This window comes from Pseudomonas sp. MWU16-30323 (assembly GCF_020515595.1).
GTDB lineage: Bacteria > Pseudomonadota > Gammaproteobacteria > Pseudomonadales > Pseudomonadaceae > Aquipseudomonas > Aquipseudomonas yamanorum.
Genome location: NZ_JAIWYM010000003.1, coordinates 57,672 through 113,536, shown reverse-complemented (window position 1 = coordinate 113,536; position 55,865 = coordinate 57,672). Strand labels below are relative to the sequence as shown.

General features: G+C 60.4%; 54 protein-coding genes (2 of these 54 cut by a window edge). 33 read left to right on the top strand and 21 right to left on the bottom strand.

The window, feature by feature from the left end:
• From edd to LIY45_RS05420, 4 genes are all read left to right on the top strand, one after another.
• On the top strand, positions 1-68 hold the 3' portion of the coding sequence (gene edd, locus LIY45_RS05435; RefSeq protein ID WP_093205618.1) for a phosphogluconate dehydratase. It extends 1,759 nt beyond the left edge of the window; only the last 68 of its 1,827 coding nucleotides appear in the window; its start codon lies beyond the left edge, outside the window; its stop codon occupies positions 66-68.
• Positions 65-1,021: a glucokinase gene (locus LIY45_RS05430; protein WP_226475597.1), complete on the top strand. Its 957-nt coding sequence runs from the start codon at positions 65-67 to the stop codon at positions 1,019-1,021. Before edd ends, LIY45_RS05430 begins: the two co-directional genes overlap by 4 nt.
• A gap of 140 nt (positions 1,022-1,161) precedes the next feature.
• Positions 1,162-1,893: a response regulator transcription factor gene (locus LIY45_RS05425; RefSeq protein ID WP_003214124.1), complete on the top strand. Its 732-nt coding sequence runs from the start codon at positions 1,162-1,164 to the stop codon at positions 1,891-1,893.
• Complete coding sequence (locus LIY45_RS05420) at positions 1,883-3,352, top strand: ATP-binding protein (RefSeq protein WP_003214126.1); 1,470 nt, start codon at positions 1,883-1,885, stop codon at positions 3,350-3,352. Before LIY45_RS05425 ends, LIY45_RS05420 begins: the two co-directional genes overlap by 11 nt.
• 152 nt (positions 3,353-3,504) lie before the next feature.
• Here the strand turns inward: LIY45_RS05420 and LIY45_RS05415 are convergent, their stop codons facing one another.
• The gene (locus tag LIY45_RS05415; protein WP_226475596.1) at positions 3,505-4,434 is read right to left on the bottom strand and encodes an AraC family transcriptional regulator; all 930 of its coding nucleotides are present in this window, start codon (positions 4,432-4,434) and stop codon (positions 3,505-3,507) included.
• Between the two features lie 326 nt (positions 4,435-4,760).
• Between LIY45_RS05415 and LIY45_RS05410 the strand changes: the two genes are divergently transcribed.
• Together LIY45_RS05410 and LIY45_RS05405 are read left to right on the top strand one after the other, a co-directional pair.
• Entirely contained in the window at positions 4,761-5,102 is a 342-nt protein-coding gene (locus tag LIY45_RS05410; RefSeq protein WP_226475595.1) for an antibiotic biosynthesis monooxygenase family protein, read from the top strand.
• A gap of 43 nt (positions 5,103-5,145) precedes the next feature.
• Positions 5,146-5,394, top strand: coding sequence for a hypothetical protein (locus LIY45_RS05405; RefSeq protein ID WP_226475594.1), 249 nt, complete (start codon positions 5,146-5,148; stop codon positions 5,392-5,394).
• Between the two features lie 141 nt (positions 5,395-5,535).
• Here LIY45_RS05405 and LIY45_RS05400 read toward each other — a convergent pair whose 3' ends face one another.
• The gene (locus tag LIY45_RS05400) at positions 5,536-6,168 is read right to left on the bottom strand and encodes a flavin reductase family protein (protein WP_226475593.1); all 633 of its coding nucleotides are present in this window, start codon (positions 6,166-6,168) and stop codon (positions 5,536-5,538) included.
• Positions 6,169-6,364: 196 nt separating this feature from the next.
• Between LIY45_RS05400 and LIY45_RS05395 the strand changes: the two genes are divergently transcribed.
• Entirely contained in the window at positions 6,365-7,120 is a 756-nt protein-coding gene (locus LIY45_RS05395; protein WP_010169988.1) for a membrane protein, read from the top strand.
• A 63-nt stretch (positions 7,121-7,183) separates the two neighbouring features.
• On the opposite strand, the gene LIY45_RS05390 is transcribed toward LIY45_RS05395, so the two are convergent.
• The 4 genes from LIY45_RS05390 to LIY45_RS05375 all read right to left on the bottom strand — a co-directional run bounded on the left by LIY45_RS05390 (position 7,184) and on the right by LIY45_RS05375 (position 13,623).
• A complete protein-coding gene (locus LIY45_RS05390) occupies positions 7,184-8,503 on the bottom strand; it encodes an MFS transporter (protein WP_226475592.1) in 1,320 nt (439 codons plus the stop codon).
• Between the two features lie 289 nt (positions 8,504-8,792).
• Positions 8,793-10,124 (bottom strand): sigma-54 dependent transcriptional regulator, encoded by a 1,332-nt coding sequence (locus tag LIY45_RS05385; RefSeq protein WP_226475591.1) that lies wholly within the window; start codon positions 10,122-10,124, stop codon positions 8,793-8,795.
• Complete coding sequence (locus LIY45_RS05380) at positions 10,118-11,884, bottom strand: ATP-binding protein (protein WP_226475590.1); 1,767 nt, start codon at positions 11,882-11,884, stop codon at positions 10,118-10,120. Before LIY45_RS05380 ends, LIY45_RS05385 begins: the two co-directional genes overlap by 7 nt.
• Before the next feature lie 215 nt (positions 11,885-12,099).
• Entirely contained in the window at positions 12,100-13,623 is a 1,524-nt protein-coding gene (locus tag LIY45_RS05375; RefSeq protein WP_003214142.1) for a fumarate hydratase, read from the bottom strand.
• 298 nt (positions 13,624-13,921) lie between these two features.
• On the opposite strand from LIY45_RS05375, the gene LIY45_RS05370 reads away from it, so the two are divergent.
• On the top strand, positions 13,922-14,854 hold the full coding sequence (locus tag LIY45_RS05370; protein WP_226475589.1) for an iron-sulfur-binding ferredoxin reductase: 933 nt from the start codon (positions 13,922-13,924) through the stop codon (positions 14,852-14,854).
• Positions 14,855-14,884: 30 nt separating this feature from the next.
• Positions 14,885-15,634: an enoyl-CoA hydratase-related protein gene (locus LIY45_RS05365; RefSeq protein WP_226475588.1), complete on the top strand. Its 750-nt coding sequence runs from the start codon at positions 14,885-14,887 to the stop codon at positions 15,632-15,634.
• 196 nt (positions 15,635-15,830) lie between these two features.
• Here LIY45_RS05365 and pyk read toward each other — a convergent pair whose 3' ends face one another.
• Entirely contained in the window at positions 15,831-17,282 is a 1,452-nt protein-coding gene (gene pyk / locus LIY45_RS05360) for a pyruvate kinase (RefSeq protein WP_226475587.1), read from the bottom strand.
• Positions 17,283-17,457: 175 nt separating this feature from the next.
• On the opposite strand from pyk, the gene LIY45_RS05355 reads away from it, so the two are divergent.
• A complete protein-coding gene (locus LIY45_RS05355; protein WP_177045979.1) occupies positions 17,458-17,832 on the top strand; it encodes a tetratricopeptide repeat protein in 375 nt (124 codons plus the stop codon).
• A gap of 226 nt (positions 17,833-18,058) precedes the next feature.
• The gene (locus tag LIY45_RS05350; protein WP_026077752.1) at positions 18,059-18,418 is read left to right on the top strand and encodes a PilZ domain-containing protein; all 360 of its coding nucleotides are present in this window, start codon (positions 18,059-18,061) and stop codon (positions 18,416-18,418) included.
• A 17-nt stretch (positions 18,419-18,435) separates the two neighbouring features.
• Here the strand turns inward: LIY45_RS05350 and LIY45_RS05345 are convergent, their stop codons facing one another.
• The 6 genes from LIY45_RS05345 to LIY45_RS05320 are packed head-to-tail and all read right to left on the bottom strand — an operon-like array spanning position 18,436 to position 25,091.
• A complete protein-coding gene (locus tag LIY45_RS05345) occupies positions 18,436-19,767 on the bottom strand; it encodes a DUF58 domain-containing protein (protein ID WP_226475586.1) in 1,332 nt (443 codons plus the stop codon).
• Positions 19,768-19,774: 7 nt separating this feature from the next.
• Positions 19,775-20,755, bottom strand: a complete 981-nt coding sequence (locus LIY45_RS05340) for a MoxR family ATPase (protein ID WP_017475652.1) — start codon at positions 20,753-20,755, stop codon at positions 19,775-19,777.
• Positions 20,752-21,909, bottom strand: a complete 1,158-nt coding sequence (locus LIY45_RS05335; RefSeq protein ID WP_226475585.1) for a DUF4350 domain-containing protein — start codon at positions 21,907-21,909, stop codon at positions 20,752-20,754. The genes LIY45_RS05340 and LIY45_RS05335 overlap by 4 nt, the downstream gene beginning before the upstream one ends.
• Positions 21,906-23,435 carry a DUF4129 domain-containing protein gene (locus LIY45_RS05330; protein ID WP_226475584.1) on the bottom strand — a complete coding sequence of 510 codons (1,530 nt, stop codon included), beginning with the start codon at positions 23,433-23,435 and terminating at the stop codon, positions 21,906-21,908. Before LIY45_RS05330 ends, LIY45_RS05335 begins: the two co-directional genes overlap by 4 nt.
• Entirely contained in the window at positions 23,422-24,402 is a 981-nt protein-coding gene (locus LIY45_RS05325; protein ID WP_226475583.1) for a stage II sporulation protein M, read from the bottom strand. Before LIY45_RS05325 ends, LIY45_RS05330 begins: the two co-directional genes overlap by 14 nt.
• Positions 24,399-25,091, bottom strand: coding sequence for an RDD family protein (locus LIY45_RS05320; protein ID WP_226475582.1), 693 nt, complete (start codon positions 25,089-25,091; stop codon positions 24,399-24,401). The genes LIY45_RS05325 and LIY45_RS05320 overlap by 4 nt, the downstream gene beginning before the upstream one ends.
• Positions 25,092-25,280: 189 nt before the next feature.
• Here LIY45_RS05320 and sbcB point away from each other — a divergent pair, with 189 nt between their 5' ends.
• Entirely contained in the window at positions 25,281-26,708 is a 1,428-nt protein-coding gene (gene sbcB, locus LIY45_RS05315) for an exodeoxyribonuclease I (RefSeq protein WP_226475581.1), read from the top strand.
• Between the two features lie 90 nt (positions 26,709-26,798).
• Here the strand turns inward: sbcB and mvaT are convergent, their stop codons facing one another.
• On the bottom strand, positions 26,799-27,173 hold the full coding sequence (gene mvaT, locus LIY45_RS05310; protein WP_005790963.1) for a histone-like nucleoid-structuring protein MvaT: 375 nt from the start codon (positions 27,171-27,173) through the stop codon (positions 26,799-26,801).
• Positions 27,174-27,523: 350 nt separating this feature from the next.
• Here mvaT and purU point away from each other — a divergent pair, with 350 nt between their 5' ends.
• A complete protein-coding gene (purU, locus tag LIY45_RS05305) occupies positions 27,524-28,372 on the top strand; it encodes a formyltetrahydrofolate deformylase (RefSeq protein WP_017475658.1) in 849 nt (282 codons plus the stop codon).
• 85 nt (positions 28,373-28,457) lie between these two features.
• Complete coding sequence (locus LIY45_RS05300; RefSeq protein ID WP_017475659.1) at positions 28,458-28,658, top strand: hypothetical protein; 201 nt, start codon at positions 28,458-28,460, stop codon at positions 28,656-28,658.
• A 10-nt stretch (positions 28,659-28,668) separates the two neighbouring features.
• On the opposite strand, the gene LIY45_RS05295 is transcribed toward LIY45_RS05300, so the two are convergent.
• Positions 28,669-30,558, bottom strand: coding sequence for a methyl-accepting chemotaxis protein (locus tag LIY45_RS05295; RefSeq protein ID WP_226475580.1), 1,890 nt, complete (start codon positions 30,556-30,558; stop codon positions 28,669-28,671).
• 197 nt (positions 30,559-30,755) lie between these two features.
• On the opposite strand from LIY45_RS05295, the gene LIY45_RS05290 reads away from it, so the two are divergent.
• Positions 30,756-32,234: a helicase HerA-like domain-containing protein gene (locus LIY45_RS05290; protein ID WP_226475725.1), complete on the top strand. Its 1,479-nt coding sequence runs from the start codon at positions 30,756-30,758 to the stop codon at positions 32,232-32,234.
• A gap of 39 nt (positions 32,235-32,273) precedes the next feature.
• On the opposite strand, the gene LIY45_RS05285 is transcribed toward LIY45_RS05290, so the two are convergent.
• On the bottom strand, positions 32,274-32,729 hold the full coding sequence (locus LIY45_RS05285) for a DciA family protein (RefSeq protein WP_226475579.1): 456 nt from the start codon (positions 32,727-32,729) through the stop codon (positions 32,274-32,276).
• Between the two features lie 305 nt (positions 32,730-33,034).
• Here LIY45_RS05285 and secA point away from each other — a divergent pair, with 305 nt between their 5' ends.
• The 3 genes from secA (at position 33,035) to LIY45_RS05270 (ending at position 38,095) form a co-directional block, all read left to right on the top strand.
• Positions 33,035-35,770 carry a preprotein translocase subunit SecA gene (gene secA, locus LIY45_RS05280; protein ID WP_226475578.1) on the top strand — a complete coding sequence of 912 codons (2,736 nt, stop codon included), beginning with the start codon at positions 33,035-33,037 and terminating at the stop codon, positions 35,768-35,770.
• Between the two features lie 121 nt (positions 35,771-35,891).
• On the top strand, positions 35,892-37,109 hold the full coding sequence (argJ, locus tag LIY45_RS05275; protein ID WP_226475577.1) for a bifunctional glutamate N-acetyltransferase/amino-acid acetyltransferase ArgJ: 1,218 nt from the start codon (positions 35,892-35,894) through the stop codon (positions 37,107-37,109).
• Positions 37,110-37,150: 41 nt separating this feature from the next.
• Positions 37,151-38,095, top strand: coding sequence for a Nudix family hydrolase (locus LIY45_RS05270; protein WP_226475576.1), 945 nt, complete (start codon positions 37,151-37,153; stop codon positions 38,093-38,095).
• Between the two features lie 148 nt (positions 38,096-38,243).
• Here the strand turns inward: LIY45_RS05270 and LIY45_RS05265 are convergent, their stop codons facing one another.
• Genes LIY45_RS05265 through LIY45_RS05255 form a run of 3 tightly spaced genes read right to left on the bottom strand, consistent with a single transcriptional unit; the run spans position 38,244 to position 41,825 of the window.
• Complete coding sequence (locus LIY45_RS05265; RefSeq protein WP_008432363.1) at positions 38,244-38,822, bottom strand: cob(I)yrinic acid a,c-diamide adenosyltransferase; 579 nt, start codon at positions 38,820-38,822, stop codon at positions 38,244-38,246.
• Between the two features lie 2 nt (positions 38,823-38,824).
• Complete coding sequence (locus LIY45_RS05260) at positions 38,825-40,861, bottom strand: ATP-binding protein (protein WP_226475575.1); 2,037 nt, start codon at positions 40,859-40,861, stop codon at positions 38,825-38,827.
• A gap of 46 nt (positions 40,862-40,907) precedes the next feature.
• Complete coding sequence (locus tag LIY45_RS05255; protein WP_226475574.1) at positions 40,908-41,825, bottom strand: putative 2-dehydropantoate 2-reductase; 918 nt, start codon at positions 41,823-41,825, stop codon at positions 40,908-40,910.
• A gap of 125 nt (positions 41,826-41,950) precedes the next feature.
• Here LIY45_RS05255 and LIY45_RS05250 point away from each other — a divergent pair, with 125 nt between their 5' ends.
• On the top strand, positions 41,951-42,436 hold the full coding sequence (locus tag LIY45_RS05250; protein WP_017475669.1) for a YajQ family cyclic di-GMP-binding protein: 486 nt from the start codon (positions 41,951-41,953) through the stop codon (positions 42,434-42,436).
• A gap of 135 nt (positions 42,437-42,571) precedes the next feature.
• Complete coding sequence (locus LIY45_RS05245) at positions 42,572-43,414, top strand: mechanosensitive ion channel domain-containing protein (protein WP_063027605.1); 843 nt, start codon at positions 42,572-42,574, stop codon at positions 43,412-43,414.
• Between the two features lie 190 nt (positions 43,415-43,604).
• On the opposite strand, the gene LIY45_RS05240 is transcribed toward LIY45_RS05245, so the two are convergent.
• Entirely contained in the window at positions 43,605-44,879 is a 1,275-nt protein-coding gene (locus LIY45_RS05240; RefSeq protein ID WP_017475671.1) for an OprD family porin, read from the bottom strand.
• Between the two features lie 884 nt (positions 44,880-45,763).
• Here LIY45_RS05240 and LIY45_RS05235 point away from each other — a divergent pair.
• Positions 45,764-46,189 (top strand): HIT domain-containing protein, encoded by a 426-nt coding sequence (locus LIY45_RS05235; protein WP_226475573.1) that lies wholly within the window; start codon positions 45,764-45,766, stop codon positions 46,187-46,189.
• A 3-nt stretch (positions 46,190-46,192) separates the two neighbouring features.
• Entirely contained in the window at positions 46,193-46,399 is a 207-nt protein-coding gene (locus tag LIY45_RS05230) for a SlyX family protein (protein ID WP_017847119.1), read from the top strand.
• Between the two features lie 84 nt (positions 46,400-46,483).
• Here LIY45_RS05230 and LIY45_RS30765 read toward each other — a convergent pair whose 3' ends face one another.
• Positions 46,484-47,086, bottom strand: a complete 603-nt coding sequence (locus tag LIY45_RS30765) for a cold-shock protein (RefSeq protein WP_017475675.1) — start codon at positions 47,084-47,086, stop codon at positions 46,484-46,486.
• A gap of 428 nt (positions 47,087-47,514) precedes the next feature.
• Between LIY45_RS30765 and LIY45_RS05220 the strand changes: the two genes are divergently transcribed.
• From LIY45_RS05220 to tolR, 11 genes are all read left to right on the top strand, one after another.
• Positions 47,515-47,988, top strand: a complete 474-nt coding sequence (locus tag LIY45_RS05220; protein WP_003209800.1) for a Dps family protein — start codon at positions 47,515-47,517, stop codon at positions 47,986-47,988.
• Positions 47,989-48,201: 213 nt separating this feature from the next.
• The gene (locus tag LIY45_RS05215; protein ID WP_226475572.1) at positions 48,202-48,555 is read left to right on the top strand and encodes a ribbon-helix-helix domain-containing protein; all 354 of its coding nucleotides are present in this window, start codon (positions 48,202-48,204) and stop codon (positions 48,553-48,555) included.
• Positions 48,556-48,773: 218 nt separating this feature from the next.
• Positions 48,774-48,995: a zinc ribbon domain-containing protein gene (locus LIY45_RS05210; RefSeq protein WP_003209804.1), complete on the top strand. Its 222-nt coding sequence runs from the start codon at positions 48,774-48,776 to the stop codon at positions 48,993-48,995.
• A gap of 108 nt (positions 48,996-49,103) precedes the next feature.
• Complete coding sequence (aspS, locus tag LIY45_RS05205; RefSeq protein WP_003209808.1) at positions 49,104-50,879, top strand: aspartate--tRNA ligase; 1,776 nt, start codon at positions 49,104-49,106, stop codon at positions 50,877-50,879.
• A 151-nt stretch (positions 50,880-51,030) separates the two neighbouring features.
• A complete protein-coding gene (locus LIY45_RS05200) occupies positions 51,031-51,777 on the top strand; it encodes a YebC/PmpR family DNA-binding transcriptional regulator (RefSeq protein ID WP_003209810.1) in 747 nt (248 codons plus the stop codon).
• Between the two features lie 155 nt (positions 51,778-51,932).
• Entirely contained in the window at positions 51,933-52,457 is a 525-nt protein-coding gene (ruvC, locus tag LIY45_RS05195; RefSeq protein ID WP_003209812.1) for a crossover junction endodeoxyribonuclease RuvC, read from the top strand.
• A gap of 115 nt (positions 52,458-52,572) precedes the next feature.
• Complete coding sequence (ruvA, locus tag LIY45_RS05190; protein ID WP_010169952.1) at positions 52,573-53,184, top strand: Holliday junction branch migration protein RuvA; 612 nt, start codon at positions 52,573-52,575, stop codon at positions 53,182-53,184.
• Entirely contained in the window at positions 53,185-54,243 is a 1,059-nt protein-coding gene (gene ruvB / locus LIY45_RS05185; RefSeq protein ID WP_226475571.1) for a Holliday junction branch migration DNA helicase RuvB, read from the top strand.
• 138 nt (positions 54,244-54,381) lie between these two features.
• On the top strand, positions 54,382-54,837 hold the full coding sequence (gene ybgC, locus LIY45_RS05180) for a tol-pal system-associated acyl-CoA thioesterase (protein ID WP_017475680.1): 456 nt from the start codon (positions 54,382-54,384) through the stop codon (positions 54,835-54,837).
• A 1-nt stretch (position 54,838) separates the two neighbouring features.
• Positions 54,839-55,534 (top strand): protein TolQ, encoded by a 696-nt coding sequence (tolQ, locus tag LIY45_RS05175; RefSeq protein ID WP_003209819.1) that lies wholly within the window; start codon positions 54,839-54,841, stop codon positions 55,532-55,534.
• Positions 55,535-55,557: 23 nt separating this feature from the next.
• On the top strand, positions 55,558-55,865 hold the 5' portion of the coding sequence (gene tolR, locus LIY45_RS05170) for a protein TolR (RefSeq protein WP_161635741.1). It continues 145 nt past the right edge of the window; only the first 308 of its 453 coding nucleotides appear in the window; its start codon is at positions 55,558-55,560; its stop codon lies off the right edge, out of view.

The following is a 55,865-nucleotide window of genomic DNA, read 5'->3' as shown; positions in this document are numbered from 1 at the left end:
GCTTGGCCGCAAGCTCCGCAGAGCAGGGCGCCAGCGCCTTTACCTCTGCCTTGGAGACACTTAAGTGAAGCTTGCGCTGGTCGGTGATATTGGGGGTACCAACGCCCGTTTTGCGTTGTGGCGGGATCAGGAGCTGCATTCGATCCGCGTCCACGCGACGGCGGATCATGCCAGCCCCGAAGAGGCGATCCGGGTCTATCTGAAGGAAGAAGGCCTGGCCATCGGCTCCATTGGCGCGGTGTGCCTGTCGGTCGCCGGGCCGGTGAGCGGAGATGAATTTAAATTCACCAACAACCATTGGCGCCTGAGCAAGACTGCTTTCTGCAAGACTTTGCAGGTGGACGAGCTGTTGCTGGTGAATGATTTCTCGGCCATGGCCCTGGGCATGACCCGCCTGAAGCCGGACGAATTCCGCGTGGTGTGCCAAGGCACGCCGGAACCGTTGCGGCCTGCGGTGGTGATCGGCCCGGGCACTGGCCTGGGTGTCGGCACCTTGCTCGACCTCGGCAACGGTCGTTGGGCGGCATTGCCGGGGGAGGGCGGCCATGTCGACCTGCCGGTGAGCAGCCCGCGGGAAGCCCAGCTGTGGCAGCACATCCACAATGAGATCGGGCACGTCAGCGCTGAAACCGCCTTGAGCGGTGGCGGTCTGCCGAGGTTGTACCGGGCGATCTGCGCGGTGGACGGCCATGAAGCCGTGCTGGAAACCCCCGAGGCCATCACTGCCGCTGGCCTGGCGGGCGACCCGATTGCCCTGGAAGTGCTGGACCAGTTCAGTATCTGGCTGGGCCGTGTCGCCGGTAACAACGTGCTGACCACCGGCGGTCGTGGGGGGGTGTACATCGTGGGTGGCGTGATCCCGCGCTTTGCCGATTTCTTTATCAAGAGTGGTTTTGCCAAGAGTTTTTGCGACAAAGGCTGCATGAGCGACTACTTCAAAGGCATTCCGGTGTGGCTGGTGACGGCACCGTATTCCGGTTTGACCGGGGCTGGTGTAGCGCTGGAGCAGGCATTTGCGTAGGCAGTGATGGCGCCATCGCAGGCAAGCCAGCTCCCACAGGGAAATGCATTCCAAATGTGGGAGCTGGCTTGCCTGCGATGAGGCCCTCCAGAACAACGAATTATTAAGCCCGTCCCATCCCTAACAACAAGGACGACCCCGTGAGCGTAATCAGTAAATCCATTCTCCTGGTGGACGACGACCAGGAAATCCGCGAGTTGCTGCAAACCTACCTCAGCCGCGCCGGTTTCCAGGTGCGCGGCGTGCCGGATGGCGCGGGGTTCCGCCAGGCAATGAACGAAGCGCCGTGCGACCTGGTGATCCTTGATGTGATGCTGCCGGACGAAGACGGCTTCAGCCTCTGCCGCTGGATTCGCCAGCACCCGCGCCAGGCGCAGGTGCCGATCATCATGCTCACCGCCAGTTCCGACGAAGCCGACCGCGTGATCGGCCTGGAACTGGGCGCCGACGACTACATCGGCAAACCCTTCAGCCCCCGTGAGCTGCAGGCCCGTATCAAGGCCTTGTTGCGGCGTTGCCAGTTTGGCCAGGAGCGCAGCGGTGGCGAAGTGCTGGTGTTTGGCGAGTGGCGCCTGGACATGGTCAGCCACCGGCTGTTCCACGTTGACGGCGAGGAAGTGATTCTCTCCGGTGCCGATTTCGCGTTATTGAAACTGTTCCTCGACCATCCCCAGCAAATCCTCGACCGCGACACCATCGGCAACGCCACCCGTGGCCGTGACCTGATGCCCCTGGACCGGATTGTCGACATGGCCGTCAGCCGCTTGCGACAGCGCCTGCGGGACACCGAAAAACCACCCCGGCTGATCCGCACCGTGCGCGGCAGTGGCTATCAATTGGCAGCCAGCGTGGTTGCCGGCAATGCCCACTGAGCGTCTGCGTGAACTGCGCCGGCGGATTCCGGTGCCGCGTTCGCTGCTGGGACGGATGTTACTGCTGACCCTGTTGGCGGTACTGTTTGCCCAGGCATTGTCCAGCGTGATCTGGGTCTCGCAACTGCGGGCTACCCAGCTCGAAGGCCTGGTCACCGCAGCCCGCAGCCTGGCGCATTCGATGACCGCCAGCGTCAGTTACTTCCGTTCCTTGCCGGTGGCCTTTCGGCCGCTGGTGCTGGACCAATTGCGCAGCATGGGCGGCACCCGGTTTGTGGTGACCCTCAATGACAAGCCCCTGGACATGGCGGTGTTGCCGGAAACCCCGCGCAAGCACGCGGTGCTCGGTGCGGTCGAAGAAGTGTTGCGCCAGACCCTAGGCAGCGACGTGCATGTCTCGGTGGAATTCGTCAGCGCCGAAGACCTGCGCATCTTCAATGCCGGTTTGAAACTCGATGAATTGCCGCGCTCCTGGGCGCATTACGCGCTGACCCTGGAGCCGGTGAATCCGCCGGTATTGGTGACCCAGATCCAGCTGGCCCAAGGCGAATGGCTGTACATCGCCTCCTTGCTGCCCGAGCCCTACACCAGCCTTGAAGAGCAAGGCCTGCCGTACCAGCAGGTGTGGTTTATCGTGCTCACCAGCGGCTTCCTGCTGCTGTTTATCGGCCTGTTGGTGCACTGGCAAAGCCGTCCGCTCAAGCGCCTGGCCAGGGCGGCGCGGGACATGTCCCTGGGCGCGGATGTGGAGCCGGTGGCCGAAGGCGGCGGCAGCGAAGTGGTGGAAGTGGGCCGCGCGTTCAATGCCATGCGCGAACGCATCAGCCGTTACCTGACGGAACGCAGCCAGCTGTTCAGCGCGATTTCCCACGACCTGCGCACACCCATCACACGCCTGCGGTTGCGGGTGGAATTGCTGGAAGACGAGAACCTGCAAGCCAAATTCGGCCGCGACCTGGATGAGCTGGAGTTGCTGGTCAAAGGCGCGTTGCAGTGCGTGAAGGACACGGATATCCACGAGAACATCGAGCCGGTAGACCTCAACCATGTGCTCGACTGCCTGGTGGAGCCCTACCTGGCACCCAACGGCAATGGCCGCGTAACCCAACATGGCCGGGCACTCACGACGTACCCGGGCAAGCCGCTGGCGCTCAAGCGCTGCATCGGCAACCTGATCGACAACGCCTTGAAGTACGGACAGAACGCCCATTTGCATATTGAAGACGACGGCGCGGAGTTCATCCTCCACGTCGACGACGAAGGCCCGGGCGTACCGGAACAGCGCCTGGAGCAGGTCTTCGAACCGCACTTCCGCCTGGCCGGGCAGCAACAGGGTTATGGCCTGGGCCTCGGCATCGCCCGCAACATTGCCCACAGCCATGGCGGTGAAGTGAGTTTGCAGAATTTGCGCGAGGGCGGTTTGCGGGTGACCTTGCAACTGCCTCGTGGCCTGGATTGAACACCAGCCATACCGCAGCTGATTGAGTACTTGTGGCGAGGGAGCTTGCTCCCGTTGGACTGCGCAGCAGTCCCCTCTTTTGGGGCCGCTTCGCGCCCCAACGGGAGCAAGCTCCCTCGCCACATTATTAGTATCCGACGTTACAACTGCGGTTAGACGCTCTGGCGCAACCGGGCCAGATCCCGCAACGGCGGTGCACCAAACAGCCGGCTGTATTCGCGGCTGAACTGCGAAGCGCTTTCATAGCCCACCCGATACCCCGCCGCCGAGGCTTCCAGGCCCTCGGCGATCATCAACCGCCGAGCCTCCTGCAAGCGCAACTGCTTCTGGTACTGCAACGGGCTCATGGCGGTCATCGCCTTGAAGCGGTGGTGCAAGGTCGAGACGCTGAGGTTCACTTCCTTGGCCAGGTCATCAATGCGCAGGGGTTGTTCGTAGTTGCCGTTCAGCCAGGTGATCGCCTGGCTGACCCGATGGCTCTGACTGTTGGCAACGGCGATTTCATACAGCCGATAACCCTGCGGGCCACGCAACAAACGGTAGAGAATTTCCCGATTGATCAACGGCGCGAGCATTGCGATGTCTTTCGGCGTGTCCAGTAATCGGGTCAGGCGCAGCACGGCGTCCAGTAGCTGGTTGTCCAGGCGGTCGACATACATCCCTCGGGAGGTCGGGCGCGGGGGCACGCCCATCGGCCCGGCTTCGGCAATCAGTGCGGTGATCTGTGCCGGGTCGATATTCACCCGAATCGACAGGTTGGGGTCTTCCGGCGTGGCATCAAGGATGCGCCCGGCCACCGGCATCGCTACCGAAAACACCAGGTAATTGAGCGGGTCATAGGCGAAGACTTCATCCGCCAAACGCACTTCCTTGCGACCCTGGGCGAGGATGCACAGTGCGGGCTCAACCAGCACCGGCGTGAATTCACGCGGGGAGTTATGGCGGTTGAGATACAGCGACGTGATCGCCGTGCCGTAGGAACCATCCTCCCAGGTATGCCGACGCACGATACCGGCGAGTTCTGCACGCTGCTTTTCCATATCGGCGTCGAGGGGTGTGGAGCGAAGTTCGGGCGACGACATGGGACATCCTCTGGTGCTTTGACGATGGGCACAGCTTAAGTGCGGATTTGCAAAAAGCGGTATTTCGATTCTGCACAATCCTTGCCTGATCCTGCGAAAAATCGTGAATCAGGCAAGCAGAGGGCTGTCATGCCCCTGAAATACGGCAGTCATGCCGGGAATAAAACTCGCAGGCCGATTGCTATCTCTGCGCATCTCGCAGGATTGTGCAATAAGCCAGCAGGAATTGACTAACCGCATCCACACCCGCGCCCGTATCTTTGATCCTGTGGCAGCACGCCCTCACAGTGCTTGCCGAGCATCACTTCTCAACGGGAGAGTCGAACATGTCCACCCCCATTCCCGCGAGCCATATGGCCTTTATCCGTGCCCGTACCGGGTACAGCACCGAACTGGGTGCACGCTTGAGCAGTTTGATCGAACCGGGCCGCCAGGCTCAGGGTTGCCTGCAATTCTCGTTGCAGCACTCCCTGGCCGATCCGGATGTGTGGTTGGTGTCGGGCTTCTGGAGCAGCGAGCAGGCGATGAGTGCCTACTTCAGCTCGCCGGCGCTGATGGTCTTCACCGAGTTGTTGAATGACGGGGTGGTTCGCAGCATGGACTTCCAGACCTTCACCGACGCTTCTGCGGCCAACGCCTATGGCGAGTACCTGCAACTGGCGGGTTAGTGCTTTAGAATGGCCGCCTTTCCCATTGGCCAGGACCTGCAACATGGCACGTAAAGAGTTTGCCCACCACGAAGCCGTTTCCGCCTTGGTGCGTGAAGATGAGGGTGGCTATAGCGCCGCCATCGCCGTCAAGGCGCTGGATGGCATGGGTGCACCGCGCTTTCACAAGATCCTCGATGGACAGAAATTCAAGACCGCCGATGACGCTGATGATGCCGCAGCTCTGCAATTGGAGCGCTTGGTCGATGTAGATGAAGACGGTCAGCTTTCTTGGGCAACTTCCGCCAACTGAAAACACCGCTGATCCAAATGTGGAAGCGGGCTTGTGTGGGAGCGGGCTTGCTCGCGAATGCAGTGGATCAGTTGGCCTATGCATTGACTGACACGCCCCCTTCGCGAGCAAGCCCGCTCCCACATGTTTATCGCATTCCAATCAGCGTTGCGCGGCGCCTGGGCGGTACATTTTGAACAGCGCTTGCGGCCCCAATTGAAAATAATCCGCCGGACCGCCTCCACGCAGGATCGGTTCGGCGGCAGCGGTGTCGTACACCCCGTCTTTCAGCAGCCATTTGGCGATATGCACTGCGACTACCTCGCCAAGCACCAGCCAGCTCGGCACCAGCGCCTTGTCGGCGCGCTGCAGCTGAATGATCTGCGTCACCTTGCACTCGAACGACACCGGGCTCTCACCCACGCGAGGCACGGCGATCACTTTTGAAGCCACCGGCGTCAGGCCGGACAATTCAAATTCGTTGACCTCGGGCGAGACCGGCGCGCAGCTCTGGTTCATCTGCTCGGCCAGCGGGCGGGTGGCCAGGTTCCACGCGAATTCGCCGGTCTGTTCGATGTTGTTCAGGCTGTCTTTGCGCCCGACGCTGGAGAACCCAATGATCGGCGGAATGTAGTTGAAGGCGTTGAAGAAACTGTAGGGCGCCAGGTTCAGGCGGCCTTCGCGGTCCTGGGACGAAATCCAGCCAATCGGGCGCGGGCCGACGATGGCGTTGAACGGGTCATGGGGCAGGCCGTGGCCGTTGGCGGGTTCGTAGAAATGAATATCGTCGGACATGGCCGGGGTTCCTGCTGCGCGGTTCTGGGGAGGGCACCATAGTGCAATCCAGCGCGGCGGATTTCTATCATCCATATGGAATTTTCATACAGCCCCCACCTATTTTTCACAGCTTCCGGTTCAGTCTGCGCGCCAGGTCGACACCCCCTGATAAGTCGATCGATTGAAAGACTGAGCCTTTGGAGCCTTCTGCACAATGAACAAACTTCCTCAGATCACCCTGGCGTTCTGGGTCATGAAAATCTGCGCCACGACCCTGGGCGAAACCGCCGGGGACTTGCTGTCGATGACCTTGAATGTCGGTTATGCCATCAGCTCGATGATCCTGATCAGCGTGTTCCTGGTCACCCTGGTGACGCAACTCTGGTCGAAAACCTACAACCCGGTGCTGTACTGGATCGTGATCCTGTCCACCAGCACCGCCGGCACCACCATGTCCGACTTTATGGACCGCACGCTCGGGTTGGGTTATGCCACGGGGTCGATGATTCTGGTGTCGATCCTGGTGGCGATCTTTGCCCTGTGGCGTATCAGCGGCGATTCGCTGAACGTGAACAAGGTCCAGACCTTTCGCGGTGAGCTGTTCTACTGGATGGCGATCCTGTTCTCCAACACCCTGGGCACGGCGCTGGGGGATTTCCTGGCAGACGATTCCGGGCTCGGGTTTGCCGGTGGCGCCTTGCTGATCGGCGCGAGTATCGCGGTGGTGGTGTTGCTGAAATACTTCACGCGGATTTCGTCGGTGCTGCTGTTCTGGGTGGCGTTTGTGCTGACCCGGCCGTTCGGCGCCACCCTGGGTGACTTCCTGACCAAACCCCATGAAAAGGGCGGGCTGGACTTTGGCACCATCGGTTCGTCGGCGGTGTTGGCGGCAGTGCTGGTGGTGATGATCGCCGGTGCGGCGTATGCCCAACGCCGTTATGGGCGCCAGGCGGTTGCCGAGCTGTCTTGAGTCCCATGAAAAAGGGGCCATGTCATTGACTGACATGGCCCCTTTTTTACGCCTGCCGAACCCTTAGTCCGTGGTGATCCGCGAATGTTTGCGGGTGTCCTTCATGGTCACATACACCATCAGCGATACCGCAATACAGGCCGTCACGTACCAGTAGTAACCGGTTTCCATGCCGATGCTCTTGAACCACAGCGCGATGTATTCGGCGGTACCACCGAAGATCGACACGGTCAGTGCATAGGGCAAGCCAACGCCCAGGGCGCGGATTTCGGTGGGGAACAGTTCCGCCTTCACCACGGCGTTGATCGAGGTGTAGCCGCTGACGATGATCAGCGCCGCCATGATCAGGAAGAACGCGCCCCACCAGGTCTGGATGGTGTGCAGGGTGGTGAGGATCGGCACCGTGAACAGCGTGCCGAGGACGCCGAAGGCGATCAGGATTGGCCGGCGGCCAACCTTGTCCGAAAGCCCGCCGATGATGGGTTGCAGGCACATGAACAGGAACAGCGTGGCGGCCGAAATGGTGGTGGAGTCGGAGATGCTCATGCCGACGGTGTTCACCAGGTATTTCTGCATGTAGGTGGTGTAGGTGTAGAACGCCAGGGTGCCGCCCATGGTCAGGCCGACCACGGTCATCAGTTCCTTGGGGTGGCGCATCAAGGTGCGCATCGCGCTTTCCTTGGCTTTTTCTTTTTTGGTGAACGACTCGGTTTCTTCCATGCCGCGACGCAGGTACAGCGCCACTACCGCACACAGGGCACCGATGGCGAACGGGATACGCCAGCCCCAGTCGTACAACTGCTCGGTGGTCAGCAATTGTTGCAGCACGATCAGTACCGCCAGCGCGATGAGCTGGCCAGAGATCAGGGTCACGTACTGGAAGCTGGAGTAGAAGCCGCGACGTTCCTTGGTCGCCATCTCGCTGAGGTAAGTGGCGGAGGTGCCGTATTCGCCCCCGACCGACAGCCCCTGCAGTAAGCGGGCGAATACCAGCAGGATCGGCGCACCGATACCAATGGCTTCATAACCCGGGCTCAGGGCAATCAGCAACGAGCCGAAGCACATCAGGTACACCGAGGCCATCAAGGCCTTTTTACGCCCGACCTTGTCGGCGTACAGGCCCATCAGCCAGCCACCGATCGGGCGCATCAGGAAGCCCACGGCGAAGATCGCGGCGGTGTTCAGGAGTTGGGCGGTGGTGTCGCCTTTCGGGAAAAAGGTCTTGGCGAAATACAGGGAGAAAGCCGCGTAGACGTACCAGTCGTACCACTCGACCATGTTGCCGACCGATCCGCTGAAGATCGACCTGATACGGCTGGAGGTGGTGCGTCCTTTTGCCGGCGCAGCCGCCGACCCCAGAGGCAGGGAGTTGGAGTTATCCATTTAAGGATCCTTCATCTAATTGTTTTTGTGGAGCGCGCCCAAGCGCAGTCTGGCTGGGCTATAGCAGGAGCTGTGCCAAACAGGTGAAGGCCCGGTCTAGAAGGGTTTGCGGAAATTTTTGAGCGGAAAATTGCTGATGAATCAAGGGGGATGAGCGGAAATCCGCCGACGACGATCGCTCCCACGCTCTGCGTGGGAGCGCATCCTGTGACGCTCCGCGTCACGATTTTAAGGGCGGACGCGGAGCGTCCAGAGCTGCATTCCCACGCGGAGCGTGGGAATGATCGGGTTAGAGGAACGCGTCCCGCGCCAAGCCATGGCGCTGCATTTTTTCATTGAAGGTGCGCCGGGGCAGTTGCAGCTCGGCCAGCACCGCCTTGATATCGCCTTTGTGCCGGGTCAGTGCGGCTTTCAGGCAATGGGCTTCAAAGGCTTCCTGCTGGGCCGCCAACGATTGCCCGGCTTCGGCTTCGATGCCTTCCGGTTCCGGTTCACCCAGCCCCAGTACTTGGCGTTCAGCGACGTTGGCCAGCTCCCGCACGTTACCCGGCCAGTCATGGCTGAGCAGGCGGCCCAGCGCCGGTCCGCTCAACGGCGCGAAGCTGCGGCCCAGGCGTTCGGCGGCGCTTTGTGCAAAGTGCTCGAACAGCAGCGGAATGTCTTCCCGGCGCTCCCGCAACGGTGGCAGGCGCAGTTGCGCGACGGTGAGGCGGTAGGCCAAATCCTCACGAAAACGCCCGGCCCGGGCTTCATCCAGCAGGTCCGGCTTGGTGGCAGCGATGATCCGCAAGTCCACCTTGATGCTTTGATTGGAACCGAGCCGTTCGAGTTTTTGCTCCTGCAACACCCGCAGTAATTTCACCTGCTGGGCCAGGGGCATGCTTTCAATCTCGTCGAGAAACAGAGTGCCGCCGTCGGCGTATTCCAGCTTGCCGATACGCTTGCCCTGGGCGCCGGTGAACGCGCCACTTTCATGGCCGAACAGCTCGGCCTCAAACAGCTGCTCGGGAATCGCCGCGCAGTTCAGCGCCACAAATGGCTTCTTCGCCCGGGGGCCGAAATCATGCAGGCAACGGGCGACCAGTTCCTTGCCGCTGCCGGTTTCGCCACGAATCAACACATTCACCGGCAAGCCCGCCAGGTCCAGCACTTGCCGGCGCAGGTTCTGCAAACCGCGGGACACCCCCAGCAGGCTCGATTCCAGTTGGGCCCGGTGATCGGCCTGTTGATGCAGGCGGCGGTTTTCCAGCACCAGCCCGCGCTTGTCCAGCGCCCGGCGCAGGCTGCTGAGCAGGGCCTCGGGGCTGAAGGGTTTTTCGAGGAAGTCGTAGGCACCGTCGCGCATGGCTTCGACGGCCATCGGCACATCGCCGTGGCCGGTGAGCAGAATCACCGGCAGGTCGGCGTCGCGCCGCTGCACGTCAGCCAGCAACTCCAGGCCACTGAGGCCGGGCATGCGCACGTCACTCAGGATCACCCCGGGAAAGTCCCTGGGCAATTGCGCCAGGCATTCTTCGGCGCGGCTGAACAGCTGCACCTCAAAGCCCGACAGGCTCAGCCATTGCTCGACGGCCGTGCGAATGCTGGCTTCGTCATCGACCACAATCACCGCGTTCAACATAGGTCTGGCGTCTCCAGCGCGATAGGCAAGGTCAGGGTAAAGATCGCCCCGTCACCGTGATTGCCGGCGCTCAGGCGACCGCCGAGTTCGTGGACGATAGCGTACGACACGGCGAGCCCCAAGCCGAGCCCGTCGCCCACCGGCTTAGTGGTGAAGAACGGGTCGAACACGCTGTTGAGGTGTTCCTCGGCAATCCCGCCGCCGCTGTCGCTGACGGTCAGGCACCACAGCTGTTGATCGGCATGCAGGCGGATTTCCAGGCGTTTGCGCGGCTTGTCGGCCATGGCGTCGAGGGCGTTGCGCAGCAGGTTGATCAGCACCTGTTCCAGGCGGATCGCGTCGCCGCGTACCCAGGCCGGACGGGTAAGGTCCAGTACGGTGCCGATGGCCTCGTCACGCAGGCGCGCATCGAGCAAGTGCAGGGACTGGTCCACCACCGTCGCCAGGTCGAGGCGTTCGCGCAGGCCGCTGGGGCTCTTGCGGGCGAAGGTCTTGAGGTGGCCGGTGAGGGCGGCCATGCGGGTGAGCATGTCATCCAGCGGGGTCAGGGCCTGGTAGGCGTCGTCCACCCGGCCGTGATCCAGCAGCAGCCGCAGGGTCGCCAACTGCATGCGTTGGGCGGTCAGTGGCTGGTTGATTTCGTGGGCCAGGGCTGCGGACATTTGCCCCAGCGCCGCCAGTTTGGCGGACTGCACCAAACCATCCTGGGCGGTGCGCAGGGCGCGGGTGCGTTCCTCCACCAACTGTTCAAGTTCTTCACGGCTGCGCTGGCGCAGGCGGGCGAGGCGCCAGCGCTGGGTCAGGAACAGCACCAGGAACACCAGCGCCAGCCACGAACCGGCGGCGGCGAGGCCAGCGTTGCGTTGGTCCTCAACGGCAACCTGTGGTTTGCGCAACAGGTGCAGGGTCCAGCCTTCGGCTTTCAGCGGCAGGGATTCCCAGATGTAGTTGGCCTTGCCATCGGGGCCGTCGACGCGCATCAGGTGGCTGTTCTCGTCAAAGCGCTGCAACGCTTCGGCGTCCAGCGGCAGCAGCTGTTTCTTGTCGTATTGGCGAGTGGCCTTGAGTTCGGCGTGGTCGCTGTCCGACAACGGACGCAGCGCGCGGTAGCGCCAGCCTGGCTGGTTGGCGATAAACACAATGCCCCGGGCATCGCTGACCAGCAGCAGGTCATTGCCTTGGGCCCACTCGCGTTCCAGTTCCGGGAACTCCAGCTTGACCACCATGGCGCCGAGGAACTGTTCGTTCTCGCCGACCACCGCGCTGGAGAGGAAATACCCCGGAATCCCGGTGGTCACCCCCACGGCATAAAACCGCCCGGTACCCTGGCTCACGGTCTGGCTGAAGTAGGGGCGAAACGCATAGTTGTGCCCTACATAACTGCTGGGCAGGTTCCAGTTGCTGGCGGCCACGGCCAGGCCATTGCGATCCATCAGTTCCAGGGTGGAAGACTGGGCGGCGCCGTTGATGCGCTCCAGCTTGCGGTTGAGCAAGTCTTGGGTGGCGGTGTCCAGCGGGCCCTTCAAGGCGCTGATCATTTCCGAGTCCAGGGCCAGCACGGCGGGCAGGGCGCGGTAGCGTTCGATCAGGGTGTGCAGGGAGTTGCCATAAAGCATGAGCTGCTGATTGGCGCGGGCGGCGTCATCCACCAGGGCCAGGCGTTCGGCATGGCGGGTGGCCAGGGCGGCAGCCAGCATCGCACCGGCGATGATCAGCAGGGAGTAGAAGGTCAAACGCAAAGGCCGGGGAATCGCGATCATTCGAGGATGAACAGTGCAATTGGGGGCGAGCACCATAGCATGAGGCGCATGGCTGTTGTGGCGAGGGAGCTTGCTCCCGCTGGGGCGCGTAGTGGCCCCAAAAAAATGGGAGCGCTGCGCACTGGAGCGGGAGCAAGCTCCCTCGCCACAGTGAGCGGTGCATGGCACAAAAAAAGGCGACCGTAGTGGTCGCCTTTCATCCTGCAGGGTAAGGCTTACTGCACCTCTACCGCCAGGCTTTCACTGATCTTTTTCTGCCAGATGGCAGGACCGGTGATGTGTACCGACTCGCCCTTGCTATCCACTGCAACGGTAACCGGCATGTCTTTCACGTCGAACTCGTAGATCGCTTCCATACCCAGCTCGGCGAACGCCACGACGCGGGATTTCTTGATGGCTTGGGCCACCAGGTAAGCCGCGCCGCCCACTGCCATCAGGTAAACCGCTTTGTGGTCCTTGATCGCTTCGATAGCGGTCGGACCGCGCTCGGATTTGCCGATCATGCCCAACAGGCCGGTTTGCTCGAGGATCTGGCGGGTGAACTTGTCCATCCGCGTGGCGGTGGTCGGACCGGCAGGCCCCACCACTTCTTCGCGTACCGGATCAACCGGGCCGACGTAGTAAATGAAGCGACCCTTGAGGTCCACCGGCAGGGTTTCGCCCTTGTTCAGCATCTCGACCATGCGCTTGTGCGCCGCGTCGCGACCAGTGAGCATCTTGCCGTTGAGCAGTACGGTTTCGCCCGGCTTCCAGCTCTGTACGTCTTCCGGGGTCAGGGTGTCGAGGTTGACGCGACGGGCCGACGGGCCGGCTTCCCAGACGATTTCGGGGTAGGCGTCCAGCGGTGGTGCTTCCAGCGACGCAGGGCCCGAGCCGTCGAGCACGAAGTGCGCGTGACGGGTGGCGGCGCAGTTGGGGATCATGCACACCGGCAGCGAGGCCGCGTGGGTCGGGTAGTCCATGATTTTCACGTCGAGTACGGTGGTCAGGCCACCCAGGCCCTGGGCGCCGATGCCCAGTTGGTTGACCTTCTCGAACAGCTCCAGGCGCATCTCTTCGATGCGGTTGGACGGGCCGCGCTTCTTCAGCTCGTGGATGTCGATGGATTCCATCAACACTTCCTTGGCCATCACGGCGGCCTTCTCGGCGGTGCCGCCGATGCCAATGCCGAGCATGCCCGGTGGGCACCAGCCGGCGCCCATGGTCGGAACGGTCTTGAGCACCCAGTCGACGATCGAGTCGGACGGGTTGAGCATGGCCATTTTCGACTTGTTCTCGGAACCACCGCCTTTGGCGGCCACGTCCACTTCCACGGTGTTACCCGGGACGATGGAGTAGTGGATCACGGCCGGGGTGTTGTCCTTGGTGTTTTTACGCGCACCGGCCGGGTCGGCGAGGATCGAGGCCCGCAGCACGTTTTCCGGCAGGTTGTACGCCTGGCGCACGCCTTGGTTGATCATGTCGTCCAGGCTCATGGTGGCGCCATCCCAGCGCACGTCCATGCCGACACGTACGAATACGGTGACAATCCCGGTGTCCTGGCAGATCGGGCGGTGGCCGGTGGCACACATGCGCGAGTTGATCAGGATCTGTGCCATGGAGTCACGGGCCGCTGGCGACTCTTCGCGCAGGTAGGCCTCGTGCATCGCCTGGATGAAGTCAACGGGATGGTAATAGGAAATGAATTGCAGGGCGTCGGCAACGCTCTGAATCAGGTCGTCTTGCTTGATCACGGTCATGAGTCGCGCTCCTCTATAAGGGAACATTCAATAAAGGTGGCGTCAGTGTTGCATCGGTCGGCTGAAGCCACCTTTCCAAGGCACGCCAAAGTGGTGCAGGCGCGACGCTAAAAAGGCGCGGCAGTATAACCCGCCGCGGTGGCCGATACACCCGACTATGGTCATGAATGCCGGTCCCGGTTCACTGTAGGAGCGAGCTGGCTCGCGAAAAACGTGAATCTGGTGGGTTTCGTCAGGCCGCCCGCGTTATCGTTAGCGACCTTCGCGAGCAAGCTCGCTCCTACAGTTGAAGAGTTTTATGCCTGAACTTCACGTCGGCGAACGCCACTGGTCGGTAGCCGCCGGCAGCAACTTGCTGGATGCCCTGAATCAGGCAGGTGTGGCCGTGCCCTACAGCTGCCGCGCCGGCAGCTGCCATGCCTGCCTGGTGCGTTGCCAGGGTGACCTTCAGGACAATCAACCGGATGCCCTGAGCCCGGCGCAACGCCAGGACGGCTGGCGCCTGGCCTGCCAGTGCCAGGTGACGGGTGACTTGCAGGTCGAAGCCTTTGATCCGCTGCGTGATGGATTGCCGGCGACGGTCCAGAGCGTCGATTGGTTGACCCCGAACGTACTGCGCCTGCGGCTGCACCCCGAGCGCGGCTTGCGCTACCGGGCGGGGCAGCATCTGGTGCTCTGGGCGGGCAGCATTGCGCGGCCGTACTCATTGGCCAGCCTGCCCCAGGACGATCCGTTTCTCGAATTTCACATCGATTGCCGCCTGCCCGGCGAGTTCAGCGACGCCGCCCGCCAGTTCAAGGCCGGTGACAACCTGCGCTTGGGCGAACTGCGGGGCGGGGCGTTGCAGTACGACCCCGACTGGCAATCCCGACCGCTTTGGCTGCTGGCCTCGGGCACCGGGCTTGGCCCGTTGTGGGGCGTGTTACGTGAGGCCTTGCGCCAGGATCACCAAGGCGCCATCCGGGTCATTCATCTGGCCCATGACGCTGGCGGTCATTATCTGGCCGAGCCGCTGGCGCAGCTGGCTGCGGCCCATCCGAACGTGACGGTTGAGCTATGGACGGCGGCCGGGTCGACTGACGCTTTGGCGCAACTGCGGCTTGTTTCCCGGCAAACTCTGGCCTTACTCTGCGGGCACCCTGCCAGCGTCGAGGCCTTCTCCAAGCGCCTGTTCCTGGCCGGACTGCCGCGTAATCAACTGCTGGCCGATGTGTTCCTGCCCCGTGGTTGAGCGCTGAATTTTCCAGCCGCGAGATTTGCCATGACCGATGCCATCCTGCAGCAACGCGAACGCGGGTTGCTGATCCTGCAGCTCAACCGCCCGGACAAGAAAAACGCCCTGACCCGCGCCATGTACAGCCAATTGGCCGAGGCGCTGGAGCAGGCGGATGCCGATACCCGCGTCAACGCGGTGTTGATCCAGGGCAGCAGCGAGTGTTTCACCGCCGGTAATGATATTGGCGACTTCCTGGAACAACCGCCGGCTGATCTCGACAGCCCGGTGTTTCACTTCATGCGCAGCTTGCTCAATTGCCGCAAGCCGGTGATTGCGGCCGTGGCGGGTGTGGCGGTGGGGATTGGTACGACGCTGCTGCTGCATTGTGACCTGGTGTATGTCAGCCGGGATGCGCGGTTGCGCATGCCGTTCGTCAACCTGGGGTTGTGTCCGGAGTTTGGTTCCAGCTTGATTCTGCCGCGTTTGCTGGGGCATGCCAAGGCGGCGGAATTATTGCTGTTGGGTGAAGGCTTTACCGGCGAGCAGGCTGCCGCTTGGGGCATTGCCACTGAGGCATTGGGCAGCGGTGAATCGGCCCTGGCCAAGGCGCGGGAAGTCGCTGGACGGTTTGAGACCCTGGCGCCGGGTGCGGTGCAGGTCAGCAAGCATCTGATGAAAAGCGTCGATCGCGAGCAGTTGCGCAAGGTGATCGAGGAGGAGGGGGCGTTGTTTACCCAGCGGTTGAAGTCGCCGGAAGCGATTGCGGCGTTGTCGGGGTTTATCGTTCGGCGATGAATGGGCGTTGACTGTTCGGACGTCTTCGCGAGCAAGCCCGCTCCCACATTCGACCGCATTTCTTCAGAATGTACGCGGTTAAATGTGGGAGCGGGCTTGCTCGCGAAGAGGCCAGTAAAGCCAATACACAAGCCAATCTGAAATGCAAAAAGCCCCGCCATTCACAGGGCGGGGCTTTTGTTTTTCAGCGTGTCACTCAGACCATTGGGTCGCCAACGTGCAGGATCTTCATGCCGTTGGTGCCGCCGATGGTGTGGTAGCTGTCGCCCTTGGTCAGGATGACCCAGTCGCCTTTCTCTACTACGCCGCGCTTGAGCAACTCGTCGATCGCGGCCTGGCTGACTTGCTCAGGCGGCAGCGATGCCGGGTCGAACGGTACGGTGTAGACGCCACGGAACATGGCCGCGCGGGCCTGGGTTTCGCGGTGCGGGGAGAATGCGTAGATCGGGATCGAAGAACGGATGCGCGACATGATCAACGGCGTGTAGCCACTTTCGGTCAAGGCGATGATCGCTTTCACGCCCGGGAAGTGGTTGGCGGTGTACATGGCGGCGAGCGCGATGCTCTGGTCGCAGCTTTCGAAGACCTTGCCGATACGGTGGCTGGAGGTCTTGCTGGTCGGGTGCTTTTCAGCGCCGACGCAGATGCGTGCCATGGCCTGCACGGCTTCCAGCGGGTACGGGCCAGCCGCACTTTCAGCCGAGAGCATCACGGCGTCGGTGTAATCGAGCACGGCGTTGGCCACGTCGGACACTTCGGCACGGGTTGGCATCGGGTTCTGGATCATCGACTCCATCATCTGGGTCGCAACGATCACCGCTTTATTGTGGCGACGTGCGTGCAGGATGATTTTCTTCTGGATACCGATCAGCTCGGCGTCACCGATTTCCACGCCGAGGTCGCCACGGGCAACCATCACGGCGTCGGACGCCTTGATCAGGCCGTCGAGGGTTTCGTCATCGGCCACGGCTTCGGCGCGTTCGATCTTCGCCACCAGCCAGGCAGTACCGCCGGCTTCGTCGCGCAGTTTACGGGCGTATTCCATGTCGGCGGCGTCGCGCGGGAAGGATACCGCGAGGTAGTCCACTTCCATTTCGGCGGCGAGCTTGATGTCGGCCTTGTCTTTTTCAGTCAGGGCCGGGGCAGTCAGGCCACCGCCGCGACGGTTGATGCCTTTGTGGTCCGACAGCGGGCCGCCGATGATCACGGTGCAATTCAGTTCGGTCGGGGTGGCGGTGTCGACGCGCATTACCACACGGCCGTCGTCCAGCAGCAGTTCGTCGCCGACGCCGCAGTCTTTCACCAGGTCCGGGTAGTCGATACCCACGACTTGCTGGTTGCCTTCGGTCAGGGGATGGCTGGTGGAGAAAGTGAACGGGTCACCGATCTTCAGCTCGATCCGCTTGTTGGTGAATTTGGCGATACGGATTTTCGGGCCTTGCAGGTCACCCAGCAATGCAACGAAGCGGCCATGCTTGGCGGCCAGGTCACGCACCAGCTTGGCGCGAGCCTTGTGCTCGTCCGGGGTGCCGTGGGAGAAGTTCAGACGGGCAACGTCCAGGCCAGCCAGAATCAGCTGTTCGAGGACTTCCGGCGAGTTACTGGCCGGGCCAAGGGTGGCGACGATTTTGGTACGACGGACGGACATGCACGGACTCCTGAGTTCAAGCGCTGAGGAAGGCTACTATGCTCTTTGGTTGTAGTCATTGTTCGTTTGCACTACTTATCGATGATTCGCTTGTTTTCACTCTGTATGAACAGATGAACAACCTTGAAGATTTTCGATGAAGGGTCGATACACTGCACAAGACAGGAGAACCCCCATGCGAATCGTGATCATTGCTGCCCTGGCCGTCAGTGTTGTCGGCTGCACCCGTTGGTCGATGGACCATCATTTGAACAACGCGTACCGCGCCTATGGCGTCGGCGATTGCCAGCGGGTCACCCTTGAGTTGTCCCAGGTCGACCGTGAGAGCCGTTCCCGGCGCTATGTGCAGCCGGAAGTCTCGATGCTGCGCGGGCAGTGCCTGGAGCGCGAGAAACTGTTCGTCGATGCGGCGCAAACCTATCAGTTCATCATCAGCCAGTACCCGGCGAGCGAATACGCTTTCCGTGCCCGTGCTCGCCTGGACACCCTGCAGCAACTGGGGCATTACCCCGGTGCGAGCACCGCCCAGCCGCGTCCCGCGTCGTTGTGATGATATTTGTCAGGCCATAGCTGGCTCGTTGCCAGTCTTGGGCTAATCTTTGAAGGTCAGTTTGTATAAGTTTCTATTCAAACGGATGGAATACCCGGATTTGGCAGTTGTAGAAGTGGCAACGCGTTTGCGATTGTCGCACCGATATCCGGGGAGAGCGGGCCTTTGGGCTCGTTTCGAATCACTGGAGCGGCCACAAACATGGCCATTGGATGGCGACCTCATCATGTTTACTTCCCGACGGATCGAGCGGCATCAGTTACCTTGCTTTCTTCAAGTGTTCAATCGCCTGACGGACAAGCCCATTGGCTATTTGGGCAATGTCTCCGCGCAGGGGCTGATGTTGATCAGCCAATTGCCCATGATGGTCGACGTGGAGTTCGAGCTGCGCTTGAAGATCCCGGGGCCTGAGGGCCAGGTACAGGCGGTGGACCTCACGGCGACCTGCCTGTGGTGCCATGAGGACATAAACCCCAGGCATTACGACTCCGGGTTCAGTGTGTCCCAGGCGCCCGCCGAATATGGAGAGGTGATCAACGCACTGTTGAGTTACTTCAGCTTTGATCCCTTGCAGGCCTCTGCCTAGGCGCCGTGCGCCAACATTCATAGCACGCCGGCTTTTTTCCAGCCCAGGTAACGGGTCACCAGGGCGGCTCCCAGTTCTGAAGGCAGTGTGTCCAGCAGCGACAGGCCGTGGGCGTTCAAGCGGTCATGGAGTTCGTCCCGGGTGTTGAGATAGTCGACATTCCCGCAATAGGCCAAGGCTTCGGGCAGGGTTTGCACGGGGGCCTGGCGTAACTGGTCAAGGACCTCTTCCCGCAGGCTGGCAACCAGGACACGGTGCTGGCGACTGAGGCGTTTAACAGCGCTCAACAGTTCTTCATCATCCTCATCGCGCAAATTGGTCACGACGATCACCAACGAGCGGCGTTTCTGCCGGGCCAGCAGCTGGCTGGCGGCGGCCTGGTAATCGGCCGTACGCCGGGAAGTGTCCAGGTCATACACCGCATTCAGCAGCAGGTTGAGCTGGCCGCTGCCCTTGACCGGCGCCAGGTAGCGCGGCTGGTCGCAGGCAAAGGTGCAGAGCCCCACGGCATCACCCTGGCGCAGGGCGACATAGCTGAGCAGCAGGCAAGCATTGAGGGCATGGTCGAAGTGCGACAGTTCGGCGTCCTGGCTGCGCATGCGCCGGCCACAGTCGAGCATGAACATGATCTGCTGGTCGCGCTCGTCCTGGTACTCCCGGGCAATGGGCGTGCGTTGCCGTGCGGTGGCTTTCCAGTCGATCTGGCGCAGGCTGTCGCCCTCGCGAAACTCGCGCAGTTGATGAAATTCCAGGCCCAGCCCGCGCCGTTGGCGCTGACGTACGCCAAGCTGGTTGAGCCAGTTGTCCACCGCCAGCAGCTGCGCGCCATACAGGCGCGCGAAGTCCGGGTAGACCCGGGTGGCATCGGTGACGTCTATCAACCGCCGTGCCGACCACAACCCCAGAGGGCTGGGAAGGTGGACTTCGCACCAGGTAAAACTGAAATGCCCGCGCCTTTGGGGTTTCAACCGGTAACCCAATTCACTCTGCTCTGCGGGCCGCAGTTCGATGGATTGTGGCAGGTTCTCCACCGTCAAACCGTCCGGTACATGATCGAATACCTGGACCACCATTGGCTGGGGATAGTCGTGGTCCAGCGTCACCCGCACCTCACCCCAGCGACCCAGCGCCAGGCTCCCGGGCATCTGCCGTCGCACGCGCGGGGATGGCCGGCGGCGCAAACGGCCGGCATCCAGCAGGGCCAGTAACAACAGGGCCAGCAGCAGGCCCCACGTCACGGCGTGCAGGGTGTCTGGCACCTTGATCTGCAGCGCCCCCAGTGCGCCGAGCAGGACACTCAGGCCCAGCAGCACACCGAGCCAGATCAATAGCAGGCGGGTCGGTCTCATGGGCGTGTCATTGCCGTGGCGCCGGGACTTGGTCCAGCAGTTGCTTGAGCACCTGGTCGACTTCCAGCCCGTCGATATCCAGCTCCGGGGCAATGCGCACCCGATGGCGCAGCACTGCCAGGGCGCAGCCCTTGATGTCGTCCGGGGTAACGAACTCGCCCCCACGCAGCAAGGCCCGGGCCCGGGCGCCGCGCACCAGGGCGATGGAGGCCCGCGGGCCCGCGCCGATGGTCAGGCCCGGCCAACTGCGGGTGGTTCGGGCCAGGCGCACGGCGTAGTCGAGTACTTGTTCATCCAGCGCCAGTTCACTGGCGATCTGTTGCAACTGCAACACATCTTCGGCGTGCAGCACCGTTCGCAGGGGTTGCACGTCGAGCATGTCGGCCCGGGATGAACGGGTGACTTCGCGCACCATGTCCAGTTCCTGCTGCGCCTCGGGGTAGTCCATGCGCACCTTGAGCATGAAGCGATCCAGTTCGGCCTCGGGCAACGGGTAAGTGCCTTCCTGCTCGATGGGGTTCTGGGTGGCCAGTACCATGAACGGTTGGCCGATGGGCAGCGCCTCGCCTTCAAGGGTTACCTGGCGTTCCTGCATGGCTTCCAGCAACGCCGCCTGGGTTTTCGCCGGGGCACGGTTGATCTCGTCAGCCAACAGCAGGTTGGTAAACAACGGCCCCTTGCGCAGCTTGAACTGCTCGGTATGCAGGTCGTACACGGCATGGCCGGTCACGTCGCTGGGCATCAAATCCGGTGTGAACTGGATACGTGCGAACTCTCCACCAAAACAGCGCGCCAGGGCTCGTACCAGCAAGGTTTTGCCCAGGCCAGGAACACCTTCAAGCAGTACGTGGCCACCGGCGATCAACGCCGTGAGCACGTCATCGATCACCTGCTCCTGGCCGATGACCGCCTTGCGCAGTTCGACGCGCAAGGCCTGGGCCAGTTGGCTGGCGCGCTGAATCGGGTCTGCGGCTGGAAATTCGCTCATAGGGCATTCCTGAGGGTTTGCAGGCTAGCCACCTGGCGGCTGAAATCGGCACTGGAGAGCCGTTTTGCCGGGAGTGGGCCGAGGGCCTGGCTGATGACGAGGGAGGGTTGGCGGGTCAGGCGTTCAAGCACCCGTGATTGTTCGGCGGTGTCGAGGTGTTCGAACCCGGGGTGACGGCGCCTTGCAGTGCGTTGGATGTCGCGCTGCAAGGCGTGCAACAAGCTGTTTTGGCCGCTGCGGCGCAGCAGGAAGTCGGCACTGGCTTTCAGATGTTCCTGCAATTGCCGGCGTGCCTTGGGGGCGGGTTGCCGGATCGGGCCCTGGCGCAGGCTGGCGTGCCATAACCCGAGGGCGATCAATGCGGTGAGTGCCACCAGGGCCTGGGGGAAATAGCGCAGCAACAGGCTGAACAGATCCTCGACATCCGTGTTGAACAGCAGCGTGACCTGCGTCCCCTGGCTCAGGTACCAGAGCAGCCAGGCGTTATCGTATTGGCCAATGGCCGGGCTTTTCCACAGGTCGCTGTCGGTGACCACCGTCACACGGCCTTGCCCGAGGTTGACCTGCATCAGGTGCGTCGACTTGGCACTGTTGGCCGAGAATTGCGCCAGGTGCCTGGGGTCGGTGAGATTGAAGTCGGTGTCGAAGCTGAAATAGGCCGGGGCCGTTTCGTTGTCCACGTAGAGTTTGGTCAGGTCCGGCGTTCTCTTTTTACGCGCCGGTGCTGGCGCGTCGAACGCTTCGCTGAAGGATTGGTGTATCTGCACGCGGTCCAGCAGCAGGTCACCACTTTTGCCGCTGTCCTCATCCCACAGCGCTTCGGCGACCAGCAGCAGGTGGCCGCCAGCCCGGGTCCATTGCAGCAATTGCTCGACCTGCGGCGGGCTCATGCTACTGCGCTCGCCCAGCAACAGCAGGCTGTTGCCTTTGGGCGAAAGACTGGCCAGCCGTTCCAGGCTGTTGGCGTGTTCCACCTCCAGGCCTTGCTGGCGCAGAAAGTGTTCCGCCGCCAGGTAAGGGTTGGCGAGGGCTTCGGGCGAAGGGCCGCGGTCGACCACCTCCTGATATGGGATCGCCTTGTGCCAGGCATAAAAACCGCCTGCTGCGAGCAGGCACGCCACGAGCAGTCCGACCCACAGCAATGGCCGGTTCATTGCGCAGCTCCCGGGCCGAACAGCGCTCGCCAACGGCTGCATAGCTGTTGTTGCGCCAAGGCAGGCGGCAGGCGGTGGCCGTAGGCAAGGTTTTGCCAGTAGCGGGTCAGTTCGTCGCTGAACGCCAGCAACTGCGGTTGTTGCAGTTGGCGGATGCGCTCAAGGACCTGGCCTTCCGTGTCGGCGCTTTTCAGCGGCAGGTTGAAGTCGTGCAGCAGGCGGCTGAGCAACCCACGGTAAAGTAAGCCGAGGGCTTCCCGGGGCTGCGTTGCCCAGAGCTGTTCGGCGGTGCTGGCGATGTCTTCGGGCAGGGTATCTGCCCCCAGTTCGAGGCCGAACAACTGCGAGGGGGCGGGCTTGGCAGCCTTGGGCTTGCGGGGGCTGCGACGGCTGACAAAGGCATGCAGCCAGTCGCGATAGCGCCAGATCACCAGTGCCAGGCCACCCACCAGCAATCCCCAGAGCAGCACTTCAAGGCCCTTCGCGATGTGCTTGAACGAATCGCTGTTGAGGTTTTTCAGCAATGCTTCCAGCCAGGCTGGCAACTTGCCTTCACCTTTCGGTTTGTTTTTGTCCGCCGCTTTTTCTTCGCCGAAGCGGTAGCGGGTGACGGTCTCGGCGTTTTTGAACGGTGGCTGCTCCAGCAGCGCCTTGATCGACTGACTGGCCGATTGTGTACTCAGGGGCTTTGGGGGCGCCGGTTCATCGGCCCATGCCGATGGGGGCGCCGGAACCAGCATCAGCCCGATCACCAGCAGCAGTACCGGCGCCACGCCGCTCAGGCGCTGGCGCAGCCGGCGGAATACCAGTTCCAGGTCCCAGGCTTCCAGCAGGGTACGGCGGTTCAGGTACAGGCTGAAACCGCAGGCGACATAGATAGGCTCCCAGAACACCAGGATCAGCGCATAGAAGGCGTTGGTCAGGTGTTCCAGCCAGAGCCAGTCGTGCCCTGCGGTGAGCACCAGCTGTTGCCAGTCCCAATCCCGCTCGACCTCCTGGGGCAGGAAAAAATAGAACACGGCCATCAACCCGAACCACAGGGCGATTTCCAGGTGTACCCCGATCAGGGTCAGCCAGCGCGCAGCGCCGGCGTTGCGTTGTTGCAGTACACCAAGACGTTGTTGGCGCGCCTGGCCTTTCAGGCCTTCGAGCTGGACCACCGGCATCACGAAGCTGCGGCTCAGGCTGAAACGTCGCCAGGTCAGGCTGGCCAGCAGTTGGCCCTTGAGCAGGCGTGGCGAGTGACGCAGGGCTTGTTTCAGGCTGGGTGTTTCGCCGAACAGGGCCTTGGACAGGATATACAGTGGCAGGCGGTCGAATGCCGGTTTCAACCACCAGAACAGTAACAGCGCGGTGGAGGGATGATTCCACAGCAGCACGCTGAGCAACGCGAAGATCGGTAAACTCACGAGGGCCCAACTGCTCATCAGCAGCAGCCGATGTTCGCGGGCCAGCAGGATGCCGAGGTCCATGGCTTCCCACGAGGTACGCGGGCGGATCACGACGCTGGCATCACTCAGGCGCATGGCGGTTCCGTCCGGCAAACAGCAGGTAGGCGGCCATCAGCAACCAGAGGGCGGCGCCCACCAGGTACTTGATCCACGGCGCCACCGCCGTGGTGGAAGACCAGTACGCCTCGATAAACGCGGCGATCAGCAGGAACACCATCACACCGCAAATCATTTGCACGCTTTTACGCGCGGCCAGTCGCAGGGATTCACCTCTCGTCAGTTGCCCCGGCGCAATCAAGGACCACCCCAGTTGCAGGCCGGCCGCGCCAGCCAGGGCGATGGCACTGAGTTCGAAGGCGCCGTGGCCAATCACGAATGACCAGAAGGTCTGGCCGTAGCCGATTTGTGTCAGGTGCCCGGCAACGGCACCAATGATCAGGCCATTGAAGAACAGGAAAAACACGCTGCCCAGGCCGAACAACAGCCCGGCGGCAAAGGTCTGGAACGCGATGCCGATGTTGTGCATCACGTAGTAGCCAAACATCATCCAGTCTTCGCTGGAGGCACGTTCGGCTGCCCGGCCCAGGCGGCTGGCATCCGGGTCGTACATGCTTTGCATCTCAGCCACTTGTTGGGGGCTGACGATGCTGTAGATCAGGTCTGGGTACAGGTACACCAGCAACGCGATGCCCATCAGGCTGCCAAAGAACAGCAGGCTGGCGACCAACACGAATGGCCATTGCGCGCGAACCAGCCTGGGGAAGTCGGCCAGCAGGAAGCTCAGTACATTTGCGCTCAACTGGCTGCGATGCCGATACAGCTGTTGATGGCCGCGCAAGGCAAGCTGCTGCAATGGATCAACCAGATAACTGCTGTAGCCACGTTCCTGGGCCAGCGCCAGATGCTGGCACAACTGCCGGTACTGATGAGGGAAGTCGGTGAAGTCAGCGCGCTTGGCTTTGCCCTTTTCAAGCTGTGTCAGTTGCGTGGCAAAGGCTTGCCATTGTGCCTGGTGGCGGCTTTCGAAAAGACTCTGCTTCATGCTGGCCCCAACAATCCACGAGCCACGCCGTTCAGTTCCGCGACGGCGCGGGCAGGGGAGACCTGCAGGGGAGTGGCCAGGATCGCGGCCAGTTCGTTGACTCGTTCGGCGGACAGTTCGCCCTGGCGTTCGGCGAAGCTGAGAATCGCCCGTTGTTCGTTCAGCTCCAGGGCGAACGGCAGACGCAGCGCCGGGGCTTGCGGCACTTGCGGACGGGAAAGTGGTTGTTCGCGATAGATCACCAGGGTCCCGGCCGCCAGGTCACCCAGGCGTTTGAAGTTGGGGTGTTGCAGGCAACTGATGGCGCCGAGGAAGTAGCCGAACGGCAACATGTCGACAAAGCGCAGCAGGTTGCGGATCAGCGAGGCGGACCAGCCGATGGGCGTACCGTCGTCCTGCACCACCCGCAAGCCCATGATCTGCTTGCCGGGTGAGCAGCCCTGGTTGAGCACTTCGAACAGCACCATGTACCACCAACTGACGAGGAACAGCAGCAGCGAGCCCAGGCCGATGCCCAGGTTTCCGAGAAACGCCAGGGCGATGAACAGGATGCCGAGAATCAGGCCGCGCAACCCCAGGTCGAACGCAAATGCTAGCGAGCGGACCAGCGGGCCGGCCGGGCGCAGGGGCAGGTCGATGCCCTCCGGGGTCTCGATCTGGTAGCGGGTATCCAGTGGCGCTGATGGCATCGCGGTCCTTGGCAGTGCGGCGCTGGCGCCTGGGCGGCAGCGGCGGGGTTGGAAAGACGGATGCTAGCAGTGTCGACGGTGGAAGCAACCACTCAACGATTTACTGAATGTTTGTACAGTGAACACAGCGCTGGCCCCCGGTGCCGTCAAGCGCCTAGACTTTGCCGGTCTTCAGCACAGGAATAGCCCGTGACCACCATTTTCTGGTACGACTATGAAACCACCGGCATCAACCCGCGTACCGACCGCCCACTGCAGGTAGCCGGCATTCGCACTGACCTTGAACTCAACGAAGTCGGGGCGCCGGTCAATCTTTATTGCCAGCCCAGCGACGATATCCTGCCGCACCCGGCGGCGTGCGCGATTACCGGCATCACGCCCGGGGTGCTGGCGGAAAAAGGCCTGGCCGAAGCCGACTTCATGACCCGGGTACACGCCGAACTGGCCGCCCCGGGCACCTGCGGGGCGGGCTACAACACCTTGCGTTTTGACGACGAGATGACGCGCTACAGTCTGTACCGCAACTTTTTTGATCCCTATGCCCGAGAGTGGCAGGGCGGTAACAGCCGCTGGGACCTGATCGACGTAGTTCGCACCGCCTACGCCCTGCGCCCGGACGGGATCGTCTGGCCGGAACAGGACGGGCGCGTCACCCTCAAGCTTGAGCGGTTGACGGCCGCCAACGGCATCGACCACGGCCAGGCCCACGACGCCTTGTCCGATGTGCGCGCCACCATCGCCCTGGCGCGGTTGATCCGCGAGAAGCAACCCAAGCTCTATGACTGGCTGTTTCAACTGCGCAGCAAGCAACGGGTGATGGACCAGATTCGTTTGTTGCAGCCGATGGTGCACATTTCCGGTCGCTTTTCTGCCGAGCGTCATTACCTGGGCGTGGTGTTGCCGCTGGCCTGGCATCCGCGCAATCGCAATGCGTTGATCGTCTGTGACCTTGGGCTCGATCCCCAAGGGCTGTTGGACGAGGATGCCGATACCTTGCGCCGGCGCTTATATACCCGTCGTGATGACCTTGCCGAAGGTGAGTTGCCGGTACCGCTCAAATTGTTGCACATCAATCGCTGCCCGGTAGTCGCACCGTTGAGTGTGCTTCGGTCACAAGACCGCGAGCGTCTGCAACTGGATATGGATGAGTGTGAGGCGCGGGCCCTGCGGCTAAGCGACGCACAGGAACTATGGCGCGATAAATTAGCGCTGGTTTATGCCGAGGAAGATTTTGCGCCAAGCGCTGATCCCGAGCAGCAGCTATACGATGGTTTTATCGGGGATCGTGATCGACGTTTATGTGAGCAAGTGAGAGTCGCCGAGCCTGCGCAACTAGCGCGCCAGCAATGGCCTTTCGATGATGAGCGTTTACCTGAATTATTATTTCGCTATCGCGCGCGTAACTTCCCTGACACCTTGGATAGTGAGGAGCAACAACGCTGGAGAGTTTTCTGTCAGCAACGTTTGTCAGACCCTCAATGGGGGGCGCCAAACACCCTTGAAGCTTTTAAACAGGCACGTCTTGAGTTGGCTGTTAGTGCTACACCGTTTCAGCAGCAGGTGCTTGATGAGTGGCAGGAGTATGTTGACTCTTTAGCCGCACGAATGAGCCTGTAATCGGTACGCCGGTAAAATACGGACAATAAAAAACGCCAGCTAGCTGGCGTTTTTTATTGCGTTGCGTATCACGCGGCGTCCTGGTGAGGCTTAGCCCAGCAGGGTAGCCCAGCCTTCAACCACGTCGCCGCCCCACTTGGCTTTCCACTCTTTCAGCGTCTTGTGGTTGCCACCTTTGGTTTCAATCACTTCGCCGTTATGCGGGTTTTTGTATTGTTTAACCTTACGTGCACGCTTGGTGCCGGTAGTTTTTACGGCACCACGTGGAGCCTTAACTTTCGACTCTGGATCCAGCAGCGCGATGATGTCACGCAGGGATTTGGAGTATTCGCCCATCAGGGTGCGCAATTTGCCTTCGAATTCCAGTTCGGTTTGCAGTTTGTCGTCTTGGGACAGATTCTTCAAACGGGCTTGCAGCTCTTTGATAGCTTCTTCGGTGGCACGGTATTCGTTGATCAGGGACATGGTGACTACCTTATGTAGGGCGCTGGGTGAAAGGGGATAGTGGCCCAATAATAGTCAGACAGTTTGCTCAAGTAAACATTTAAGGCCGCATTTATGTAATTTACTTTGGTTGTTTGTGGCAAAAGGGTGGAATTGAGTTAATTAGTAAGGGTCAAGGCCTAAAGATACTCTCGTTAAGTCCTGGCTTACTGGCTGAGTCCATGGGATAGCACACATATAATGGGTAAAACCTTACGTTATTAAGGGGCAGGGCGGGCTCGCGTGATCAGAATAAGCGTAGAGGAATACTGCAGTTTTTGTGCGCAATCGCTAGAATGGCGGCCTTTGTGAAGTTCTGGAGTTTCCCCCTAATGCGCACTTTTCGGCTGGTGATTGCTTGCCCGGACCGGGTTGGCATCGTTGCCAAGGTCAGTAACTTTCTGGCTTCCCATAACGGCTGGATCACCGAAGCGAGCCATCACTCGGACAATCTCAGCGGCTGGTTCTTCATGCGTCACGAAATTCGTGCCGATACGCTGCCCTTTGGTCTAGAGGCATTTCGCGAGGCATTTGCGCCGATCGCTGAAGAGTTCTCGATGACCTGGCGCATCACCGACACGGAACAGAAAAAGCGCGTGGTCCTGATGGCCAGCCGTGAGTCCCACTGCCTGGCAGACTTGCTGCACCGCTGGCACAGCGACGAGCTGGACTGTGAAATTTCCTGCGTGATTTCCAACCATGACGACCTGCGCAGCATGGTCGAGTGGCACGGCATCCCTTACTACCATGTCCCGGTCAACCCGCAGGACAAGGAGCCGGCTTTCGCCGAGGTCTCGCGCCTGGTCAAGCACCACGACGCAGACGTCGTGGTGCTGGCGCGCTACATGCAGATCCTGCCGCCGGAACTGTGCAGTGAGTACGCCGGCAAGGTGATCAACATTCACCACAGTTTCCTGCCGTCGTTTGTGGGCGCCAAGCCGTATCATCAAGCGTCCCTGCGCGGTGTAAAGCTGATCGGCGCTACGTGCCACTACGTCACCGAAGAGTTGGACGCAGGTCCGATCATCGAACAGGACGTTGTGCGTGTCAGCCATAGCGACAGCATCGAAGACATGGTCCGTTTTGGCCGTGACGTCGAGAAGATGGTGCTGGCCCGCGGCCTGCGCTATCACCTGGAAGACCGGGTGCTGGTGCACGGCAACAAGACGGTCGTGTTCTGATCGACGTGTTCTGATTGAAGAATGAGGGGCCTGGGCGTTAAATCGCTACAGGCCCTTTTTTTGGGCCACGGGAGAGGATTGGAGAATGAGCGATCCACTTGATAAAGCCACGTCCAAAGCCCCTGCGACGCTGGGAGAGGGTTGTTTGAGTCGATATGACCCGGATGACTTGAGCAGTGAAGACGGCACCGAGTTTCCAGGCGCCGCCGAGTTGTGGGAACAACTGCAGGACACGTCCGAATCGCCGGAAGAAAAGGCGTCAGCCCCTGCACAAGGCCGCCACTGACGCCGTTGCATCAGATCCGGAAACTGCCCACCAGTTGTTTCAAGCGCGCTGCCTGCTGTTCCAGGTCGGAACAGGCGCGCAACGTCGATTGCAGGTTCTCCACACCTTCCTGATTGAGGGTGTTGATCTCGGTGATGTCCATGTTGATCGACTCCACCACCGAGGTCTGTTCCTCGGTAGCGGTGGCCACCGACTGGTTCATCCCGTCAATCTCGCCGATGCGCTGGGTCACGCTGTTCAGGCGCTCGCCCGCCAGGTTGGCGATTTCCACGCTGTCCTGACTGTGACGCTGGCTTTCGCTCATGGTGCTGACCGAATCCCGCGCGCCCACTTGCAGTTCCTCGATCATCTTCTGCACTTGCTGCGCCGATTCCTGGGTGCGGTGTGCCAGGTTGCGCACTTCATCGGCCACTACCGCGAACCCGCGACCGGCTTCCCCGGCCCGTGCGGCTTCAATCGCCGCGTTGAGGGCCAACAGGTTGGTTTGCTGGGAAATGCTGGTGATCACTTCCAGGATCTGCCCGATGTTCACCGTCTTGCTGTTAAGCGCTTCGATATTGGTGCTGGAGGCGCTGATCATCTGCGACAACTGGTTCATCGCCTTGATATTGCGCTCCACCACCTGCTGCCCGTCTTCGGCCAGTTGTCGGGCATCGCTGGCCTGGTTGGAGGCCTGTGCGGCGTTGCGGGCGATTTCCTGGGCGGCGGCCCCCAGTTCGTTGATGGCGGCGGCGACGCTGTTGGTGCGGTTGGCCTGCTCGTCGGAATTAACCATCGAGGAGTTGGAGGCGCTGACCACCCGCAGGGCCACTTCATTGACGTGCTCGGTGGCCGAGGACACTTCGCGAATCGAGGTGTGAATCCGCTCCACGAAGCGATTGAACGCGGTACCGAGCACGCCGAATTCGTCGTGGTTCTGGATGGTCAGGCGGCGGGTCAGGTCACCTTCGCCGTCGGCGATGTCTTCCATGGCTCGGGTCATGACGTGCAATGGCTGCAGGAGGATGCGGATCAGCATGCCCAGCAGGGCGATGATGATCACCACCGCAATGATCGTGGCAATGATCGCCGAGGTGCGGAACTCACTGAGCATGGCGAAGGATTTATCTTTATCCACCGACAGGCCGAGGTACCAGTTCACCGAGGGGAGGCCCTTGATCGGGGTAAAGGTGACGATGCGGGTTTTGCCGTCGACTTCGACTTCACTGAAATCGCTGCTGATCTTCGGGGTGTTTTTTGGATAGACGTCAGCCAGGGCTTTCATCACCAGGCTTTTGTCCGGGTGCACCAGCACTTTGCCGTCGGCGCTGACCAGGAAGGCATACCCCATGCCGCCGAAGTTCAGGGCACCGATGTTGTCCACCAGGGTTTGCAGGCTCAGGTCGCCGCCCACCACGCCAACACTCTGCCCGGCTTTGCTGCTGGGGGTGGCAATGGAGATGATTAACTGGCCGGTAGCCGCGTCAATGTAGGGTTCGGTCAGGGTGGAGCCGTTGCTGCCCTGTGCGCCCTTGTACCAGGGGCGTACACGCGGGTCGAAGCCGTCGGGCATCTTGGTGTCGGGGCGGATCACGAAACCGCCTTTGCTGTCGCCCAGGTAGGTGGCCATGAACGAAGACGTCAGGGCTTTCTGTTCCAGCAGGTTGGCGACGTTAATTGAATCCGGGTTGATGGCGATGTTCTGCGCGGCGCTTTCGATCAACACAATGCGCCCGGCGAGCCAGGTCTGGATATTGCTGGCGGTGACATCACCCATTTCATGCAGGTAATTGTTCAGATCGTCGCGAATCGCATTACGCTGCAAGTAGTCGTTGTAGAGGGTGAACAACGCAAAGGCGGCAATGACGATAAGAGCGGCGGCAAGCAGGATTTTATGGCTGAAACGCAGATTTTTATTCATGGCTTGTGGGGTCCGCTATGGTCTTAATATCCGATGCACGTCCTTTTGGGGCGCGCAAAATGGCTGCGTCAAAAAAAGTGTGATATTTCCATCTGCTCCTGCAGGAATTATCCGGCCCGTTTTTTCTAAGACTTTCTGGGTCTCTCGCTTCAACTGTATCGACCACGGCGTGCTAAAGATTAACCATGGGTGACAAAATGCCTGACTCCACGCAACTCATTATTGGTGCAGATCTTCAAGGTCAGCCGATCGCCCAGTCGATGCGCCTGGCCAACCGCCACGGCCTGATCGCGGGTGCCACCGGTACCGGCAAGACCGTCACGTTGCAGCGCCTGGCGGAAGCCTTCAGCGATGCCGGCGTCGCGGTATTTGCCGCCGACATCAAGGGCGACCTGTGTGGCCTGGGCGCTGCGGCCAACCCTCAAGGCAAGGTCGCCGAGCGGATTGCCGGCATGCCTTTCCTTAATTACGCGCCCAAGGCTTATCCGGTGACGTTGTGGGATATCCACGGCCAGTCCGGTCATCCGCTGCGTACCACCATGAGTGAAATGGGCCCGCTGTTGCTCGGCAGCCTGTTGGAGCTCACCGACAGCCAACAATCAGCGCTTTATGCGGCCTTTAAGGTGGCCGACCGCGAAGGCCTGTTGCTGCTGGATCTGAAGGACCTCAAGGCGCTGCTGAACCATTTGCGCTACCACCCGGAATTGCTGGGGGAAGACGCGGCCTTGATGACCACGGGTTCCAGCCAGGCGCTGTTACGGCGCCTGGCGGTGCTGGAGCAGCAGGGGGCCGAAGCGTTGTTCGGCGAGCCGGCGTTGCAACTGGAAGATATCCTGCAGCCCGCCAGTGACGGGCGCGGTCGTATTCACCTGTTGGACGCCAGCCGGCTGGTGCATGAGGCACCGAAGGTGTACGCGACCTTCCTGCTCTGGCTGCTGGCCGAACTGTTTGAGCAACTACCGGAGCGCGGCGATGCCGACAAGCCGTTGCTGGCGCTGTTTTTCGATGAGGCGCATCTGTTGTTCGCCGATACGCCAAAAGCCCTGCAGGATCGCCTGGAACAAGTGGTGCGGCTGATTCGTTCGAAAGGGGTCGGTGTGTATTTCGTCACCCAGTCTCCGGGAGACCTGCCGGACACGGTACTGGCGCAACTGGGCTTGCGCATCCAGCACGGCCTGCGGGCGTTCACTACCAAAGAGCAGAAATCCCTGCGAGCCGTGGCCGATGGCTTCCGTCCCAACCCGGCGTTTGATGCGCTGGCGGTGCTGACCGAATTGGGTACGGGTGAGGCGCTGGTGGGAACCTTGCAGGAAAAGGGGACGCCCGAGGTAGTCCAACGCGTGCTGGTGGCGCCGCCGCAATCGCGGATCGGGCCATTGAGCGAAGCCGAGCGGGCGGCGTTGATTGCCGCTTCGCCGTTGCTGGGGCGCTATGACAAACCGATTGACCGGGAGTCGGCGTACGAAGTGTTAATGGCGCGCAAGGACCTGGGGCCGCAACAGGAGGCGACGCCCGCCGCTGAAGAACCGAGCTTCACCGACAAGGCCGGTGCGTTCCTGGGGACTACGGCAGGCAAGGCACTGAAATCGGCGATGCAACAGGCGGCCAATCAGATGGGCCGGCAATTGGTGCGCGGGTTACTGGGGTCGTTGTTGGGTGGCAGCAAACGTAAATAACGATGCGATCAAATGTGGGAGCGGGTTCTGCGCCGGGTCTCAGGTTTTGGGCTTGGCGTGAGCGGCCAGCCGCTCCAGTGCTGCGCGCAAATTCGGGTCGGTAATTCCGTCTGCCGTGGCCTGAATGGTTTCGGCCGCAACCTCCGACAGATCCATTGTGTGCCCCGCCGCACCTTGCTGCACGGTCGGCGGTTGTACCTTGAACTGAATGCGCGTCAGGCTGGCGAATTCATCGAAAGCCATTAATTGGCGCTGCAAACGTTTTTGCTGATAGCGCAGGCGCGTCGCCCAATGGCCGTCGGTGACGATCAGCAGCAGATTGCCTTCACGCCACGAAGCCACATGGCAGTGTTCGCGGGCGGCGGGTTGCAGTTGGCTTTCTACCAGGCGTTGCAGATGACCAAGGCGTTGCGCATGGCCGAAGATGGCTTTTAAAGGCTTGGCTTCGCGAAGCAACACGGCGGGAGCTCGAGCCGTAAGAGGGCGAAATGCCATGACTAGACACCTTAAGTAACAGAGCTGCCATGGTAGCAGAAAGCGTCTGCACCGCTGCGGCCATTGCATTACCGGCAGTTTATCCATTAAATCAATGAGTAACTTATTGCCTGAATGGGTTGAAGTTCAGCAAAAAGCCCTTATTTTAAACAAGCCCTCTAAGAGCGCCGTGCCAGCATCGTGGAATAACGCCACTTTCCTCACCCACGTTTCCGGGTAGAATGCTCGTTCGCATGCGGCCATGAGGGCTGCTCGGGCGACTCACGGGGCGCCCTCCATCCCTATGTGTGGAAGAACCTGCCGATATGTTTGCGCCTTTGTTAAAGAAACTTTTTGGAAGCAAGAATGAGCGCGAAGTCAAACGCATGCTCAAGACGGTGCAGCTGGTCAATGCCTTCGAAGAGCAGATGGTTGCCCTTTCGGACGAGCAATTGCGCGCCAAGACCGAAGAGTTCAAGGCCCGCATAGCCAAAGGTGAAACCCTCGACAAGCTGCTTCCCGAAGCCTTTGCGGTCGCCCGCGAAGCCGGTAAGCGTGTCATGGGCATGCGCCACTTCGACGTTCAGTTGATCGGCGGCATGACCTTGCATGAAGGCATGATTGCCGAAATGCGTACCGGTGAAGGCAAGACCCTGGTGGCAACCCTGGGCGTTTACCTCAACGCGCTGTCCGGCAAGGGCGTGCACGTTGTGACAGTGAACGACTACCTGGCTCGCCGGGACGCCAACTGGATGCGTCCGCTGTATGAATTCCTCGGCCTGACGGTCGGCGTTGTCACGCCGTTCCAGCCGCCGGAAGAGAAGCGCGCCGCCTACGCTGCCGACATCACCTACGGTACCAACAACGAATTCGGTTTCGACTACCTGCGCGACAACATGGCGTTCAGCATGGAAGAAAAATTCCAGCGCGAACTCAATTTTGCCGTGATCGACGAAGTCGACTCCATCCTGATCGACGAAGCCCGTACCCCGCTGATCATCTCCGGTCAGGCCGAGGACAGCTCGCGCCTGTATACCGAAATCAACAAGCTGATCCCGCGCCTTGAGCAACATATCGAGGAAGTGGAAGGCGTGGTGACCAAAGAAGGTCACTTCACCATCGACGAAAAGACCCGCCAGGTCGAGCTCAACGAAGCCGGTCACCAGTTCGTCGAAGACATGCTCACCCAGATCGGCCTGCTGGCCGAAGGCGAGAGCCTGTACTCGGCGCACAACCTGGGCCTGTTGACCCACGTGTATGCCGGCCTGCGCGCTCACAAGCTGTTCCATCGCAACGTTGAATACATCGTGCAGGACGGCCAGGTCGTACTGGTCGACGAACACACCGGTCGTACCATGCCGGGTCGCCGTTTGTCGGAAGGCCTGCACCAGGCGATCGAAGCCAAGGAGGCCCTGAACATCCAGGCTGAAAGCCAGACCCTGGCCTCGACCACCTTCCAGAACTACTTCCGTCTGTACAACAAGCTGTCCGGCATGACCGGTACAGCCGACACCGAAGCGTTCGAATTCCACCAGATCTACGGTCTGTCGGTGATGGTTATCCCGCCGAACAAGCCACTGGCGCGTAAAGACTTCAACGACCTGGTGTTCCTGACCGCCGAAGAGAAATACGCTGCAATCGTCGCCGACATCAAGGAATGCATGGCCCAGGGCCGTCCGGTGCTGGTGGGTACCGCTACCATCGAAACTTCCGAGCACATGTCCAGCTTGCTGGCCAAGGAAGGCATCGAGCACAAGGTCCTCAACGCCAAGTTCCACGAAAAAGAAGCCGAGATCATTGCCCAGGCCGGTCGCCCGGGCGCACTGACCATCGCCACCAACATGGCCGGTCGTGGTACCGACATCCTGTTGGGCGGTAACTGGGAAGTGGAAGTCGCCTCCCTGGACAACCCGACTCCTGAGCAGATCGCGCAGATCAAGGCCGACTGGCAAAAGCGCCACCAACAAGTGCTGGAGTCCGGCGGCTTGCAGGTGATCGCGTCCGAGCGTCACGAATCGCGCCGTATCGACAACCAGCTGCGTGGTCGTGCCGGTCGTCAGGGTGACGCCGGCTCCAGCCGTTTCTACCTGTCCCTGGAAGACAGCCTGATGCGCATCTTCGCCTCGGATCGGGTGAAGAACTTCATGAAAGCCCTGGGCATGCAGTCCGGTGAAGCGATTGAGCACCGCATGGTGACCAATGCCATCGAGAAGGCCCAGCGCAAGGTAGAAGGCCGTAACTTCGACATTCGTAAGCAGCTGCTCGAGTTCGATGACGTCAACAACGAACAGCGTAAAGTGATTTATCACATGCGTAACAGTTTGTTGGCCGCCACCAACATCGGCGAGACCATTGCCGATTTCCGCCAGGACGTGCTCAACGCCACCGTCAGTGCACACATTCCGCCACAGTCCTTGCCTGAGCAGTGGGATGTTGCCGGTCTGGAAGCCGCGTTGAAGAGCGACTTCGGTGTCGATTTGCCGGTCCAGCAATGGCTCGACGAAGACGACCACCTGTACGAAGAAACCCTGCGCGAGAAGCTCATGACCGAGCTGCTGGCCGCTTACAACGAAAAAGAAGAGCAGGCGAGTGCCGAAGCACTGCGCACCTTCGAGAAGCAAATCGTACTGCGCGTGCTGGACGACCTGTGGAAAGACCACCTGTCGACCATGGACCACCTGCGTCACGGCATCCACCTGCGTGGCTACGCCCAGAAGAACCCGAAGCAGGAGTACAAGCGCGAGTCGTTCACGCTGTTCTCCGAGCTGCTGGATTCGATCAAGCGCGATTCGATTCGTGTGCTGTCCCACGTTCAGGTGCGTCGCGAAGACCCGATCGAGGAAGAAGCCCGCCTGCGTCAGGAAGCCGAGGCACTGGCTGCGCGCATGCAGTTCCAGCACGACGAAGCGCCTGGCCTTGAGGCGCCGGAAGTCTTGGGTGAAGAGGTCGATGTGGCCCTGGCTCAAGCTCCGGTGCGCAATGAGCAGAAGCTGGGTCGCAATGAACTGTGCTGGTGCGGTTCGGGCAAGAAGTTCAAACACTGCCACGGCGAAATCAACTAAGATTTTCGCCTGACGCTGCAACACCCCGCGCCGCGACCGGCATCAGCCGTCGCGGCGTTTTGCCATTTTGTCACCGTCGAGAGCGACGGGTCACACATCCACTATTTTTAGGAGCGCATTCATGGCTGTTGGTCTTGGTCCTTTGCCCACGTTGCACCCGGTTGCCGGTTTTGAACTCGGTATTGCTTCGGCCGGCATCAAACGCCCGGGGCGCAAGGATGTGGTGGTGATGCGCTGTGCCGAAGGCTCGACCGTCGCGGGTGTGTTCACCCTGAACGCGTTCTGCGCGGCTCCGGTGATTTTGGCCAAGCAGCGGGTTGAAGGCCCGGTGCGTTACCTGCTGACCAACACTGGCAATGCCAACGCCGGCACCGGCGAGCCTGGCCTGGCCGCTGCTGCCCGTACCTGCGCCAAGCTGGCAGAACTGACTGGCGTTGATGCCAACCAGGTGCTGCCGTACTCCACCGGCGTGATCGGTGAGCCGTTGCCGGTCGAGAAAATCGAAGGCGCGTTGCAAGCCGCACTGGATGACTTGTCGGTGGATAACTGGGCGGCTGCGGCCACCGGCATCATGACCACTGACACCCTGCCCAAAGGCGCGAGCCGCCAGTTTGTGCACGAAGGCGTCACCGTGACCGTCACCGGCATCAGCAAAGGCGCCGGCATGATCCGCCCGAACATGGCGACCATGCTCGGCTACATCGCCACCGACGCCAAAGTCTCCCGCGATGTGCTGCAAAACCTGATGCTCGACGGTGCCAACAAGTCGTTCAACCGCATCACCATCGACGGCGATACCTCGACCAACGATTGCTGCATGTTGATCGCCACCGGCCAGGCCGACCTGCCGGAAATCACCTCGTCCAACGGCGCGTATTTCGCAGCGTTGAAGCAGGCCGTGTTCGAAGTGTGCATGGACGTGGCCCAGGCCATCGTGCGTGACGGTGAAGGCGCCACCAAGTTTGTGACGGTTGAAGTCAACGGCGGCGGCAATCACCAGGAATGCCTGGATGTGGGCTACACCGTGGCCCACTCGCCGCTGATCAAGACTGCACTGTTTGCCTCCGACCCGAACTGGGGCCGTATCCTGGCCGCTGTGGGCCGTGCCGGTGTGCCGGACCTGGACGTGAGCAAGATCGATGTATTCCTTGGCGAGGTGTGCATCGCCAGCCGTGGCGCCCGGGCCGAGACCTACACCGAAGCCCAGGGTTCTGCGGTGATGCAGCGGGAAGAAATCACCATCCGTATCGAACTGGGTCGCGGTGAGTGCAGCGAAACCATCTGGACCACCGACCTGTCCCACGAGTACGTGAAGATCAACGCGGAATACCGCACCTGATACCAGGCAGGTCTTCAAACCGATTCAGAGGAAATAGTGCGGTGAAACGAGTTCATGTAGCAGCAGCGGTCATCCGGGGTGTCGACGGCAGGATTCTGCTGGCGCGCCGCGCCGATACCCAGCATCAGGGCGGCCTCTGGGAGTTTCCCGGTGGCAAGGTGGAGGCCGATGAATCGGTCGCTACTGCGCTGTCCCGTGAATTGCAGGAAGAGCTGGGTATCCAGGTGACGGCGGCTCGCCCGCTGATCAAGGTGCAGCATGATTACCCGGACAAACAGGTGTTACTGGATGTCTGGGAGGTCTCGGCCTTTACTGGCGAGCCCCACGGTGCCGAAGGACAACCCCTTGAATGGGTGTCCCAACGGGACCTGCCGAACTATGAGTTTCCGGCGGCCAATGCGCCGATCGTGGCGGCGGCGCGTTTGCCGACTGAATACCTGATCACTCCCGGTGAGCTGGAAACCCCGACCCTGCTGCGTGGCATTCAAAAGGCCATCGCGGGCGGCATCAAACTGGTTCAGCTGCGTGCCCCCAACGGTTACGACCCCAAGTACCGTGACCTGGCGGTGGACGCCGTGGGCCTGTGTGCGGGCAAGGCGCAACTGATGCTCAAGGGGCCGTTTGAATGGCTGGGGGATTTTCCCGCGGCCGGCTGGCATATGACCTCGGCGCAACTGCGCAAGTACGCCAGCAAGGGACGTCCTTTGCCGAAGGATCGCTGGTTGGCGGCGTCTTGCCACAATGCTGAGGAATTAGCCTTGGCGGAGTTGATGGACGTGGATTTCGTCACCTTGTCGCCGGTGCAGCCGACCCAGACTCATCCTGATGCCCAGCCGTTGGGCTGGGAGCAGGCGCAGCAGTTGATCAGTGGGTTCAGCAAGCCGGTGTTCTTGCTCGGTGGGGTGGGGCCTGCTGAGCGGGAAAAGGCCTGGGAGGCTGGTGCTCAAGGTGTGGCGGGGATTCGGGCGTTCTGGCCTGAGGTTTAGGCACAGCCTTGGCGAGTGGCCAGGGGAGCTGTTGTGGCGAGGGAGCTTGCTCCCGCTGGGCTGCGTAGCAGACCCAAAATATTGGGAGCGCTGCGCACTCCAGCGGGAGCAAGCTCCCTCGCCACAGGTTGCAATCGGTCAGTAAGCATCAGTGCGGCTTTGCCGCCGCCTGCCACAAGATCTCTGCAACGCCCTGGCGCTTGGCAATCACCCTGGCTGCCACAAAGAGCAGGTCCGACAGCCGGTTGATGTACGCCAACCCGACGCCTTCCAGCGGTTCCTCTGCATTCAGGTGCTGACACCGACGCTCCGCACTGCGAGCCAGGCTGCGGCACACATGAGCCTGGGCAATCAACGCCGAACCACCCGGCAGAATGAAGTTCTCCAGCGGCCCGACTTCTTCATTCCAGCGATCGATCGCCGCTTCAAGCCGGTCGACTTCCGCCGCATTCAGCGCCTTGTACACCGGCATCGCCAACTCGCCGCCCAGGTCAAACAGTCGATGCTGGCAAGGCGTCAGCACCTCGATCACATCCTTCAACGCCGGATGCTGCCCGCTCTGTTCCTCAAGACCCGCCAACAACAAACCCAACTGACTGTTCAGCGCATCGACTTCGCCAATCGCCTCGACCCGTGGATGGTCCTTGGGCACGCGGCGACCATCGCCCAGGCCGGTTTCGCCCTTGTCGCCGGTACGGGTGTAAATCTTCGACAGGCGAAAGCCCATGGTTAGCGCTCCAGTTGAGTGAGTTCGTTGGGGGGCAATTGGCTGCCCGCCAAAGGTAATCGCAGGGTGAAACAGGTGCCTTGGCCGAGGGTCGATTGGACTTCCATCTGGCCCTTGTGATTGTTGGTGATGATGAAGTACGAAACCGACAGGCCAAGCCCGGTGCCCTGGCCGATTTCCTTGGTGGTGAAGAACGGCTCAAACGTACGTTTGCGCACGCTCTCGCTCATGCCGATGCCGTTATCTTCCACCTGGATTTCCGCCCATGGCGGGTTGAGCCGGGTACGCAGGATGATACGCCCTGGCTCGCTGTCATTTTCACGCTGGTGAATCGCCTGTGCGGCGTTTTTCAGCAGGTTGAGCAGTACCTGCTCCAGTTCGTTGGCGGTGCCGGGGACCGGGCCCAGTTGTGGGTCGAACTGGCGGATGATCGCCTGGCCCTTGAAGTCGAAACCGACGATGAGGTCGAAGTCGTTGCCGGCAATTTCCACGGCCTGGTCGATCAAGGCCGGCAGGTCGCAGGGCGCCATCTGGCGGTTGCTGCGGCGGCTGAAGCTGAGCATGTGGGTGACGATTTTTGCCGCCCGGGCGCCGGCCTGCTGGATGCCGTCGAGCAATTGCGGCACTTCGCGGCTTTGCAGGTAGCGGTTGACCATGTCCAGGTCGATGCCCACCTGTTCGGCATGCTCAAGGTTTTTCGGCAGTTCGTTGGACAGGCGGCGGCGGATGTTCTGCACGTTATGCAGGATCGCCCCCAGCGGGTTGTTGATTTCGTGGGCCATGCCGGCGGCCAGGCCGCCGACCGAGAGCATCTTCTCTGACTGCACCATCATCTCTTCCAGGGACAGGCGCTGGGTGATGTCGTCGATCCGGATCACCACGCCGCGCCCGGCGCCGCCCATCAGCGGGTAGAAGGTCAGGGCATAGTGCTTGGGCTCGTCATCCTTGACCCAGGTCACTCGCTCGATCCGCTCCACGGTGTGTTGCTCCACCGTGGCCTTGATTTGCGGCAGAAAGGGTTTGAGCGGTTGGAAGGCAAGGAAGATCGGCTGGTTCAACGCCTCATCCAGACGGGTGCCGGAAAGCGCGCTGGCTTCCTGGTTCCACTGGGTGACATAGAGCTGTTCATCCAGGGCGATCAGCGCCGAGGGCATCGAGTCGATGATGCTGTTGAGGTAGTTCTGGAAGCCGGTGAGTTTTTTCTCGATCTTGCTGCGCACCTGGACTTCCAGCTCCAGCTTGCGGTTGGTGTGGCGGGTTTCTTCCGCCAGGCCCTGGGCCTGATCGTAGGCGGCCTGGGAATCATCCCGCGCGCGCTTGAGTTGCTGCTCGCGGGCTTCAATGCGCGAAAGCATGGTGTTGAAGGCTTCGGCCAGGCTGCCGATTTCGTCGTGGTTGCCGCGACCGGCGCGCAAGGCGTAGTTCTCTTCCCGGGTGACCTGACGCGACAGTTCTTCCAGTTCATGGATCGGCCGGGTAATCAGGCGCTTGATCTGTCGGGCAATCACCAGCCACAGCAGCACACTGAAAATCAGGATGCCCAGGCTGGCGGTAAAGGTCCCGGTGTAAAAGGCCACCGGCAGTTCGCTGCTGGCCACCAGCAGCAAATGCCCGGACGGTTGGCCGGCACGGGGAAGGGTGATCACCTGATTGCTGCGAAACTCGGTGGCGCGCCAGATTTCGATCTCATTGTAATTGGCTGGCAGGTGCAGGCGATTGGCATGTTGCAGTTGGGCCAGGCGCGTACCCTCACCGTCATATAAGGCTGCGGCCCGCAAGGGTGAATAGCTGGTCAGTTCATCCAGCAGGTTTTGCGCCTTGAGCGGCGAGTCCAGGGCCTGGGCCGCCAGCGACGGGTTCGACACCAGTCGACCGATGGCCTGCAAGGCCTGGGGCGCCATGCTTTCCTGGGAGATCCAGTAGGCGGCGCTGATAAAGGTCAGGTTGGCCACCAGCAAGACGGTGGTCAACAGGACCAGCAGGGCCGCCAGCAGTTTTTGCCCAACCGGTAGATTTTCGAGACGCTGGCGCAGTGGCATCAAGGTTTTCGCTGCAAAGGAACAAGCAGGCAGGGTAGCGCGTGCTTCAGTCGCTGGGCAATCCGCGTGCAGACAGTTGCTGTACCAGGCGGACCTGTAGTTGTTGCAGGTGCGGCAAGGTCAGGTGGTGACGTGCGGCCGCTTGGCAGGCATAGCCCAGCAAGTAGCTGATTTCGGTGCGCCGGGCATTGGCCACGTCCTGGTACATCGATGAGTAATTGGCCGCCGTGGCCTGGATCACCCGTTCCACTTCGCTCTGCAAACCCTGCGCGGCGGCGGGTTGGCCGCAGCATTCCAGCAGTTCGGCGAGTTCGGCGCACAGGGTGGCCACTTCGCACTGATGGCCTTGCAGTTCCCCATTGCGGCATTCGTAGAGCACGGTCAGCGGGTTGATGGCGCAGTTCAGGGCCAGTTTGCGCCACAGGCGGGTGAGTATGTCGGTGCTCCACGCATGGGGAATACCGGCGGCTTGCAGGTCATCCAGCCACAGCGGCGGGGTAGGGTGGCTCGCGTCCCCCAGCCAGGTGTAGCCATGGCCGGCAAACACCACCCGCCAGTCGCTTTCGCGAAACGCGCCTTCGGTGCTGGAGGCGAAGATGCAGCGTGCCTGGGGCAGTTGGGCGGCGACGGCGTCCTGGCTGCCCAGGCCGTTTTGCAGCAGGATCAGTTCGGCGTCGGGTGCCAGTCGATGTTCAAGCTGTGCGACGGCTGGTTGGGCGTCGTAGGCTTTGCACGCCACCAGCAGGCGATGAATCGGCCCAGGGCTGTCGGATGTTTCGCCGACGACTGGATAGGTGTGAGCCACGCCGTGCTCGACCAGGGTCAGGCCCTTGCCGGTCTGATAGCTCGCCAGCCGCGCGTGGTCCCGCAGGATCAGGCGCACGGGCAACCCGGCGCGGGCCAGGCGGGCAGCCCACAATGTTCCGAGGCTGCCAGCGCCGAGGACATGCCAGGTGGTCGACATCAGTTTTTACTCCGTAAGGCTGCCCGCAGTGAACGAGGCGAAAGAACCGCTATAATGCCCGGGCATTTTAGCCTGGGCGTGCTCCATCTCTACTGAGCCGCGCCCCTTTTTATTGGAGAAATTACATGCCGTCGTTCGACGTGGTATCCGAACTGGACAAACACGAAGTCACTAACGCCGTCGAGAACGCCGTCAAGGAGCTGGATCGCCGCTATGATTTGAAGGGCAAGGGCAGCTTCGAGTTCAAGGAAAAGGAGCTGACCGTCAACCTGACCGCGGAAGCCGACTTCCAGCTGGAAGCGATGATTGAGATCCTCAAGCTGTCCCTGGTCAAGCGCAAGATCGATGCGCAGTGCCTTGAAATCAAGGACGCCTATGCCTCCGGCAAGCTGATGAAGCAGGAAGCCGTGCTCAAGGAAGGCATCGACAAGGAGCTGGCGAAGAAAATCGTCGCCCACGTCAAGGACGCCAAGCTCAAGGTCCAGGCCTCCATCCAGGGCGAGCAGGTGCGTATCACCGGCAAGAAGCGTGACGACTTGCAAGAGGCCATTGCTGCCCTGCGCGCCAAGACCTTCGACATGCCGCTGCAGTTCAATAACTTCCGCGACTGATAGCACTTTGGGGAACCTGTGGGCGTTTTTGACGTCCCACGCCCCAGAACCTGCGCCCACCATTGAGCCCTACGGGGCTCAATTGTGTTCAGGGCCAACCAATAGGCCGAGCATCCGGTAAACAGGAGAATGTAGATGGACTTGAACGCTGAAGTGGATCACCTGATCAAGAGCTCGGAGTCATGGTTACCGATGATCATGGAATACGGTAGCCGATTTTTGCTGGCGGTGGTCACCCTGGCCATCGGTTGGTGGCTGATCAACGTCTTGACCCACCGAGTGGGGCGTTTGCTGGCACTGCGTAATGCGGACCTGGCGCTGCAACACTTCATTACCAACCTGGCGAACATTGCGCTCAAAGTCATGCTGGTGGTCAACGTGGCCTCGATGATCGGCGTGGCAACCACCTCGTTCGTTGCCGCGATCGGTGCCGCTACCCTGGCCATCGGCCTGGCCTTGCAAGGCAGCCTGGCGAACTTCGCCGGCGGCGTGCTGATTCTGTTGTTCCGCCCGTTCCGCATTGGTGACTGGATCGAAGCCCAGGGCACTTCCGGTACCGTCGACAGCATCCAGATTTTTCACACCGTGCTGCGCACCGGCGACAACAAGACGGTGATCATCCCAAACGGCAGCCTGTCCAACGGCCTGATCACCAACACCAACCGTCAGCCGACCCGCAAGGTAGTGTTTGATGTGGGTGTCGACTACGAAGCCGACCTGCAGAAGGCCCGCGAAGTGCTGCTGGAACTGGCCAAGGATCCACGGGTGCTGGCTGATCCGGCGCCGGCAGCGGTAGTTTCCACCCTGGGCGACAGTTCGATCACGGTATCCCTGCGAGTCTGGACCAAGACTTCGGATTATTGGGATGTGATGTTCATGTTCAATGAACTGGCACGTGACCGTTTGAAAGCCGCGGGGATTGATATTCCATTTCCGCAGCGGGTTATTCGCGTCATGCAGGAAAGTGCAGCGAAGTGACGATATGACTCGCGGACTAAACTTGGCCAATGTGTCAGGTTTGATTCGCGAGACCAAACTAGATAGTTAGCTTGCTAGTTATCGGTTGTTGAGATTAAGTTGCAATAAAAAAGCCGCTCACTTGTGAACAAGTGAGCGGCTTTTTAGTTAGAGCCGAAGCCCTAAGTCATCGTTGTAATCAAACTGGCAATTACAAGATGTTCAACGGGTAGTTTGCAATCAGGCGCAGCTCGTCGATCGACGGCGAGCCGTAGTAAACGCTATCACTGGAGCGGTAGGTAGCTTGACGCAGACGCAGGCTCAGGTCTTTAGCCGGGCCGCTCTGGATCACGTACTTGGCTTCGATGTCACGTTCCCACTCTTTGGCGTTGTTGGTCACGCCATTGTCAGCACCGCTACCGGTGACATAACGAGTCATGAAGCTCAGGCCTGGAATGCCGAAAGTGGCCATGTTCAGGTCGTAGCGAGCTTGCCAGGATTTTTCACCTTCAGCGTTGAAGTCGGAACGGGCAACGGAGTTGGCGAGGAAAATCGTGCCGCCGCCGTCTACGCCGTAACCGTAGTCACCGTCGCCTGTAACCTTCTGGTAGGCCAGGGTGAAGGTGTGAGCGTCGATGGTGTACGCGCCTTGCAAGCTGTAGGCACGGTTGTCGAGCTTGGTGGTGTTGTCTTTTTCTGCGCGCTGCAGACCAAGGCCATCACTTTTGGTGCTGTAGATGTTGAAGTCAAAGGCCAGCGACTGTTCCTTGCTCAGGGCATGGGTCCAGTTGATGTTGGCGTAGGTCTTCTTCCAGTAGTCTTCGGTTTTCGCGTAGTACAGGCTACCGGTCAGCTCTGGGGTGAACGCGTAGACGCCACCGACAAAGTTGGTTTCCTTCAGGCCCAGGCTGTCATGGTAGGTCTGGGCTTGCGCGGTGCTGGCGGTGAAGTGACCACCTTCCAGTTTCAGGCCCTTGATCTCGTTGCTGGTGATCGAGACACCTTGTGGCAGCTCTGGCAGCAGGCGGCTGTCGTCGGAAGCGAAGACAGGAGCGGTGGTGTATTGGTCGCCGATTTTCAAGACCGTGTCGGAGAAACGGAATTTAACGGCGGCGCCACCTTTGGAGTAGTCATCCTGTGCACGGCCGTCGGAGCCGTTAGGGAACAGGCCGGTACCGGCACGACCCTTGCCGCTGTCGAGCTTGACGCCCAGCAGACCGATAACGTCTACACCGACACCGATGGTGCCTTGGGTAAAGCCCGATTGGTAAAGACCATTGAAGCCCAGACCTGTTTCTTCGCGGCGGCTCTGAGTGCCCGAAGGATTGTTACGGAAGTCGCGGCTGAAATACAGCAGGCGAGTGTTGATGCTGAAAGTGCTGTCTTCAACAAAGCCCTTGGCATCGTCCTGGGAGGACGCGATTGCGAACTGCGAGGTGCCTGCTGAAACAGCCAGGGCGATCATGCTCCACTTCATCACGCGCATCGTGATTTGCTCCTTTGGTTTTAGGAAGAGTACTGCCGTCCCACCTATATTTTTGTCTGGGCGGCTCTTTCTTTTTTGTGTCGGCGCAAAGTTATATCACGCAGACATTATTGACGATACTTGCACATCTATCCTTTCAGCTTCTTTACGGGCCTGTCGTAAATTGCTAGCTCCATGTCGCAAATTCACAGTCCGCTTGTAACCGGACTGACAACTTCAATACTGTTTAAAAGCATCGAGGTGGGGGTGGGAACCTCCCTTCTCAAAGTTTTAACTCTTTCCTGAAAAAGCATTGAACCGCGGTTGTTTTCAGTCGCGAAACACCTGCTTCCTGCCGGTGCCGTTGTCGACGATGCAGGGGTGAATGCAACAAGCGTGCACAAACCGGTAACCGAATGTGATTTTTTCGTGAAAATTGTCAACGGCCTGTAAAAACCGCATAAGCACGGGCTTTTTACGCCGTTTGGTTTGGCCTTGTTGCACCTGTCGCGCTTCTCTGCGGTGGTGCATAAAACCTGCACCAGAACAAAACGTTACCGGTTCACCCCTTTCTGTGGGTAGTCGGCGGATCCCTTTGAGGCACAAATGGGTCATTTTGGTGCAGGTGTTCCTTGACTGCGTTTTGCTATGAAGTCGCTCTTCGCCCCTTGAAAGCCCTCTGGCTCAAGGTCTAGAGGGAGCGCCCGCGTCCCGACTTTGACTGTATCAGGGTACATTGGTCATTTAGCGTAGCTGAAATATTGGTGTGTCTCGAAATGGTGCGCTTTTTTTCATGACGTGCTGTTTGGGCGCGTAATTGGCCTGATGCATTCGCCGTGAAGCGCTCGGCATTCGCAGGTATGCTGGGCGCCTGAAATTTGACCCGCCGAACGGGAGTGACTGCTGTGTTCGCCTTAGATCCACGTCTTCAACAAGACACCTTGCCCATTGGGGATTTCCCCCTGTGCCGGCTGCTGCTGTCCAATGACTCGAATTACCCCTGGTTCATCCTGGTGCCGCGCATCGACGGTATCAGCGAAGTGTTTCAACTGGATGTCGCTGACCAGCAGCGGGTGTGGCAGGAAAGCACGGCGCTGGCGCAACTGCTCAATGAAGGGTTTGGCGCCGACAAGATGAATATCGGTGCCCTGGGTAACGTGGTCAGCCAACTGCACGTGCATGTAATCGTGCGCAAGCGCGATGACGCTGCCTGGCCGGCGCCGGTCTGGGGCAAGCATCCGGCGAAGCCTTACAGCGACGAGCAGGTGGCGGCGATTCGTGCACGCCTACGCGAGATCCTGCCGGCTGATTTCATGTTTCTGGAGGCTTGAGTCATGGACCTCCAAGACCGTGTGACCGATCTGGAAAGCCGCCTGGCCTTTCAGGACGACACCATTGAGACCCTCAATGACATCCTGGTCACCCAACAGCGGGCGGTCGAGCGTCTGCAGTTGCAGATGACTGCGCTGCTCAAGCGCCAGGAAGAAATGGGCGGCCAGTTCGAGTCATCCGAGGAAGAAGCGCCGCCGCCTCATTATTAATAAGGCAGGGATGAATCCCCGGGCATAAAAAAACCGCGATGCAGCCAGGCTGCATCGCGGTTTCTTTTTTTCGGGGTGCTGGATTCAGCGACGCGGCAACGCGGCGATCACATCTTCAGCTTGCAGGCCCTTGTCACGATTCATGACGGAGAACTCCACGCGCTGGCCTTCCACCAGTACGCGATGGCCTTCGCCGCGAATCGCCCGGAAGTGGACGAAGATATCGTCGCCCGAATCCCGGGAAATAAAGCCGAAGCCCTTGGAGGTGTTGAACCACTTGACGGTACCGGTATCCCGGTTGGTCATGTCGTAGCTTGGCGACGCAGCGGCCGGGGAGGAACGGTAGAAACTGATGGCCAGATGAAGAACGATGGCGACCAGTGCGATTGCCAGGCTGAGCAGGACGGCCGGGTGGCCACCGACTTCAGGCATTGGCGCCAGCAGGGTGAGGGTTTGCACGACAACAGCCAGGACCAGCAGGGCGCTGACCAGGTTTTGCAGTTGATGACGCGGGCCTTTGTTCCAGTAAGGAATGACTGGAGCCAGTGTCAGGTTAAGAAGACCAAAAAAGGTCAGGTAGAGAGCGTCAGGTTGTTGCAGGTAAGGCAGGGTTTCTGATCGCAGGCTGGGGATAAAGGACAGCAGCAAAGCTGCAGCGCCCGTTAGCAGGTGGACGATTTTCAACATTTTGATTAACTCACGTTAAGACGGATCACGAGGAAGAGCTGACTGGCACGGTTCGCTTCTGAACAATGGGAGGCGTTGGACACGTACACGGGTATCAGCCTATGCCGCTTGCCGCGAACAAAAACGGCGGCGACACGCTGCCTATTTAACAGCAAAGCCTGTGCCTACTCAAATCAAGCATTTCGGGCTGTTGCGAGGCATGCGGCATTTCTGCGTCAAACGCTTGTCCTAGACAGGTGCGGACTTTTTCGCCAGCGGCGGATAATTTTTTCGGCAGGGCTTGAAGCTTCGCCAGCCGTGTAAACCCGCTCTGCGAGGGGCGATTTGCCGCACCTCGAGAGGGTCGGCCGGGCTGCGCAAGGCCGGCACTCTTGCTAGAGTGGTCCTGCACCTGATCAATGAATGTTTATCAATTGAAGGGGAAACACATGGCAATCGATATTGGTATCAGTGAAGAAGACCGTAAATCAATCGTTGACGGACTTTCGCGCCTGCTTTCCGATACCTATGTACTTTACCTGAAGACCCACAACTTCCATTGGAACGTAACGGGCCCGATGTTTCGCACACTGCACTTGATGTTTGAAGAGCAGTACAACGAACTGGCGCTGGCGGTGGATTCAATTGCAGAGCGTATTCGCGCCCTGGGCTTCCCCGCACCGGGTGCTTATTCGGTGTACGCACGACTTTCTTCGATCAAGGAAGAAGAGGGGGTGCCGAGTGCTGAAGACATGATCAAGCAATTGGTCGAAGGCCAGGAAGCGGTTACCCGCACGGCCCGGGGCATCTTCCCGTTGCTGGATAAAGTCAGCGATGAACCCACTGCGGACTTGCTGACCCAACGTATGCAAGTTCATGAAAAGACCGCGTGGATGTTGCGTTCCCTGCTCGAAAACAAGTAATGCCGGTGGCGGGTGGGCGTCGAGCTGACGCCCCTCGCGTGCCTGTTTTCCGGCGATTTCCCTGACCCTGCGAGCTTCCTGATACACGCGTTGGCTTGTCCTACGGCGATCGGCTCCCTGTCTTCTGGCTGCACTTGTCTTCTTGATGTTTTATAGCTCAACGGCCAACGACAACACTGATGAGTGGCCGTCAGGCAATGGAGTGTCAAGTGTATGTCACGCGGAGCAGGTAATGGAGTTATGGAAACGTGCGGGTTGCACAAGATAAAGGTAGATCCCTTTGCCAAAGGGTTCGATATGAACTTGGCCAGGCCATTATCCCGATCCGTTCGGCTTAATGGTTTTTCGACATGTTTGCGACTCGAGGAGGTGTATTGGAATATCCTCACGGAGATAGCCAGGATCAATACGTGTTCGGTCAGTGCGCTGCTCTCTTACGTGGATCGTGAAGTGCACTTGCGATATGGCGGTGTAAAGAACTTCAGCGGTCTGGTCAGGGTGGTTTGTGTGGTTCATGTATTGAAAGAGCGCCTTAATGCGCCGGGTGTCCATCCGGACCTGGCATGATCCTTGTGCCAGTCGCCAGGCTCGGGATTGCCCCGGGTCGGGCGCCTGGCAGAAGCCTGCTGCAGCCACCTATATAAAGAGCAGCGCGCCGCTACGGCTGCACGGCCTCGATTTACCAGATATAATCCCGGGCTTTGCTGCGCATGCCGGGACTTTCCCACGGGATAGAGCCAGGGCAGGGCGTGGCGCAGTAATGATCTGATCGCCGAGACATCTCCATGCCCATGTACGACTATCAATGCGCTTCCTGTGGTCATCAGTTGGAAGCCATTCAAAAGATCAGCGCAGCGCCGCTGGTCGATTGCCCTGCCTGCCAGGCTCCGGAGCTCAAGAAGATGTTGTCCATGCCGGGCTTTCGCCTGAGTGGCAACGGTTGGTACGAGACCGATTTCAAGACCGGTTCGAAGAAGAATCTGGCCGGCGGCGACAAAGCAGACTGAGTTGAACTCTACGCGCAGGCTCCTGCATTATCCGTCACCTGACTTAGCTGTACGGTGATGAGGCAGGCCTCCACCGAATTTCGAATTACGAGAAGCGAAACCACTATCATGATGCGCAGCCACTATTGCGGCCAACTGAACGAGACCCTGGAAGGTCAGGAAATCACCCTTTGCGGATGGGTTCACCGTCGCCGCGACCACGGCGGGGTGATCTTCCTCGATATCCGTGATCGTGATGGTCTGGCCCAGGTGGTGTTCGATCCGGACCGCGCCGAGAGCTTCGCCGCCGCCGACCGCGTGCGCAGCGAGTACGTCGTGAAGATCACCGGCAAGGTTCGCCTGCGTCCGGCTGGTGCCACCAACGCCAACATGGCGTCGGGCATGATCGAAGTGCTGGGTTACGAACTGGAAGTGCTGAACGAGTCGGAAACCCCGCCGTTCCCGCTGAACGAGTTCTCCGACGTTGGCGAAGAAACCCGCCTGCGTTATCGCTTCCTGGACCTGCGTCGCCCGGAAATGGCCGAGAAGCTGCGTCTGCGTTCGCGCATGACCACCAGCATCCGTCGCTTCCTGGACGAGAACGGCTTCCTCGACGTCGAGACGCCGATCCTGACCCGCGCTACTCCGGAAGGCGCCCGCGACTACCTGGTGCCGAGCCGTACCCACGCCGGTTCCTTCTTCGCCTTGCCGCAATCGCCGCAGCTCTTCAAGCAACTGCTGATGGTGGCCGGCTTCGACCGTTACTACCAGATCGCCAAATGCTTCCGTGACGAAGACCTGCGGGCCGACCGCCAGCCGGAATTCACCCAGATCGACATCGAGACCAGTTTCCTTGATGAAAAAGAGATCATGGGCATCACCGAGCAGATGATTCGCAACCTGTTCAAGGAAGTGCTGAACCTGGAGTTCGGCGAATTCCCGCACATGACCTTCGAAGAAGCCATGCGCCGTTACGGTTCCGACAAGCCAGACCTGCGTAACCCGCTGGAACTGGTTGACGTTGAAGACCAACTCAAAGACGTTGACTTCAAGGTGTTCAGCGGCCCGGCCAACGACCCGAAGTGCCGTATTGCCGCCTTGCGCGTGCCTGGCGCTGCGAGCATGCCGCGCAAGCAGATCGACGACTACACCAAGTTCGTCGGCATCTACGGTGCCAAGGGCCTGGCGTACATCAAGGTCAACGAGCGCGCCAAGGGCGTTGAAGGCCTGCAGTCGCCAATCGTCAAGAACATCCCTGAAGCCAACCTCAACGTGATCCTTGATCGTGTTGGTGCGGTCGACGGCGACATCGTGTTCTTCGGTGCCGACAAGTCGAAGATCGTCAGCGAAGCCCTGGGTGCACTGCGGATCAAGGTCGGTAACGACCTGAACCTGCTGACCTGCCAGTGGGCGCCGATGTGGGTTGTCGACTTCCCGATGTTCGAAGAGAACGACGACGGTAGCTTCAGCGCGCTGCACCACCCCTTCACCGCGCCGAAGTGCACGCCGCAAGAGCTCGAAGCCAATCCGGCTGGCGCTCTGTCCCGTGCCTACGACATGGTACTCAACGGCACCGAGCTGGGTGGCGGTTCGATCCGTATCCACCGCAAGGAAATGCAGCAATCGGTCTTCCGCCTGCTGGGCATCAACGAAGATGAGCAGCAAGAGAAGTTCGGCTTCCTGCTCGACGCCCTGAAATACGGCGCGCCGCCTCACGGTGGCCTGGCCTTCGGCCTGGACCGTCTGGTGATGCTGATGACCGGTGCCCAGTCGATCCGTGAAGTGATTGCCTTCCCGAAAACCCAAAGTGCTGCCGACGTCATGACGCAAGCACCGGGTGTGGTGGATGCCAAGGCACTGCGCGAGCTGCATATCCGTCTGCGCGAGACACCAAAGGCTGAGTAAGGCCGCAGCGTGAAAGCGCCATAGGGTTTTACATTGTCAGCTAAGGGCGCATCTTCGGATGCGCCTTTGCGTTACAAGGGCTGCACGTTAAAGAGGGAAGTCCCGCCTGGGGCGGGATCGACAGGTTTCTACAGAATTTCGGAGTTGTGTTATGGCTGGCCATTCCAAGTGGGCGAACATCAAGCACCGCAAAGAGCGTCAGGATGCCAAGAAAGGCAAGATCTTCACCAAGTGGATTCGCGAGCTGACCGTGGCTGCGCGCCAGGGTGGCGGTGACCCGGGTTCCAACCCGCGTCTGCGCCTGGCCCTGGACAAGGCCCTCGGCGCCAACATGAGCCGCGACATCATCGACCGCGCTGTGGCCCGTGGTGCCGGTGCGGCCGATACCGACGACATGGTCGAGTTGAGCTACGAAGGCTACGGCCCGGGTGGCGTGGCGGTGATGGTCGAGTGCATGACCGACAACCGCAACCGTACTGCGGCTGCCGTGCGCCATGCGTTCAGCAAATGTGGCGGCAACCTGGGCACCGACGGTTCGGTGGCCTACCTGTTTGAGCGCAAGGGGCAGATTTCCTTCGCGCCGGGCGTTGACGAAGATGCGTTGATTGAAGCGGCGATGGAGGCAGATGCCGACGACGTGGTGACCAACGAAGACGGTTCCATCGACGTGTTTACCTCGTTCGCGGGCTTCTACTCGGTGCGTAACGCGTTGGAAGCGGCCGGTTTCAAAGGTACCGATGCGGAAATCGTGATGCTGCCCACCACCAGCGCCGAGCTGGACCTGGATGGGGCGCAGAAGGTGCTCAAGATGCTCGACATGCTTGAAGACCTGGATGACGTGCAGAACGTCTATTCCAATGCCGATATCCCGGAATCGGTGGCCGAACAGCTAGGCTGAGGGATGATGCAGATCTAATGTGGGAGCGGGCTTGCTCGCGAAGGCGGCGTGTCAGTCAGTCGATAAGGTGACTGATACACCGCCTTCGCGAGCAAGCCCGCTCCCACATTTTGATCTTGGCTATATCAAGAATTTTTTATCCAACTGCAGGCGTTATGACTCTAATCCTAGGTATCGACCCCGGTTCGCGAATCACCGGCTTTGGCGTGGTCCAACAGACCCCGCGAGGCTGCGTGTACGTAGCGTCGGGCTGTATCCGTACCGGCGCCGGCGAATTGGCCGAGCGCTTGCAAATCGTTTACCGCGGCGTGCGTGAAGTGATCCAGACCTACGGGCCAGTGACCATGGGCATCGAAAAAGTGTTCATGGCAAAAAACGCCGACTCCGCCTTGAAGCTCGGCCAGGCCCGCGGTGCGGCCATCGTCGCGGGTGCCGAGGAGGGCATGGAGATTGCTGAATACACCGCGACCCAGGTCAAGCAGGCCGTGGTCGGCACTGGTGCGGCCAACAAGGAGCAGGTGATGATGATGGTCATGCACATGCTCAAGCTCACCGCCAAGCCGCAAATCGATGCCTCCGACGCCCTGGCCATTGCCATTTGCCATGCCCATACCCGTTCCAGCCTGATGCCCCATGGCTTGGGGACGGCACGCAGTCGTGGCGGCCGGCTGCGTCTCTGATAGCATCAGCGCATTCATTCTGCGTGGGGTGCATGAACGGCCTGTGCTGGCGGCCGGCATGCCCGCGTTATTACCGGCTAGGCCTTGATCTGAGCCGATTCTTAAGGATTCGAACGTGATTGGACGCTTGCGCGGCACCCTGGCTGAGAAACAGCCGCCGCACCTGATTCTGGATGTAAACGGGCTGGGCTATGAGCTTGAAGTGCCCATGACCACCCTCTACCGCCTACCGTCGGTCGGTGAGCCGCTGACCTTGCACACCCACCTGGTGGTGCGCGAAGACGCACAATTGCTCTATGGTTTCATTGGCAAGCGTGACCGGGACTTCTTCCGTGAGCTGATCCGCCTGAACGGCGTGGGCCCGAAGCTGGCGCTGGCGCTGATGTCGAGCCTGGAAGTGGATGAGTTGGTGCGCTGCGTATCGGCCCAGGACACCTCGGCGCTGACCAAGGTGCCAGGCGTTGGCAAGAAAACCGCCGAGCGCTTGCTGGTGGAGCTCAAGGACCGCTTCAAGGCCTGGGAGGTCGTGCCGAGCATGTTCGCCCTGGTGCCTAACCAGCCGGATGCGCCGGGTGTGCCGGTGGCCAGTGCTGAAAGTGATGCAGTCAGCGCGCTGATCTCCCTGGGCTACAAGCCGCAAGAGGCGAGCAAGGCCGTGTCAGCCATCAAGGACAAGAACCTGAGCAGCGAAGACATGATCCGCCGCGCCCTGAAGGGAATGATTTAAGTGATTGAAGCTGATCGTCTGATCGCGGCCACCGGCCCTCGTGATCGTGAAGAAATCCAGGACCGGGCGATTCGCCCCCTGAGCCTTGCCGAATACATCGGCCAGCCCACCGTGCGCGAGCAGATGGAGCTGTTTATCCAGGCGGCGCGCGGGCGCAGCGAGTCCCTGGATCACACGTTGATCTTCGGCCCGCCGGGCTTGGGCAAGACCACCCTGGCCAACATCATCGCCCAGGAAATGGGCGTGTCGATCAAGTCCACCTCCGGCCCTGTGCTGGAACGTCCGGGCGACCTGGCGGCGCTGCTGACCAACCTGGAGCCCCACGACGTACTGTTTATCGACGAGATCCACCGGCTTTCGCCCATCGTCGAGGAAGTGTTGTACCCGGCCATGGAAGACTTCCAGTTGGACATCATGATCGGCGAAGGCCCGGCCGCGCGCTCGATCAAGCTCGACCTGCCACCGTTCACCCTGGTGGGGGCCACCACCCGTGCGGGCATGCTGACCAATCCGCTGCGAGACCGTTTCGGGATTGTTCAACGTCTAGAGTTCTATAGCACGGCGGATCTGGCCACCATCGTCAGCCGTTCGGCGACTATCCTCGGCTTGCCCCTGGACCCCGAAGGCGCGTTTGAAATCGCCCGCCGCGCCCGGGGTACGCCGCGGATTGCCAATCGGTTGCTGCGTCGGGTGCGCGATTTTGCCGAAGTACGCGCCAAAGGGCATATCACCAAGCCCGTGGCAGACCTGGCGCTGAACCTGCTGGATGTGGATGAGCACGGCTTTGACCACCAGGATCGGCGCCTGCTGTTGACCATGATCGAGAAATTCGACGGCGGCCCGGTGGGCGTGGACAGCCTCGCGGCAGCCATCAGCGAAGAGCGGCATACGATTGAGGATGTACTGGAGCCGTATCTGATCCAGCAGGGCTACATCATGCGTACACCGAGGGGGCGTGTGGTCACCCGGCATGCGTATCTGCACTTTGGGTTAAACATTCCGTCACGATTGGGCGAGATGCCCGTAGTAGACGAATTCCTTGATGCAGTGGACGATTAAAAACGCTTGGCGATTCGATTTATTCGGCGTTTGTGCTGTCCTAGTGGCTGGCGTCGTCATTCTTTCGTTAGAAATGTGCCACAGAATGAAAAACAGTTGCCTGGCCGGATTGGCAACCTGAGGAGTAAGCACTAGAGTATGCGCGCGCAAAACGGGGATCAGTCGTTCGCACATCGCTGTCGCGTTTATTACGAGGACACCGATGCCGGCGGCATCGTTTATTACGTCAATTACCTAAAGTTCATGGAGCGGGCTCGAACCGAGCGGCTACGGGAGCTGGGCTTTGCCCAATCCCAGCTGGCAGGGGAGGACCTGTTGTTTGTCGTGCATTCCAGCGAGGCTCGTTATTACGCGCCGGCGCGACTGGACGACGAACTGCTGGTCAGCGCAGAAATAACCGAATTGAACCGTGCCAGCCTGCGCTTTAAACAGCAGGTCAGGCGGGCTACGGATGCAACGCTGCTCTGTGAGGGGCAGTTCCTGGTGGCCTGTGTTCGCACCAATAGTTTGAAACCCCGGGCCATTCCCGAAGCTCTACGCACGGCCTTTGCCGGCGTGAGCGGCGCGGGTAAACATTCAGAGCAGGAGATTTAGCGTGGAACCTACCGTCGTCGACCATTCCTCCATGTGGAGCCTGGTCAGCAATGCCAGTGTCGTGGTTCAACTGGTGATGCTGGTCCTGGTAGCCGCATCGGTTACCTCTTGGGTCATGATTTTTCAGCGCAGCAACCTGCTGCGTGCCGGTCGACGTGCCCTGGAGAGCTTCGAAGAGCGCTTCTGGTCGGGTATCGACCTGTCCAAACTGTATCGCCAGGCCGGCAGCAACCCGGACCCGGATTCGGGCGTCGAGCAGATCTTCCGTGCCGGCTTCAAGGAATTCTCCCGTCTGCGCCAGCAGCCAGGCGTTGACCCGGAAGCGGTCATGGAAGGCGTGGCCCGTGCCATGCGTGTAGCGATTTCCCGCGAAGAAGAAAAGCTTGAGCAAAGCTTGCCGTTCCTCGCCACCGTAGGTTCCGTGAGCCCGTACATCGGCCTGTTCGGTACCGTATGGGGGATCATGAACTCCTTCCGCGGCCTGGCCCAGGCCCAGCAAGCGACCCTGGCCACTGTAGCCCCGGGTATCGCCGAAGCGCTGATCGCCACCGCCATCGGCCTGTTCGCAGCGATTCCCGCCGTAATCGCCTACAACCGTTTTGCCGCTCGTGGCGAAACCTTGATCAGCCGTTACTACACCTTCGCCGATGAATTCCAGGCGATCCTGCACCGTAAAGTGCACACCAGCGAAGAATAAGCAGGTAATTCCCAATGGCTTTAATCGCTCGAGCTCGCAAAAAGCGCAAGCCGGTCGCCGAGATGAACGTAGTGCCTTACATCGACGTGATGCTGGTGCTGCTGGTTATCTTCATGGTGACCGCGCCGATGCTCAATCAGGGCGTGAAGGTTGATCTGCCCAAGGTTTCCAGCGAAGCCTTGCCGCAGGACAACAACACTCAGGTCCTGACCATTTCGATCAAGGCTGACAAGACCTATTACTGGAACCTTGGCAGCGAAGTCGACACTCAGAAACAGCAGGACAAGGCCATGACCTTGCCGCAGATGACTGATGCTGTGACCAAGATCAT

What these genes read in the sequence shown, in the direction of transcription:
- LIY45_RS05400 (WP_226475593.1), bottom strand. Translation starts at nt 6,168, where the DNA reads ATGTCCGACGATATTCATTTCTACGAACCCGCCAACGGCCACGGCCTG.
- LIY45_RS05250 (WP_017475669.1), top strand. Translation starts at nt 41,951, where the DNA reads ATGCCGTCGTTCGACGTGGTATCCGAACTGGACAAACACGAAGTCACT.
- LIY45_RS30765 (WP_017475675.1), bottom strand. Translation starts at nt 47,086, where the DNA reads ATGTTGAAAATCGTCCACCTGCTAACGGGCGCTGCAGCTTTGCTGCTG.
- ruvC (WP_003209812.1), top strand. Translation starts at nt 51,933, where the DNA reads ATGACTCTAATCCTAGGTATCGACCCCGGTTCGCGAATCACCGGCTTT.
- LIY45_RS05330 (WP_226475584.1), bottom strand. Translation starts at nt 23,435, where the DNA reads ATGCGCCTGAGTGATGCCAGCGTCGTGATCCGCCCGCGTACCTCGTGG.
- pyk (WP_226475587.1), bottom strand. Translation starts at nt 17,282, where the DNA reads ATGTCCGTCCGTCGTACCAAAATCGTCGCCACCCTTGGCCCGGCCAGT.
- LIY45_RS05375 (WP_003214142.1), bottom strand. Translation starts at nt 13,623, where the DNA reads ATGACCGTGATCAAGCAAGACGACCTGATTCAGAGCGTTGCCGACGCC.
- LIY45_RS05395 (WP_010169988.1), top strand. Translation starts at nt 6,365, where the DNA reads ATGAACAAACTTCCTCAGATCACCCTGGCGTTCTGGGTCATGAAAATC.
- LIY45_RS05255 (WP_226475574.1), bottom strand. Translation starts at nt 41,825, where the DNA reads ATGTCGACCACCTGGCATGTCCTCGGCGCTGGCAGCCTCGGAACATTG.
- LIY45_RS05220 (WP_003209800.1), top strand. Translation starts at nt 47,515, where the DNA reads ATGGCAATCGATATTGGTATCAGTGAAGAAGACCGTAAATCAATCGTT.
- LIY45_RS05300 (WP_017475659.1), top strand. Translation starts at nt 28,458, where the DNA reads ATGAGCGATCCACTTGATAAAGCCACGTCCAAAGCCCCTGCGACGCTG.
- LIY45_RS05345 (WP_226475586.1), bottom strand. Translation starts at nt 19,767, where the DNA reads ATGAGACCGACCCGCCTGCTATTGATCTGGCTCGGTGTGCTGCTGGGC.
- LIY45_RS05260 (WP_226475575.1), bottom strand. Translation starts at nt 40,861, where the DNA reads ATGCCACTGCGCCAGCGTCTCGAAAATCTACCGGTTGGGCAAAAACTG.
- LIY45_RS05415 (WP_226475596.1), bottom strand. Translation starts at nt 4,434, where the DNA reads ATGTCGTCGCCCGAACTTCGCTCCACACCCCTCGACGCCGATATGGAA.
- LIY45_RS05290 (WP_226475725.1), top strand. Translation starts at nt 30,756, where the DNA reads ATGCCTGACTCCACGCAACTCATTATTGGTGCAGATCTTCAAGGTCAG.
- LIY45_RS05410 (WP_226475595.1), top strand. Translation starts at nt 4,761, where the DNA reads ATGTCCACCCCCATTCCCGCGAGCCATATGGCCTTTATCCGTGCCCGT.
- LIY45_RS05380 (WP_226475590.1), bottom strand. Translation starts at nt 11,884, where the DNA reads ATGATCGCGATTCCCCGGCCTTTGCGTTTGACCTTCTACTCCCTGCTG.
- LIY45_RS05350 (WP_026077752.1), top strand. Translation starts at nt 18,059, where the DNA reads ATGTTTACTTCCCGACGGATCGAGCGGCATCAGTTACCTTGCTTTCTT.
- LIY45_RS05420 (WP_003214126.1), top strand. Translation starts at nt 1,883, where the DNA reads ATGCCCACTGAGCGTCTGCGTGAACTGCGCCGGCGGATTCCGGTGCCG.
- mvaT (WP_005790963.1), bottom strand. Translation starts at nt 27,173, where the DNA reads ATGTCCCTGATCAACGAATACCGTGCCACCGAAGAAGCTATCAAAGAG.
- LIY45_RS05295 (WP_226475580.1), bottom strand. Translation starts at nt 30,558, where the DNA reads ATGAATAAAAATCTGCGTTTCAGCCATAAAATCCTGCTTGCCGCCGCT.
- LIY45_RS05325 (WP_226475583.1), bottom strand. Translation starts at nt 24,402, where the DNA reads ATGAAGCAGAGTCTTTTCGAAAGCCGCCACCAGGCACAATGGCAAGCC.
- LIY45_RS05265 (WP_008432363.1), bottom strand. Translation starts at nt 38,822, where the DNA reads ATGGGCTTTCGCCTGTCGAAGATTTACACCCGTACCGGCGACAAGGGC.
- LIY45_RS05355 (WP_177045979.1), top strand. Translation starts at nt 17,458, where the DNA reads ATGCGAATCGTGATCATTGCTGCCCTGGCCGTCAGTGTTGTCGGCTGC.
- LIY45_RS05370 (WP_226475589.1), top strand. Translation starts at nt 13,922, where the DNA reads ATGCCTGAACTTCACGTCGGCGAACGCCACTGGTCGGTAGCCGCCGGC.
- LIY45_RS05385 (WP_226475591.1), bottom strand. Translation starts at nt 10,124, where the DNA reads ATGTTGAACGCGGTGATTGTGGTCGATGACGAAGCCAGCATTCGCACG.
- LIY45_RS05240 (WP_017475671.1), bottom strand. Translation starts at nt 44,879, where the DNA reads ATGCGCGTGATGAAGTGGAGCATGATCGCCCTGGCTGTTTCAGCAGGC.
- LIY45_RS05215 (WP_226475572.1), top strand. Translation starts at nt 48,202, where the DNA reads ATGTCACGCGGAGCAGGTAATGGAGTTATGGAAACGTGCGGGTTGCAC.
- LIY45_RS05335 (WP_226475585.1), bottom strand. Translation starts at nt 21,909, where the DNA reads ATGAACCGGCCATTGCTGTGGGTCGGACTGCTCGTGGCGTGCCTGCTC.
- ybgC (WP_017475680.1), top strand. Translation starts at nt 54,382, where the DNA reads ATGCGCGCGCAAAACGGGGATCAGTCGTTCGCACATCGCTGTCGCGTT.
- LIY45_RS05340 (WP_017475652.1), bottom strand. Translation starts at nt 20,755, where the DNA reads ATGAGCGAATTTCCAGCCGCAGACCCGATTCAGCGCGCCAGCCAACTG.
- LIY45_RS05210 (WP_003209804.1), top strand. Translation starts at nt 48,774, where the DNA reads ATGCCCATGTACGACTATCAATGCGCTTCCTGTGGTCATCAGTTGGAA.
- LIY45_RS05405 (WP_226475594.1), top strand. Translation starts at nt 5,146, where the DNA reads ATGGCACGTAAAGAGTTTGCCCACCACGAAGCCGTTTCCGCCTTGGTG.
- LIY45_RS05320 (WP_226475582.1), bottom strand. Translation starts at nt 25,091, where the DNA reads ATGCCATCAGCGCCACTGGATACCCGCTACCAGATCGAGACCCCGGAG.
- secA (WP_226475578.1), top strand. Translation starts at nt 33,035, where the DNA reads ATGTTTGCGCCTTTGTTAAAGAAACTTTTTGGAAGCAAGAATGAGCGC.
- argJ (WP_226475577.1), top strand. Translation starts at nt 35,892, where the DNA reads ATGGCTGTTGGTCTTGGTCCTTTGCCCACGTTGCACCCGGTTGCCGGT.
- LIY45_RS05390 (WP_226475592.1), bottom strand. Translation starts at nt 8,503, where the DNA reads ATGGATAACTCCAACTCCCTGCCTCTGGGGTCGGCGGCTGCGCCGGCA.
- LIY45_RS05230 (WP_017847119.1), top strand. Translation starts at nt 46,193, where the DNA reads ATGGACCTCCAAGACCGTGTGACCGATCTGGAAAGCCGCCTGGCCTTT.
- aspS (WP_003209808.1), top strand. Translation starts at nt 49,104, where the DNA reads ATGATGCGCAGCCACTATTGCGGCCAACTGAACGAGACCCTGGAAGGT.
- LIY45_RS05245 (WP_063027605.1), top strand. Translation starts at nt 42,572, where the DNA reads ATGGACTTGAACGCTGAAGTGGATCACCTGATCAAGAGCTCGGAGTCA.
- LIY45_RS05285 (WP_226475579.1), bottom strand. Translation starts at nt 32,729, where the DNA reads ATGGCATTTCGCCCTCTTACGGCTCGAGCTCCCGCCGTGTTGCTTCGC.
- LIY45_RS05365 (WP_226475588.1), top strand. Translation starts at nt 14,885, where the DNA reads ATGACCGATGCCATCCTGCAGCAACGCGAACGCGGGTTGCTGATCCTG.
- LIY45_RS05200 (WP_003209810.1), top strand. Translation starts at nt 51,031, where the DNA reads ATGGCTGGCCATTCCAAGTGGGCGAACATCAAGCACCGCAAAGAGCGT.
- purU (WP_017475658.1), top strand. Translation starts at nt 27,524, where the DNA reads ATGCGCACTTTTCGGCTGGTGATTGCTTGCCCGGACCGGGTTGGCATC.